The 57,671-nt window shown below is 43.4% G+C and carries 51 protein-coding genes and 1 tRNA gene (2 of these 52 cut by a window edge); 24 read left to right on the forward strand and 28 right to left on the reverse strand.

Annotation, left to right across the window (positions count from 1 at the left end; genetic code table 11):
- Positions 1–146, forward strand: the 3' portion of a protein-coding gene (locus tag ONT08_RS13570) for a hypothetical protein (protein WP_181985815.1). The gene continues 22 nt to the left of window position 1, outside the view; the window shows 146 of its 168 coding nt (coding positions 23–168); the start codon falls outside the window, past its left edge; it ends in the stop codon at positions 144–146.
- A 445-nt stretch (positions 147–591) separates the two neighbouring features.
- On the opposite strand, the gene ONT08_RS13575 is transcribed toward ONT08_RS13570, so the two are convergent.
- The 4 genes from ONT08_RS13575 to ONT08_RS13590 form a co-directional block, all read right to left on the reverse strand.
- Positions 592–2,295, reverse strand: a complete 1,704-nt coding sequence (locus ONT08_RS13575) for an acyl-CoA dehydrogenase family protein (protein ID WP_117729293.1) — start codon at positions 2,293–2,295, stop codon at positions 592–594.
- 35 nt (positions 2,296–2,330) lie between these two features.
- Positions 2,331–3,353, reverse strand: a complete 1,023-nt coding sequence (locus tag ONT08_RS13580; protein WP_006847062.1) for an electron transfer flavoprotein subunit alpha/FixB family protein — start codon at positions 3,351–3,353, stop codon at positions 2,331–2,333.
- A 13-nt stretch (positions 3,354–3,366) separates the two neighbouring features.
- On the reverse strand, positions 3,367–4,236 hold the full coding sequence (locus tag ONT08_RS13585) for an electron transfer flavoprotein subunit beta/FixA family protein (protein WP_006847063.1): 870 nt from the start codon (positions 4,234–4,236) through the stop codon (positions 3,367–3,369).
- A gap of 271 nt (positions 4,237–4,507) precedes the next feature.
- Complete coding sequence (locus ONT08_RS13590; protein WP_022120073.1) at positions 4,508–5,110, reverse strand: riboflavin synthase; 603 nt, start codon at positions 5,108–5,110, stop codon at positions 4,508–4,510.
- A gap of 290 nt (positions 5,111–5,400) precedes the next feature.
- Here ONT08_RS13590 and pepI point away from each other — a divergent pair, with 290 nt between their 5' ends.
- The gene (gene pepI, locus ONT08_RS13595; protein ID WP_264960193.1) at positions 5,401–6,282 is read left to right on the forward strand and encodes a proline iminopeptidase; all 882 of its coding nucleotides are present in this window, start codon (positions 5,401–5,403) and stop codon (positions 6,280–6,282) included.
- 11 nt (positions 6,283–6,293) lie between these two features.
- Here pepI and ONT08_RS13600 read toward each other — a convergent pair whose 3' ends face one another.
- From ONT08_RS13600 to ONT08_RS13635, 8 genes are all read right to left on the reverse strand, one after another.
- A complete protein-coding gene (locus ONT08_RS13600) occupies positions 6,294–8,861 on the reverse strand; it encodes a TonB-dependent receptor domain-containing protein (protein WP_264960194.1) in 2,568 nt (855 codons plus the stop codon).
- Between the two features lie 12 nt (positions 8,862–8,873).
- The gene (locus tag ONT08_RS13605) at positions 8,874–9,596 is read right to left on the reverse strand and encodes a DUF4974 domain-containing protein (RefSeq protein ID WP_117586228.1); all 723 of its coding nucleotides are present in this window, start codon (positions 9,594–9,596) and stop codon (positions 8,874–8,876) included.
- A gap of 74 nt (positions 9,597–9,670) precedes the next feature.
- Positions 9,671–10,150, reverse strand: a complete 480-nt coding sequence (locus tag ONT08_RS13610) for an RNA polymerase sigma factor (protein ID WP_264960195.1) — start codon at positions 10,148–10,150, stop codon at positions 9,671–9,673.
- A gap of 157 nt (positions 10,151–10,307) precedes the next feature.
- Complete coding sequence (gene mcrC, locus ONT08_RS13615; protein WP_264960196.1) at positions 10,308–11,357, reverse strand: 5-methylcytosine-specific restriction endonuclease system specificity protein McrC; 1,050 nt, start codon at positions 11,355–11,357, stop codon at positions 10,308–10,310.
- Positions 11,354–13,324, reverse strand: a complete 1,971-nt coding sequence (locus tag ONT08_RS13620; protein WP_264960197.1) for an AAA family ATPase — start codon at positions 13,322–13,324, stop codon at positions 11,354–11,356. The genes mcrC and ONT08_RS13620 overlap by 4 nt, the downstream gene beginning before the upstream one ends.
- 166 nt (positions 13,325–13,490) lie before the next feature.
- On the reverse strand, positions 13,491–14,093 hold the full coding sequence (locus ONT08_RS13625) for an ATP-binding protein (protein WP_264960198.1): 603 nt from the start codon (positions 14,091–14,093) through the stop codon (positions 13,491–13,493).
- A 24-nt stretch (positions 14,094–14,117) separates the two neighbouring features.
- Entirely contained in the window at positions 14,118–14,981 is an 864-nt protein-coding gene (locus tag ONT08_RS13630; protein ID WP_264960199.1) for an AlbA family DNA-binding domain-containing protein, read from the reverse strand.
- Between the two features lie 42 nt (positions 14,982–15,023).
- Positions 15,024–15,623, reverse strand: coding sequence for an HU family DNA-binding protein (locus ONT08_RS13635; protein ID WP_264960200.1), 600 nt, complete (start codon positions 15,621–15,623; stop codon positions 15,024–15,026).
- A gap of 490 nt (positions 15,624–16,113) precedes the next feature.
- Here ONT08_RS13635 and ONT08_RS13640 point away from each other — a divergent pair, with 490 nt between their 5' ends.
- Positions 16,114–17,358: an ATP-binding protein gene (locus ONT08_RS13640; RefSeq protein WP_264960201.1), complete on the forward strand. Its 1,245-nt coding sequence runs from the start codon at positions 16,114–16,116 to the stop codon at positions 17,356–17,358.
- A gap of 274 nt (positions 17,359–17,632) precedes the next feature.
- Complete coding sequence (locus ONT08_RS13645; RefSeq protein ID WP_264960304.1) at positions 17,633–18,640, forward strand: virulence RhuM family protein; 1,008 nt, start codon at positions 17,633–17,635, stop codon at positions 18,638–18,640.
- A 210-nt stretch (positions 18,641–18,850) separates the two neighbouring features.
- Here the strand turns inward: ONT08_RS13645 and ONT08_RS13650 are convergent, their stop codons facing one another.
- The gene (locus ONT08_RS13650) at positions 18,851–21,385 is read right to left on the reverse strand and encodes a glycosyl hydrolase 115 family protein (protein ID WP_264960202.1); all 2,535 of its coding nucleotides are present in this window, start codon (positions 21,383–21,385) and stop codon (positions 18,851–18,853) included.
- Positions 21,386–21,592: 207 nt separating this feature from the next.
- On the opposite strand from ONT08_RS13650, the gene dnaG reads away from it, so the two are divergent.
- A complete protein-coding gene (gene dnaG / locus ONT08_RS13655) occupies positions 21,593–23,554 on the forward strand; it encodes a DNA primase (RefSeq protein WP_264960203.1) in 1,962 nt (653 codons plus the stop codon).
- Positions 23,555–23,623: 69 nt separating this feature from the next.
- Positions 23,624–25,048 carry a cardiolipin synthase gene (gene cls, locus ONT08_RS13660; protein ID WP_117586236.1) on the forward strand — a complete coding sequence of 475 codons (1,425 nt, stop codon included), beginning with the start codon at positions 23,624–23,626 and terminating at the stop codon, positions 25,046–25,048.
- A 50-nt stretch (positions 25,049–25,098) separates the two neighbouring features.
- Here the strand turns inward: cls and rsmD are convergent, their stop codons facing one another.
- Genes rsmD through ONT08_RS13675 form a run of 3 tightly spaced genes read right to left on the reverse strand, consistent with a single transcriptional unit; the run spans position 25,099 to position 27,018 of the window.
- Complete coding sequence (gene rsmD / locus ONT08_RS13665) at positions 25,099–25,668, reverse strand: 16S rRNA (guanine(966)-N(2))-methyltransferase RsmD (protein WP_254949396.1); 570 nt, start codon at positions 25,666–25,668, stop codon at positions 25,099–25,101.
- A gap of 55 nt (positions 25,669–25,723) precedes the next feature.
- Positions 25,724–26,533: a DUF3822 family protein gene (locus ONT08_RS13670; protein WP_006847081.1), complete on the reverse strand. Its 810-nt coding sequence runs from the start codon at positions 26,531–26,533 to the stop codon at positions 25,724–25,726.
- Positions 26,534–26,538: 5 nt separating this feature from the next.
- The gene (locus ONT08_RS13675; protein WP_117586237.1) at positions 26,539–27,018 is read right to left on the reverse strand and encodes a hypothetical protein; all 480 of its coding nucleotides are present in this window, start codon (positions 27,016–27,018) and stop codon (positions 26,539–26,541) included.
- Between the two features lie 77 nt (positions 27,019–27,095).
- On the opposite strand from ONT08_RS13675, the gene ONT08_RS13680 reads away from it, so the two are divergent.
- Positions 27,096–28,628 carry an ATP-dependent DNA helicase gene (locus ONT08_RS13680; RefSeq protein ID WP_264960204.1) on the forward strand — a complete coding sequence of 511 codons (1,533 nt, stop codon included), beginning with the start codon at positions 27,096–27,098 and terminating at the stop codon, positions 28,626–28,628.
- A gap of 102 nt (positions 28,629–28,730) precedes the next feature.
- Here the strand turns inward: ONT08_RS13680 and ONT08_RS13685 are convergent.
- The 5 genes from ONT08_RS13685 to potA all read right to left on the reverse strand — a co-directional run bounded on the left by ONT08_RS13685 (position 28,731) and on the right by potA (position 33,462).
- Positions 28,731–28,812 (reverse strand) — tRNA-Tyr (locus ONT08_RS13685).
- A 160-nt stretch (positions 28,813–28,972) separates the two neighbouring features.
- A complete protein-coding gene (locus ONT08_RS13690) occupies positions 28,973–30,328 on the reverse strand; it encodes an ABC transporter substrate-binding protein (protein WP_437183613.1) in 1,356 nt (451 codons plus the stop codon).
- A gap of 107 nt (positions 30,329–30,435) precedes the next feature.
- Positions 30,436–31,218 (reverse strand): ABC transporter permease, encoded by a 783-nt coding sequence (locus tag ONT08_RS13695; RefSeq protein WP_117586248.1) that lies wholly within the window; start codon positions 31,216–31,218, stop codon positions 30,436–30,438.
- A 23-nt stretch (positions 31,219–31,241) separates the two neighbouring features.
- The gene (locus ONT08_RS13700) at positions 31,242–32,027 is read right to left on the reverse strand and encodes an ABC transporter permease (RefSeq protein ID WP_153073323.1); all 786 of its coding nucleotides are present in this window, start codon (positions 32,025–32,027) and stop codon (positions 31,242–31,244) included.
- Between the two features lie 31 nt (positions 32,028–32,058).
- Complete coding sequence (potA, locus tag ONT08_RS13705) at positions 32,059–33,462, reverse strand: polyamine ABC transporter ATP-binding protein (protein ID WP_264960206.1); 1,404 nt, start codon at positions 33,460–33,462, stop codon at positions 32,059–32,061.
- Positions 33,463–33,599: 137 nt separating this feature from the next.
- Here potA and ONT08_RS13710 point away from each other — a divergent pair, with 137 nt between their 5' ends.
- The 4 genes from ONT08_RS13710 to ONT08_RS13725 are packed head-to-tail and all read left to right on the forward strand — an operon-like array spanning position 33,600 to position 37,852.
- A complete protein-coding gene (locus ONT08_RS13710) occupies positions 33,600–34,265 on the forward strand; it encodes a SprT-like domain-containing protein (protein ID WP_264960207.1) in 666 nt (221 codons plus the stop codon).
- 53 nt (positions 34,266–34,318) lie between these two features.
- Positions 34,319–35,263, forward strand: a complete 945-nt coding sequence (locus ONT08_RS13715) for a hypothetical protein (protein WP_264960208.1) — start codon at positions 34,319–34,321, stop codon at positions 35,261–35,263.
- Positions 35,264–35,300: 37 nt separating this feature from the next.
- Positions 35,301–36,794, forward strand: a complete 1,494-nt coding sequence (locus ONT08_RS13720; protein WP_264960209.1) for an MBOAT family O-acyltransferase — start codon at positions 35,301–35,303, stop codon at positions 36,792–36,794.
- A gap of 59 nt (positions 36,795–36,853) precedes the next feature.
- Positions 36,854–37,852 carry a thioredoxin-like domain-containing protein gene (locus tag ONT08_RS13725; RefSeq protein ID WP_264960210.1) on the forward strand — a complete coding sequence of 333 codons (999 nt, stop codon included), beginning with the start codon at positions 36,854–36,856 and terminating at the stop codon, positions 37,850–37,852.
- A gap of 65 nt (positions 37,853–37,917) precedes the next feature.
- On the opposite strand, the gene ONT08_RS13730 is transcribed toward ONT08_RS13725, so the two are convergent.
- The 4 genes from ONT08_RS13730 to ONT08_RS13745 all read right to left on the reverse strand — a co-directional run bounded on the left by ONT08_RS13730 (position 37,918) and on the right by ONT08_RS13745 (position 44,286).
- Positions 37,918–40,059 (reverse strand): M3 family metallopeptidase, encoded by a 2,142-nt coding sequence (locus tag ONT08_RS13730; RefSeq protein WP_437183606.1) that lies wholly within the window; start codon positions 40,057–40,059, stop codon positions 37,918–37,920.
- 128 nt (positions 40,060–40,187) lie between these two features.
- Positions 40,188–41,327 (reverse strand): MFS transporter, encoded by a 1,140-nt coding sequence (locus tag ONT08_RS13735; protein ID WP_264960211.1) that lies wholly within the window; start codon positions 41,325–41,327, stop codon positions 40,188–40,190.
- A 1,513-nt stretch (positions 41,328–42,840) separates the two neighbouring features.
- On the reverse strand, positions 42,841–42,957 hold the full coding sequence (locus tag ONT08_RS13740) for a LysR family transcriptional regulator (protein ID WP_259326458.1): 117 nt from the start codon (positions 42,955–42,957) through the stop codon (positions 42,841–42,843).
- Between the two features lie 9 nt (positions 42,958–42,966).
- On the reverse strand, positions 42,967–44,286 hold the full coding sequence (locus ONT08_RS13745) for an ATP-binding protein (RefSeq protein ID WP_264960212.1): 1,320 nt from the start codon (positions 44,284–44,286) through the stop codon (positions 42,967–42,969).
- 1,005 nt (positions 44,287–45,291) lie between these two features.
- Here ONT08_RS13745 and ONT08_RS13750 point away from each other — a divergent pair.
- From ONT08_RS13750 to ONT08_RS13785, 8 genes are all read left to right on the forward strand, one after another.
- On the forward strand, positions 45,292–45,513 hold the full coding sequence (locus ONT08_RS13750) for a DUF6140 family protein (protein WP_094446865.1): 222 nt from the start codon (positions 45,292–45,294) through the stop codon (positions 45,511–45,513).
- 11 nt (positions 45,514–45,524) lie between these two features.
- Positions 45,525–46,220 carry an ADP-ribosylation factor-like protein gene (locus ONT08_RS13755; protein ID WP_264960213.1) on the forward strand — a complete coding sequence of 232 codons (696 nt, stop codon included), beginning with the start codon at positions 45,525–45,527 and terminating at the stop codon, positions 46,218–46,220.
- Positions 46,217–46,657 carry a hypothetical protein gene (locus ONT08_RS13760; RefSeq protein WP_264960214.1) on the forward strand — a complete coding sequence of 147 codons (441 nt, stop codon included), beginning with the start codon at positions 46,217–46,219 and terminating at the stop codon, positions 46,655–46,657. The genes ONT08_RS13755 and ONT08_RS13760 overlap by 4 nt, the downstream gene beginning before the upstream one ends.
- Before the next feature lie 8 nt (positions 46,658–46,665).
- Entirely contained in the window at positions 46,666–47,415 is a 750-nt protein-coding gene (locus ONT08_RS13765) for a hypothetical protein (RefSeq protein WP_264960215.1), read from the forward strand.
- Between the two features lie 98 nt (positions 47,416–47,513).
- The gene (locus ONT08_RS13770) at positions 47,514–48,026 is read left to right on the forward strand and encodes a toxin-antitoxin system YwqK family antitoxin (RefSeq protein ID WP_264960216.1); all 513 of its coding nucleotides are present in this window, start codon (positions 47,514–47,516) and stop codon (positions 48,024–48,026) included.
- A 1-nt stretch (position 48,027) separates the two neighbouring features.
- A complete protein-coding gene (locus ONT08_RS13775) occupies positions 48,028–49,188 on the forward strand; it encodes a hypothetical protein (RefSeq protein WP_264960217.1) in 1,161 nt (386 codons plus the stop codon).
- A gap of 1 nt (position 49,189) precedes the next feature.
- Positions 49,190–50,182: a hypothetical protein gene (locus ONT08_RS13780; RefSeq protein ID WP_264960218.1), complete on the forward strand. Its 993-nt coding sequence runs from the start codon at positions 49,190–49,192 to the stop codon at positions 50,180–50,182.
- Between the two features lie 53 nt (positions 50,183–50,235).
- Complete coding sequence (locus ONT08_RS13785; RefSeq protein ID WP_264960219.1) at positions 50,236–50,427, forward strand: hypothetical protein; 192 nt, start codon at positions 50,236–50,238, stop codon at positions 50,425–50,427.
- A 92-nt stretch (positions 50,428–50,519) separates the two neighbouring features.
- Here ONT08_RS13785 and istB read toward each other — a convergent pair whose 3' ends face one another.
- Together istB and istA are read right to left on the reverse strand one after the other, a co-directional pair.
- Positions 50,520–51,251, reverse strand: coding sequence for an IS21-like element helper ATPase IstB (gene istB, locus ONT08_RS13790; RefSeq protein WP_118201903.1), 732 nt, complete (start codon positions 51,249–51,251; stop codon positions 50,520–50,522).
- Between the two features lie 14 nt (positions 51,252–51,265).
- Entirely contained in the window at positions 51,266–52,822 is a 1,557-nt protein-coding gene (gene istA / locus ONT08_RS13795) for an IS21 family transposase (RefSeq protein ID WP_264959802.1), read from the reverse strand.
- Between the two features lie 239 nt (positions 52,823–53,061).
- Between istA and ONT08_RS13800 the strand changes: the two genes are divergently transcribed.
- Complete coding sequence (locus ONT08_RS13800; RefSeq protein WP_264960220.1) at positions 53,062–53,997, forward strand: PD-(D/E)XK nuclease family protein; 936 nt, start codon at positions 53,062–53,064, stop codon at positions 53,995–53,997.
- 348 nt (positions 53,998–54,345) lie between these two features.
- Here the strand turns inward: ONT08_RS13800 and ONT08_RS13805 are convergent, their stop codons facing one another.
- Entirely contained in the window at positions 54,346–54,507 is a 162-nt protein-coding gene (locus ONT08_RS13805; RefSeq protein WP_264960221.1) for a hypothetical protein, read from the reverse strand.
- A 370-nt stretch (positions 54,508–54,877) separates the two neighbouring features.
- On the opposite strand from ONT08_RS13805, the gene ONT08_RS13810 reads away from it, so the two are divergent.
- From ONT08_RS13810 to ONT08_RS13825, 4 genes are all read left to right on the forward strand, one after another.
- Complete coding sequence (locus tag ONT08_RS13810; RefSeq protein WP_264960222.1) at positions 54,878–55,294, forward strand: hypothetical protein; 417 nt, start codon at positions 54,878–54,880, stop codon at positions 55,292–55,294.
- Between the two features lie 273 nt (positions 55,295–55,567).
- A complete protein-coding gene (locus tag ONT08_RS13815; protein WP_264960223.1) occupies positions 55,568–55,918 on the forward strand; it encodes a hypothetical protein in 351 nt (116 codons plus the stop codon).
- A 4-nt stretch (positions 55,919–55,922) separates the two neighbouring features.
- On the forward strand, positions 55,923–56,594 hold the full coding sequence (locus ONT08_RS13820; RefSeq protein ID WP_264960224.1) for a hypothetical protein: 672 nt from the start codon (positions 55,923–55,925) through the stop codon (positions 56,592–56,594).
- Positions 56,595–56,609: 15 nt separating this feature from the next.
- Positions 56,610–57,671, forward strand: the 5' portion of a protein-coding gene (locus ONT08_RS13825; protein ID WP_264960225.1) for a hypothetical protein. Its footprint extends 33 nt past the window's final position; 1,062 of the gene's 1,095 nt are visible here — the first part of the coding sequence; its start codon is at positions 56,610–56,612; its stop codon lies beyond the right edge, outside the window.

A 57,671-nucleotide genomic window follows, 5' to 3' on the forward strand; every position in this document is an offset into this window, starting at 1 on the left:
CTTTTGAAATAAAAAGAGAAGGATTCCCTAAAGTAGAAGGGAAAATCCCTATTTCTGATTTTTGTTATTTGGTTCACTTTTCAGGAATGGCTGTGATTATAAAAAGAGATTATTATTTACTGCTAAAGCCTAATATGACTGAATAAACGCACCGAGACGACTGAGTAAGTAACGAAAGGCGTTTAATCAGATTCAATGAACTAATATATTAAGTATACAAAGCCTGTTTCTAGAAGATTCCGACTGCAGTCAGCAGCTCTGCTGAGCCTAGTCAGCAGGTCTGCTGACTGCAGTCGGAAGGTCTGCCGAGCCTAGTGGCAACCCTCTTTAGTAGTACGACTATACACCTTTTAGTTGTACAACTATACATCTTTTGGTTGTACGACTATATACCTTTTAGCTGTACAACTGTATACCAACTTTAGAGTCGAACCATGAAGCGAATAAGTTTACGGCAAGACATCCGCAGCAAAAATTTGTGGCAGACCCAACAATGACTCGAAGTAATACAAAGAAGAAAAAATAAAATGAAAAAGTCCGTAGAAAAGCAAATTCCCACGGACTTTTTATATAATATTTGTAATGATAATCTTATGCCTTGAAGCTCTCCAAGTCTTCTGCCTTGAAGTTCTGGATGTATGCTGAATGGCCGAGAACTTCCTCCTCTGCCATGCGAACATAAACATTTGCACTCTTGGCAAACATCTCTGGTGCCTTGGTAGCATCGTCGAGGATGAGGAGAGACATTACGATGTCGCCAGTCATGTTGTAGAGACGGCGAGCCAGGAAGTCGTGAACTGCCTGATCGTTAGCTTCCTTCACCTTGTTGATGGCTGCCTCGTAAAGTTCTACAAGCTTAGCAACACGCTCCTTTAATGCCTTCAAATCATCTGATACCTCGTTCTCCAACATCTCCTTGATTATGCTGAGATAAGTACCGTTGGTGATGTAGCGGATAGCTGCTACTACCTGAAGCTGGGTGGTTCCCTCGTAGATAGAGAAGATGCGGGCATCACGGAACAGGCGCTGGCACTTGTACTCCATGATGAAACCTGAACCGCCGTGGATGCTGATGGCATCGTATGCATTCTGGTTAGCATACTCTGAGTTCATACCCTTAGCCAATGGAGTGAATGCATCGGCAAGACGGGTGTATTTCTTCATCTCCTGACGCTCCTCTGGAGTGAGCTTAGTGTCGCGGGCGATGTCTTCCAAAGCCTTGTAGATATCTACGTAGCGAGCGCAGCAGTAGAGAAGTGAACGGCCTGCATCCAACTTAGCCTTCATTCTTGAAAGCATGTCGTATACAGCAGGGAAGTTGATGATCTTCTCACCAAACTGAGCACGCTCCTTGGCATAAGCCAAGCCCTCGTTGTAAGCCTCCTGCTCAACACCTACACTCTGAGCTGCAATACCCAGACGGGCACCATTCATCAGAGCCATCACGTACTTAATCAAACCGAGACGGGTGTTACCGCAAAGCTCAGCCTTGGCATTCTTGTAAACCAACTCGCAGGTTGGAGAACCATGAATACCCAACTTGTGCTCGATGTGACGGACTGTTACGCCACCATCACGCTTGTCGTAGATGAACATGGAAAGACCACGACCATCCTTTGTGCCTTCCTCAGAACGAGCCAGAACCAAGTGGATGTCTGAGTCACCATTGGTGATGAAACGCTTCACACCGTTCAGACGCCATGTGCCGTCCTCATCCTGTGTAGCCTTCAGCATTACGCGCTGCAAGTCAGAACCTGCATCAGGCTCAGTCAAGTCCATACTCATGGTCTCGCCTGCGCAGATGCGAGGGATGTACTTCTGGCGCTGCTCCTCAGAACCGAACTCATAGAGTGTATCGATACAGCTCTGGAGCGACCAGATGTTCTGGAAACCGGCATCGGCAGCAGCGATAATCTCTGAAGCCATAGAGAAGATGGCGTTAGGCAAGTTCAAACCGCCGTAACGACGAGGCATTGACAAGCCCCAGAGGCCAGCCTTGCGGGTAGCATCGAGGTTCTCGAATGTCTTGCTGGCATAGATCATGCGACCGTTTTCCAAGTGTGGACCTTCGAGGTCAACATCCTCAGAGTTTGGTTCGATGATGTTAGCAGCTACATCGCCGGTAATATCCAGCAATCGCTTGTAGTTCTCGATGGCATCCTCGTAGTTTACTGGAGCATCTTCAAACTGGTCTTTTTCTACATAATTTCTTTCCTTCAAGTCCACAACACGCTTCATGAGCGGATGATTCAAGTGGAACTCTATTTCAGGATGGTCTGTATAATAATTAGCCATTTTGCTTTTCTTATTTAAATAATGTGTAATGCAGATTACTTAGAATTCTGCTTGTAGTACTTGATGAGCTTAGGAACCACATCCTCAACATTGCCGTTGATAACGTAGTCGGCAATCTTGTTGATTGGAGCATCAGGATCGTTGTTTACAGAGATGATGATGCCTGAATCCTGCATACCGGCAATGTGCTGAATCTGACCAGAGATTCCGCAAGCGATATATACCTTAGGATGAACGGTAACACCAGTCTGACCAATCTGACGGTCGTGATCTACCCAACCTGCATCTACTGCAGCACGAGAAGCACCTACCTCACCATGGAGGAGATGAGCCAACTCGAAGAGCTGGTCGAAGCCTTCTTTGCTTCCTACGCCATAACCGCCGGCTACGACGATGGCAGAACCCTTCAGGTTGTGCTTGGCAGCCTCTACGTGGTGGTCGAGTACTTTTACTACGAAGTCCTCAGCAGGAACATACTTGCTTACCTCTGGATAAACCACTTCCTTCTTGCACTCACCCTCGTAGATGCTCTTCTGCATCACGCCAGAGCGAACGGTAGCCATCTGAGGACGGTGGTCTGGGTTTACGATAGTAGCCACGATGTTACCACCGAAGGCAGGACGAATCTGATAGAGCAGACCCTCATAGTGCTTACCACTCTTCTTATCGTCGTAATCACCGATTTCAAGTTCTGTACAGTCGGCGGTAAGACCGCTGGTCAATGAAGAAGAAACACGAGGACCGAGGTCGCGACCGATAACGGTAGCACCCATCAATGCAATCTGAGGCTTCTCCTCCTTGAAGAGGTTGACGAGAATGTCTGTATGAGGAGCTGAAGTATATGGGAACAATCCCTCAGCATCGAAAACAAATAATTTATCTACACCATAAGGGAGAATCTGATCCTCTACCTGACCCTTGATGCCGGTACCAGCCACGATGGCATGGAGCTCCACGCCCTGCTGGTTAGCGAGCTTACGACCCTTGGTGAGCAATTCCTGAGATACCTCGGCAACGGTTGTGCCTTCTACCTCGCAATATACAAATACGTTGTTCATTGTCTTTTCAAAATTATCCGATAATACTTTCGTTCAACAATTCCTTCATCAGTCCGTCGATGTCTTCATCGCTGCTGGTCAAGGTCTTGCTTTCCTTAGCCTGGAACACGATGTTCTTCACGGCCTTCACCTTGGTAGGTGAACCGCTCAAACCGCATTGTGCAGGGTCGCCGTCAACATCGGCAACACTCCACTGGTTCAGAGTGAGGTAAGGGCGCTCTTCATAGAGGTTGGCCCAAGGCTCATCACCCTTGCGCTCCATAGGGCAGGTAGCGTATTTATATTTCATTACGAGCTTCACGTTGCATGGGCGACATGGAGCAGCACTTCCGTTTACGGTGATAACCAATGGCAATGGAGCCTCAACAGTCTCCACACCACCATCAATGAGGCGGCGTATAGTAGCCTTGCCATCCTCTACCTTGAGGATTTCCTCTGCGTAGGTTACCTGGTTCAATCCCAACTTCTGAGCCACCTGCGGACCTACCTGGGCTGTATCACCATCGATAGCCTGGCGACCACCGATTACGATGTCAACGTCACCAATCTTCTGGATACCAGTAGCAAGGGCATAAGAAGTAGCCAATGTATCAGCACCGGCAAAGAGACGGTCGGTAAGCAACCAACCTGTATCAGCACCACGATAAAGACCCTGGCGGATGATTTCTCCAGCACGTGGAGGACCCATGGTCAAAATTCCAACTGTAGAACCTGGATTCTGCTCTTTCAAACGGAGAGCCTGCTCCAATGCGTTCAAATCTTCAGGATTGAAGATTGCAGGAAGGGCAGCGCGATTTACTGTGCCTTCGGCGGTCATCGCATCCTTACCCACATTTCTTGTGTCAGGTACTTGCTTGGCAAGTACTACGATTTTTAAACTCATATTTTTAAAAATGGTTATTGTTATAATTTCCTAAGTTTGTTAGTGCTCAGTACTCAAGTTGTACGTCGTCTAGTGCGATTGTCAGACTTGCTATCGTCTAATAAGTTACTGTCCAATGTTCAATTTGGGACAAAACACGGGGGCAAAAGTAACACTTTTTTATGGCTTACGCAAATATTTTATAAAAAAAATGCACATTTAGACTTGCTTTGTGCGCAAAACGCAAGAAATGTGCAAGTTTTTTAGAACGTCCGTACTTAACTTTGCTGGCTTATTCAAAGCTCTTGAGTCGAGCGATATATTTGCCCAGAATGTCGAATTCGATATTCACTACCGTTCCCACTTCGATGTCGCAGAAGTTGGTATTCTCTCTGGTATAAGGAATGATAGCAACGGTAAATGTGTTGTCTGTAGGATCACAGACGGTGAGCGAAACGCCGTTAACGGTAACGCTGCCCTTGTCGACCGTGAAATATCCTTTTCTTGCCATTTCCTTATTGAGCTCATATTCGAAAGTAAAATAAGTAGAGCCATCAGCGTCTTTCATTGCGATACATTTGGCAGTCTCGTCCACGTGTCCCTGTACGATATGACCATCCAGACGGCCGTTCATCACCATCGAACGTTCCACGTTTACCTTGTCGCCCACCTTGAGCAGACCCAGATTACTGCGGTCCAGGGTTTCCTTCATGGCAGTAACGGTATAAGTACCGTCCTTGATTTCCACCACAGTGAGGCAGACGCCGTTATGCGCCACGCTCTGGTCGATGCCGAGTTCATCAACGAAAGAGCACTTCAACGTAAAGTCGATGTTCTCCTTATCATGTCTGATAGCTACGACGGTAGCCATTTCTTCTACGATTCCACTAAACATATATTCTATTTTTATTTGATTTCATGATTATTTAGAATGCAAAGATATTGCATTAGCTAGAAACAGCCAAATTATTTAAGTTCTTTTGATAAAATAAGCAAGATATATTTGTTTAATTGCCATATTTTTTATATTTTTGCACATCATAATATATGCACATGATAAATGTGATATACATGTCTTTCCAAAACTCCACCGAATATGAAGAATAATGAAGACTATATAATAAGGTATAGGAGCAGCAAGATTAGATAACACAGTTTAGGTAACAATAAAAACATTTGAAGACAATGGAAATCAAGGAAGGTTATATGCCCTTCATGGGCTATCAAACATATTATCGTATCGTAGGTAAAACAGAGGAGGGCAAGAGCCCTATCATCCTCTTGCATGGTGGACCAGGCAGTACCCACAACTATTTCGAGCTATTGGATAGGGTAGCGGAATCAGGTAGAGCTGTCATCATGTACGACCAGTTGGGCTGTGGCAACTCATTTGTGGAGGGACATCCCGAACTCTGGACTCCTGAGACTTGGCTCAACGAACTCTGTGTGCTCATCGACTATCTCCACATCGACCATTTTCATCTCTTGGGACAGTCGTGGGGTGGCATGCTCGCCATCATCTATCTGATAGAGAAGCAAGCAAAGGGCGTGAAGTCAGCCATCCTCAGCAGCACTCTTTCGAGCAGCAAGCTTTGGGCAAGTGAGCAACATCGCATGATTAAGTTTATGTCGGAGGAAGACCAGCGTGCCATCGCTGAGGCTGAGGCGAAGAATGACTTTTCGAGCGAGGCGTATGCCAAGGCGAATGAACACTTCATGCTCCTGCATTGTGCCGGTGAGGTGACGGAGGATAGTCCAGAGTGTCTTCGCCGGAAGAAGCGTGCTGGTGCTGAGGCTTATCTCCATGGTTGGGGACCAAACGAATACACTCCTACAGGTACACTCCGTGATTATGATTACACCGATCGCCTTGGCGAGATTCAAGTGCCATGCTTGGTGATGAGTGGCACCAACGATCTCTGCACTCCTTTGGTGGCAAAGACCCTCTATGATGGTATCTCCGAATCCAAGTGGCATCTCTTCGTAGGAGCCCGCCACATGCCTTTCGCCGAGCAAAATGATGAGTATTGCCAGGTGCTGGAAGAATGGATGGAGGAGAAAGATTAGGCTCTTTGGAATTATTTGAAGCGATTCAATTCTTCATTACCAGCACCTTGACCCTTGTATCGACTTCTTGACGTATTGAAGTTATACTGGAATGTCAAGAGCAAGGAACGGCTATCGCTGGTGTTGCTTTGCCAAAGCGTGACATCCTTATTGTAGAATAGTATGTCACGATTGCTCTTGTTGAAGATGTCGTTACCTTCCAGTGTAACCGAGAAACGATTCTTGCAGAAAGCCTTGTAAAGTTTTGCATTAAGGCTAGAGGAAGAACTGAGCTGCATGTTCTCCTTGTTTCCACGGCTGTTCCATTCCATGTCAATGTTCATCCAGATGTCACCTGGCAGATGGATGGCATTCTGGAACTGCACGATACCCAATGGATTGCCGAAGGACTTGTGCTCACCGAGATACTCCCCAGAAAACCATTGCTTGATGATACCGGCATTGACCTTCGGTTGCCAAATCCCGACTTGGAATTGTGCGCCAACGAATGCTTGTAACTCTTGTATCTTGGGCGCATTCTCCAAGGTGAGATACTTCATCTCTCCATTTTCTCCGTAAGGTTTTGAGATGTTGATGATGGCATCCTTTTTGTAATCGTATGATACCTTTGCAAAAAATTGCTTCCATGCACCCATCAGTTCCACGGAATGAATCTTGACAGGAGAAAGATAAGGATTGCCACTTCCCAAGAGCAAACGATTGACATAGGTGACTGTCCCATCTAGGTCTTCGTATGATGGACGCTGCGTCTTGCTGGTGTAACTCAATGCCCATTGTGTCTTTCCTATCTCTGTAGAAATAGACAAGGAAGGGAACACATTGTTATAAGTCTTGCTTTGGTCTTCCTTGAGTTGTCCATTCTCCGTATATTTGAAGGTGACATGCTCGTAGCGAAGACCTGCCTCAACTGCGATTTTACCCAACTGCTGACCAATGGAGAAGAAACCTGCCATATTCTTCTCGTCACTCTTGGTGTTGCTATTGCCAATGGTAGCCATATTGATATGGAAATCATTCAACATCTGCGAGGCGATATATTCATTGCCCACTTCGATTTGTCCTTTCCACAGAGGATAGCTCAATACCAACTTTTCTGCAAACATTCGGGAGTGTCCGATGCTCGTAGAAGCCACCATTTTCTGCTGTTGGTTCCCATTTGTCTCTTCCTGATCGGAAGTTTCTCGCTTCTTTCTCCACATGTAATCCAGGTTGAAGTCGATGCCCAGTTTGCCCACCTCACCATTATAATAAATATTGGCATGGTGTTTTGGCACAGTATGCTTTCTCCCTCTTTTTACTGCGGAAACTTCTTCGTCCAACTCTCCATCGGCATACGATGTCGAACTATAATCGGAATTCGGCTTCTGCAAAGCAGCTCCATTCATATAGTAGGCACCGATAGAATGATGCTCGTTGATCATCCAAGAGAATCCAAACTTGCCAAAGAACTCGTTGTTTCTCATGTGGTTGAAGCTCTTTATATTCTGAAGCCAAGAGGTGGAACCTTGCGTTTCCATCTTCATGTTTTCAAGACTATAGAATTTACCACCATAATAGTTGAGATTGGTGAATAGTTCCAGTCCACCTGTGCGATATTTCAAGTTGGCTTGCTCCATGCTAGAGGAATAGTGTCGAAAACCATTTTGCGCACGAAGCGTTCCTCCAAAGCCTTCACCTTGTGGCAATTTGGTGCGAATACGGATAACAGACTTGACGGAGGCGTCATACTTGGCACCAGGATTGGTGATGACTTCCACATTCTTGATGTCTTGCGAATTGAGCTGTGAAAGTTCATTCTTGTCTTGTACGGCACGACCATTAATATATATAAGAGGTGTACCCTTGCCAAACACCTCGAAGTTTCCATCTCTGCCTGTGACCATTGGTATTTGTCGAAGCACATCGTTCGCCGTTCCTGCATGTTCTAACTGAGAGTTGGCTACTGTTGTAACCAAAGCATTGCCCTTGATGGCTACAACGGGGCGTGACGATTTTACCACGACCTTTTGCAGATGCATGGTTGCCTCTTTCAAGGTGATACTGCCAATCTTACCGGTATCAAAGGTACGAGTTTGCGTCTGATAACCTACGCAACTTACCTTCACGATGGCTTTTCTTATCTCGCAAGGTATGACAAACTGACCATTTTCATTGGTCACACCACCCGTAATGAAAGAAGAATCTTGTACATTCAACAAACTGACATTGGCAAAATCCACAGGATGATGCTGGACATCCACAACACGTCCTATCATTTTGATAGGTGTCTTTTGAGTACATTCCACAAAGATGTTTTTACCATCTATCGTCATCTTCATGGGATAAAATCCGATGATTTGCTCGATAGCTTCAGGGGCTGTACGCTTCACGATGTGAGTGGTAACCGTAAAGTCTTCCAACTCATTGTACATGAAGTTGATACGATAATCTCTTGTGCTTTTGGCAAGTGTAGTAAGTGCTTCCGACATAGAAGTGTTGCGGAAGTTATGGCTGATACGTTGGGCATGGATGGGTTGGAATTGGAGCATCAATAAGACAAACCAACATGCCATCAACTTGATATATTCTTGTTTTTTCATTGCTTTCTGTTTTTACTCGACAATCAAAGTATTCCCCTCTGAATGAATGTTCACTTTCTCAAAATGATTCATCAGTTCGATGATTTCATCCAGGCTCATTTGCTCTGTTAGTTGGAGGTAAAGGCGAATGTGCCTTGAAGACTCCTTCTTATAAACCACTTGAACATTAAAATGCTGGGTGATAGGCAACAAGATAGCCTGAAGTTCCTGGTCTTCATAGAGCAGAGGGAGTTTGGTGGATACGCTATCATTAACGGCACTTGTTTTCTGTACCGTTGTAGTAACAAGTCGTACAGAATCCTTATTCTCTGTTTCCTCCATTGCCATTTTGTTTTCATGAGAAGGAGTATCTTGGGAAGAATGATATGCCAAATGTATGGCAGCGAAAGTGAAGCCAGATACGACGAGTACTGCCACTATTGCGGCTACTTTTCTCATCGGGCTCCAAAGGGCTACCGTCTTCGCAAGTCTCTTCTCCTTTGGTTCGATTCCCATATTGCCCAACTTCTTTTCTTTCAATTTTTCCCACTCCTCATCCATAGAAGGTAGGTTGATCTCTTCATCCTTCTTTTGAGAATCAAGAGCCTGATGAACATTCACGATCTGTCGGTACATTTCTAAAGTTTCCTCATCCCCAAGAATCTCGTTTTTCTGGGTCTTGGAATATGCGGTAGGATTCTCCAATAGATCGAGAAGAATATCCCATTTATCAGTATGTGATGAATCTTGTTTCATATTTTCATTCCTTTCTTTTGTTTGTAATAAGATCTAAAGCCAGGACGTCTTCAAGCCTCTTCACTTAAGTTTATCTATAAGTCTTTCAATTTATCTCTCAGCGTTCGCAAACCTTTTACGATATGTTTGTTCACAGCCGAGATGCTGATGCCCAATTCTTCTGCCGTTTCCTTATACGACATTTGCTCGCCAAAACAGAGGCGAATCACAGAAGCAGTTTGTGGCGTAAGGTCATGGTCTATGCAGTGGACCGTAGCTTGCCATCTTTCTTCCAACTGTGCATCTTGTTCTACCTCTAACGGAAGAAGCTGCTGTAATCGTTCATCCCGTTTCTTTTGAGCGATGAGATTGAGACAAGCATTTTTCACGCTTTGCATGAGATAAGATGAGGCGGTCTCCTCTTTTACGTCATGCTCCCACAACTTAGAAAAGACATCGCTTACCGCATCTCTTGCCTCCTCATTGTCATGGAGCAAGGCAAAAGCTAAGCGATACATCCTTTCGTAGTTGGCGCGAAAAAGCTGTTCCATCTGTTTTTCTTTTTTCTCTGTCATTTCTTTTTTTTTCTTGTTTCTACGCTTATATACAAACAAAAGAAGATTCAATCACCCCCTAAGATGAAGTTTTTTATATGAAAAAACATCGAAAAGTACCGATAGTGGTGCCAAAAGTCGATTTTTTTAGGACTTTTGGCACCACTATCGGCATTTTTTAGTAATCTGAATACGATACGAAAGCCTCTAATTGCTTCTCTATTTCAGCGAAAGGTACATTGAGGTCAAGAGTGCGGAAGTATATGGTATTGCCATCCGCAAGCTTCATACTTCCATTGGGTGTGATGTCTTCGTCTGTTTTAGCATAGAGCAACATGCCATCCACTTTGCCCGAATGCAGTTTGTCCTTATTCATGACATATGTATGAATTTGGTACAAGTTGTTAGAATGTATTGTCGCTTTGTCAAATTGCACTTGCATGGTATGTCCATAAAACTTAGTGTCAATGATGAGTGTTCGGTCATTGAGAGTAAGTAATATGTCTGTTTGCATGATAGGAAGAATATGAGTGGAAGATACATCTCGGTCGATGTTCCAATCTATTTGTGCAGCTTGAGCCTTGTATTCAGGATGTTTAGACCTATAGTATTCTAAGACAAACTTCTCGAAAAGGCGACAAAGATGTTCATCAGTAAATGACTTCATCTTGTATTTCCCCTTTTCTGTTGTCATCAGAATATCCTCGGTAAGGAAATAACAGATATAAAGTAGCATTTGATAGGATTTGTTGTTTCTGTCAAATGTCAGTATATTCCATTTTATCGTGCTTAGTTCGATGATGTCGATGCCTGAAAAGAACAGCATGAGATTCTTTAGCTTGGTCTTTTGATCTTTTTTGATGTTTCCGTGCTTGAGAAGACCAAAGACAGTTGCTTTTATAATCTGATTGAAGATGTTGTTTTCCGATAACTCATCATATTCACAACCGATTTCTTGCTTTCTGCATAACTTGTTTTGAATGGTAGCGTTCAAGTCAAGTTTTCCGCGAAGGGTAGAGAGTGAGTCTTTGCGAATGATATATTGCTTGAAAATACCTTGTTTCAGTTGGCATGAGATGCCCTTGATGAGAATTTCGGCAAACAATTGTTGTATGTTGTCGAAATTCTCACCAGTAATCTCTTCATAGTTGTTCTGCTTTAGCTCACGAAAAGCATAAGTGAGCATATAGTAGATGTTGAGTATAAATATGTTCTTGTCTTTCGTCATTTGAGTGCGTCTAATAGTTTTTCTACAGCCGTTTGATACTTCGAATCGTTGTCAAACCAATATTCTCTAAGCATTGGCTTGATGTCGTATTCCACGATATTTTCCAACCACAAATCGTTGATGTCATTTGGCTTGGAAGAGCAGAAGTAACTGTGACCGATACAGAATCCCGAACCAAGTGAATCGTCATTGGTAATGTCTTGGTTGAGTGAAACTATGGCATTGACAACGTTATCAAACTTATCATTTCCTATGGACTCTTGGTACTTCTTGAAACCTTCAGTGTCAAATCCAGGAGTCATTTCATAGAAACTAAATCGACGGCGCAAGGCATAGTCTATCATGGCAAGGCTTCTGTCTGCTGTATTCATCATACCTATTATATATAGGTTGTTTGGCACGCTAAACATTTCGCCATTATAAGCCAATTTGATTTCTGTGTCTCGATAGTCTTTTTCTATCAGCATCAACAATTCACCAAATATCTTGCTCAAATTTCCTCGGTTTATTTCATCTATGATGAAGAAATAGTCCTTGTCGGGATTGCTTTGGGCTCGTTTGCAGAAGTTATAGAAAACTCCCTTTTTGAGTTCGAAACCACCATCTTCGTTAGGTCGATACCCCATCATGAAATCCTCATAGCTATAGTTTTGGTGGAATTGGATGAATTCGATTCTTGATTCATCTTTTTCACCCATCATGGAGTAAGCCAATCTTTTGGCGGAGAAAGTCTTACCTACACCAGGTGCTCCTTGCAAGATGATGTTCTTCTTGTTTTGCAAGAGCGAGCGCAACTTGGTATAGTCTTCTTCGCTCATATACACTTCCTTTAGAAAGTCCTCTTGGGTATAGGTTTCCAACTGTTTGTTGTCTTCTTTTGGATTAGATTCTCTGATGAGATCTATCAGGTATTCATATTCGTCTGGTGCAACCTTGAAAAGCGAACCATTCTTGTTTTGGATGAATTCCATGCTTTTTAGCTCCGGTGCATCTTTGAATGTGGCGTAGTCGATAGGGGATTGCAGTGATTCTACTTTCTTGAAGCAAATGTGTTGTCCATCGGATGGTGTGTCGATTTCGGCAATGGCAACGATTTGTTTCACTGGGTTAGCCTCATACCCTATGACAATATCCCCTTTCTTGGCATTCACGAAGTTCTGGAAGACTCTTCTTGGATTGCCGTTCTCATTGTAAAGAGTATAGTCTTGTATATCACCAACCTTCATCTTGGAGAAACTCCAAATCTTAGGGATGGCTACGAGCCACCAATATTGCTTGTTGATATTGTCTTCTGTCTCATTTGTAGCTTCTGTAGTCTGAACATAGTCTAATTCTTTCAAAATAGTAAGCAATTCTTCGTAATAGTCAAAGATGTCCTTGTCTCCTTTCTGCTGCATTAGGAAAGCTTGAAGTTTTGATATAGGCATAGCTTTAGCTCCTGCTAAACCAAAATGTGTTGCCAATTTTACAAGCATATCTTTCTTGTAAATAGGGACAAGCTGGTTGTTGGAGTATAAGAATGCTATCTTCCATCTATAGCCTTCTCCTAATTCTGTAATCGTATCTAAAGTTTCAAAGTTCCTCTTGCTGGCGTTTGTTGCAATTTTGATGATAGCGTTCTTTACTACGTTGAAAGCTTCTTGAGCTGTAGGCTTATTATATCTTGCATACCAAGCATATTTTTCATCACTGATAAACTTTGTGTTGTGAATATTGGTCTTAATACGATATTCATAGATACCAAATTTATATGATGAGCCACCCCATATAGATCCCAATTCGTATGTGCGAGATTCTAGCCAATAGCAGAAAGAGTCATCTTTGTTCAAATTGGTATATTGCTCCAAAGTCATGCCTTGGAGCGAATCTAGAGGAAATGTGTGAAGAAAGTCTTTCAAAAGCTTTTGGCGTAGTTTCTTAACTTCTTTTTTCCCTATTTTATCTGATGTAAGTTTTATATCGTTCATAATTTTTCTTTTTTTGAAAATAATTACTGACATAGTTACCGACATGGTTACTAACATAGTTACTAGCTCTGTTACTATTTCATGAAAAGTAGCAGAGCTTGAATTATCTGACTCTGTCGTTGACTTTGTCGTTCTGTATCAAAACAAAACGACAGAGTCGTATTGTTTATATTGTCTCCAAGAACAACAAACCCTTTTTGGTTGTTCTGTATTGTTGCTTAGGACTTGTCGGCTTATCTGGTACCGTAAGTTCCAGATAATCATGAAGTAACAAAGGTTCGATGAATGCCTTGAAGTTCCATTGTTGATACGTAACACCAATTAAATCGTATATTTCCTTTCTGTATTTTGGTTCTTTGCAGAACTCAAGAATGGATACAACTTTGTCTGTTGCATCTGTATATGTATTATCACCTTCAGCTCTGTTAGTAGCTCTGTTAGTAGCTCTGTTAGTAGCTCTGTCACTAGCTTTGTCACTATTCAGCCAAAAAGTGACAGTGCTGGTACAAATATCACTCTCAAAAGTCACGTCATTGCCTGTGATTTCTTTCCACTCGTTCATCATGTCAAAACCATAACCGATGGTTTCAGATAGGTTTACCAGTCTGAATATCTTGGCGATAATCGGGTTGCGAGGATTAGAATAGAGATGGTTGCCCAGTTGGGATATAGGCACTGGATAGCCACCTGCATTGAAGAACTCGACTCTGTCGGTGTAGATATGGATGCAGGAGTGAATGGTGCTGAAAGGGTCGAAGTGGGAGAGCATATTGACCAATGCCTCTCTCAGAATCTAGAATTGCGAGCGGTCTTCCACATTGAATCCCTCGTCGTTCATCATGAATGGAGTATCCACGATGAGGCGCAGTCTCCTAATCATAATCTGAAAATACTCCCAAAGGTTCTCTTGCTCTGGGATGCGATAGGTATAGCGAGTTCGTGCTTCTCTTACACTTCTGCCCGGAATCTCCACCAAGTCCATCCAAAACGTAGGAACATAACGGCGAACCCATTCTTCTTTGCCAAAGCACATCAAACCACCATAATTCAGATGTCCCTCATTGTCGGCAATTCCGATGCGCTTGCAGAAGTCAGCGATGTCATTGCCTATCAGATTAGGACGAGGACTATAGAGCTTGAAGTAGTTGCGATAGTCACGAATGGTATCCTCATTGAGCATGGAGAGGTCTGAGTCTAAGAGTATTTGCTCAGACTTGATGCCGAATGATTGGTTATGAAACATGGCGGTTATCTCACCATTGGTTGCTCGTTGGTCTCCACTGCCAAATCGGATGAATGTATTCTGTGGATTGTTATAGTAGATAGGCTTGTGGGGTGATGATGCAATATGAAATGCCAAGACCCTATGCCCATCTATATGATAGAGCATACTCTTGGCATCGACTGGCTCATTGAACTTTTGGGAACGCAAAGTACCCAAAAAGTCTTGTTCCAACTTCTCTGCATTGTCAACTCCGGAGATTTCAAACTTCTTGCCATTCTGCTTTACTCCAAGCACTATCCATCCGCCGGAAGTGTTGGCGAATGCACTTACGGTTTCCCATATGTTCTTAGGGAGTTCGCTCTTGGCCTCCTTAGTCTCGAAGTCCTCCCATTCGATGTCGTTGATTCTGTCTATCAGCTCTTCCTTTGTCATAATAATGATGATTAAATTGAAATATAGAATTTCTTCCTCCCTTCACTTCAAGAAATAGATAGGAGCATGCTGGGTGCCTTCCTTCTCCATGATGCCTTTCTCGCAGAAATGGTTGAGCCACTTCTGAGCCATGTAAGGAGTCAAGCCAAAGAGGATGCGCAGGATGCGAGTGGTGATATAGCGGTTCTCCTGGAGATACTCCTTGATTTTCGCCAATAGCTTTTCCTCAGAGTATTTTGTGGATTGGTTGGAATAGCGAGAGCGGACAAAGTGGACGTTGCGCTGTACTTCCTCCATTAGCTTACCTTCTGGTCTGAAGTTGATGCCGGTGATGCGTACTTCCTTGCCCGTAATCTTCTTGTCTGGATTCTCCTCTGGCATCTCTAGGCTAGCCGACATGGAGAAGTAGCCTATCTCTGGGATGTAAAAGCGGCGTCCCAGTGAGAATTCTTCCACCATAAGGTCATGAAGCTCTGCCAACACCGCAGCCACATCTCCCTTGGTGAGTGAGCAGCGGCTCTGGATTTTCTCTTGCAATTGCTTCTCGGTCATAGGTTCATGCTGCACGATACGAATGTATTGGCGCTTTTCTCCTGTGCCCTGGGCATTGTTGAGAGTGTAAATGTCGTATTTCAGTTCCATATTTCTTGTTGTTTGATGGTTCGTTGTTTTCTATATTCTTTGTCTTCTATGAAAGATGATGCAAATATATATAATAATGTGATAACTTGTATCTTTTGGTGTAAACTATTAGGTTTATTTAAACATTGGTATATGTCGTGTGATTATACGGCATTTGTCATCCGACCGTATGATAAGTGTCGTATAATCACATGACAAATGTCACGCAATCAATATAATTGCTTTCTTGCATCGTTATAATTGCTTCCTTGCACCGTTATAGTTGCTTCCTTGCATCATATAAGTCACAATATTATTACCATCTTACCCTTGTCAGTTTCAAGAAATACTCATTCGGAATGAGCGGTTTTGTTCTGAATTACTCATTCTGAATGAGCAAAAACAATAGAAATTGCTCATTCGGAATGAATAAAAAGGAGGATTTTCTTGGTGTTTATCATAAAATATTGTATCTTTGCAGGCGATTAAATGTTTGAACATGAAAGAGTTATTGAAGAAAATTATATTTGAGCAGCAGGAATACAGCAAGAATATAGCGCAAGATACGGTTCCGAGAACTATTGAGGAAGAGTGGCTTACCACAACGGAGATACTGATTATTACTGGTATAAGACGTTGTGGAAAGTCTGTCTTGCTCCAGCAAATGCGTAACAAGTTGCCGGAGCAAGACTTCTTTTTCAATTTTGATGATGAGCGACTGGTCAACTTTACTGTGGCAGATTTCCAAACATTGCAAGAATGTTTCTTCGAGCTCTTTGGTGAGCAGCATACCTATTATTTTGATGAGATACAGAATGTGAAGGGTTGGGAGACCTTTGTGCGCCGTCTCTACAACGAAGGCAATAAGGTGATTGTAACCGGATCAAATGCCCGAATGCTGAGTAGAGAGCTTGGCACTCATCTCACGGGGCGTTATATCGCAGTGGAGATTTTCCCTTTTTCCTTTCAGGAATACTTGCAGTTGACAAAGGTGCAGTTGGAAGCCAAGGACTTTTATCTAACCAGCAAGCGTGCCATCCTCTTGGGGCATTTCAAGGAATATTTGGAGAAAGGTGGATTTCCTAAGTATCTCCAGTCGCCATCCACTCGTTACCTCTCGTCACTCTACGATAGCATCATCTTCCGTGACGTGATGGCTCGTAATGGTCTGACGAATGAAAAGGAAATGCAAGAACTCATCTTTTATCTTGCCAGCAATGCCACGAAGCGCATTACCTATACCTCACTGGGTAAGATAGTGGGAATCCGTCATTCCGAAACCGTCAAAAACTATTTGGAGTACATCGAGCAAACCTATATGATATTCCAGCACATGAAGTATTCGCCATCGGTAAAGGTGCAGATGCTGAACCCGAAGAAGATTTACTTCATCGACAATGCCATCGTGAGTCGCATTGGCTTCAATGCCACCGACAATATGGGAGTGAAGTTGGAAAACATCGTGTTCATCGAGTTGAAACGCCGCGGATATGATGTTTTCTATCATGCCGATAAGAAGGAGTGCGACTTTGTTGTAAGAGAGGGTATGAGAATCATGAAGGCTTATCAGGTGACGATAGCCATGAATGATGAGAAAACTCGCAAGCGAGAAATCGAGGGGCTGTTGGAAGCCATGAATGCTTATGGCTTGGCTGAGGGATATATTCTTACGATGGAGGAGAAGGAAGAGCTTGAGATAGATGGCAAGCAGGTTCATGTTCTTCCTACGTGGGAATGGATGTTGAGAGAGAAGTGAAAAAAAAGTGATCCTAATGTCGGGTCTGTTGTTGCTTATCAGAAGGGTGACATCCTGCTTTCAAAGAAAGGAAATGGAAATATAATAATGTCTAAGCATAAGTCATACAAGAATATCATTTTTTGACTTAGATAATAACAAAGACGAAACAATGATGAATAATATAAAATGTCCAAAGTGCAATTCAGATAATGTGCAGACAGAGGGTGTACTGCATCTTTGCTTGGATTGTGGCTATAAATGGGAGGACGCACCCCAAACTGATTTGGGAGAAATGATCATCTACCAATCTGATGATGGCGTGAAGCTTGATGTGAGATTGGAGAATAAGACGGTTTGGCTAAACCAAGATCAAATCGCCTCCTTGTTTAATAAGAGTAAGTCTACGATAGTAGAACATATATCAAATATTTTTAAAGAGGGAGAACTTGATGAAAAAGTGGTTGTTCGGAAATTCCGAATAACCACTCAGCATGGTGCTATGGCAGGAAAAACCCAAAGCAAAGAAGTGAAGTTCTATAACCTTGATGTTATCATTTCTGTGGGATATCGTGTAAAATCTATTCAAGGCACGCGTTTCCGTCAATGGGCTACAGAGCGACTGAATGAGTACATCGTAAAAGGGTTTACGATGGACGATGAACGACTCAAAAATCTTGGTGGTGGCAACTATTGGACAGAGTTGCTCGACCGTATTCGTGATATTCGTTCGTCAGAAAAGGTGCTCTATCGACAAGTTTTGGACATCTATGCCACAAGTGTTGACTATGACCCTCGAACTGATGCCTCAAAGCTTTTCTTTAAAATCGTGCAAAATAAGTTGCACTATGCTGCTCATGGGCATACAGCGGCAGAAGTTATCTATGAGCGTGCGGATGCCGACAAACCATTTATGGGCTTGACGACATTTGAGGGCGAACTGCCAGCTATCAAAGACATCAAAATAGCCAAGAACTATCTGAAAGAAAATGAGCTGAAGATACTCAATAATCTTGTTTCCGGTTATTTTGACTTTGCCGAGATTATGGCAATGGAGCATCGCCCAGTCTATATGATGGATTATGTGAAACAACTTGATACTATCCTGCAATCCACAGGGCGACCTTTGTTGAAGGGATCGGGAAGTATCAGCCATGAAGAGGCAATGGACAAAGCTATAGCTGAGTATCGAAAATATCAGGTAAAGGTATTAACTCCAGTAGAGGAGGCTTATCTTGAATCCATCAATGCTTTGGGAAAAATTGCAAAACGCAAGGGAAGACAATCGGGGGAAAATCATTAATGTAACGTTCTGATGAGAATCATGTAACCTCTTACTTCCCTTAACTTCCCCACATGCGAAAGTTCTGTATAAAATGTTCATCTGACAGGAGAGTCTAATCCCCAGCCTGCTTGAGAAAAAAGGCTGGGGATTTCTGATCTTAATCACAGTAAATTCCGGATAAATAGTTATTCAAACGTATGTAAACTGGCTGGTTTGTATGCAGTCAGTCTAAATCACCTTGACTCTCTTTTTCCCTTCTCTTCCATCAATCACGATTTTCTCGAAGACGATGGCTGGGTCGTTAGGAGTGAGGGTGAGGGTGTGGATGCCATCGGATGAGGCTGGCAGTTCTAGCTCTATCACCTTGTCCACGATGCGAGTGGCTATCGTTGGATAATAGATATTGTAGATGTTCTCCGGCTTCTCATTCAAATCTTTGTTGAAGTTAACCTCTACAGGAGAAGCACCATCTAAACTTACACCATAGGTTAAGCCGCCCTTGTTGAGATAATCCAAGGTTGATTTGGTAATCACATGAATGCGAACCTTCTGCTTGCCGTTAAATGCCTTGCCATCCGAAGTTTTGCTAACTTGCATCTTAAACTTGTAAGTGATGCTGGCTCCCTTTACACTCTTGGTATACGGCATCAGAGTCATTGCCGATACGCTCTTGCCCATGAATGGAATCTCTGTCCATTTTGCCTCGGCAGCATCCGTCTTGCTGCTATAGTAAGGAACTTCGATTTCTACCACGCCGTTGTTTGCGCTGATAATCACTCCATCCTTGGAGGTTACCCGGAAGAGTTCCGGACAGGTATCCTTCTCGAAATCATCATTCCAACTCTTGTAGCCGATATGCTTCTGGGTCATCATTCCGTTCCACTTGCCGCCAGCCATCTTATGGTTGTAATAGTCGCAGATGAGTGAATCGCGCTTGAAGCGGCGCTCGCATTCATCAGCCCATACATTCGCCTTCGGATTGCCCTGCTTGTAGAGGGCATGGTTCTGTGCCTGGGCAAAATACATCTGGTGCAGATTGCTCATCATCTCGATAGGGAAGAGGATAATTTGGCGATAGGCGTCGTGATAGGATGCCGGCAGACAGTTGTACTGGCGCAGCGCATCGGCTTCAAGCTGGAGATACTGGTTTACCACCTCCTGCCATTCACCATTTTCCAGACTGTAGGTGTTCTTGTCGAGCATCTCAGGGGTGCAGCGGCCGTTGTACTTGCAGATGAGGTTAAGAATGCGGGCTGCTTCATCAGCTTGCGATTCACCAAACTGCTGTGCGCACCAGTCGCGGGTATGACGGGTGATGTTGTTTACATCGTATTTACGTGGATTCCAAGCCATGTCCATAAACTGGCTGATAGGATATTCCATCGGCTTGAGGTCGCCCACGTTGAGAATCCAGAGACGGTCGATGCCATTCTCGTAAGCAAGCGTCAACTGCTCCCAAGGATTCTGCACAGGAGTAACGTTGAGCATCTTTGAGTTTCTTGGAGCACCTACGTAATCTACGTGATAGTATAAGCCCCAGCCGCCTTTGTGTTTGCGTTCCTTGGCATTCGGCACACGGCGCACGTTACCCCAGTTGTCATCGCAGAGCAGGAGGGTTACGTCATCAGGCACCTTCATGCCCTTGTCGTAGTAATCCAATACCTCTTTATATAGTGCCCAAACCTGTGGGATTTCGCTAGCCTTTCTGCCGGTTACGTCAGCGATAATCTTACGCTGGTCGTTGATGATGTTGGTCATCAGCTTTGTATCTGCCTCTTCGCTCATCGCTTCATCGCCGTCGCCGCGCATTCCGATGGTTACAATCTGTTCTGTTCCCTTCATTCGCTCAATGCCTTCACGGAAGAACTTCTGCAGGTTTGTCTTGTTCTTCTGATAGTTCCATGGTCCCCATCCCTTTCGGTTGCGGGCGTATTCCTGGTGGTTGCGGGCCATCGGCTCATGATGGGAAGTACTCATCACTACGCCCATCTCATCTGCCGTCTTCTCGTTTTCAGGGTCATCGGCATAGAAAGCCCAGCCCCACATGGCAGGCCACATCATGTTACCTCTCAGTCGCAATACCAGTTCGAAGACGCGCTGATAGAAACGGTGGTCGCCATATCCGGTGCCGTAGGTGTTCTTTACCCATGACGTTAGGCAAGGTGCCTCATCGTTGAGGAAGATGCCGCGATAACGTACGGCTGGTTCGCCATCTGTATAGATACCCTTGTTTACGAAAATAGAATCGTGGTGCTCTACAGGCACGTCTGCCCAGTCATACCAAGGCGATACGCCCATCTGCTGCGAGAGTTCGTAGATGCCATAGATGGTGCCTCGGCGGTCGCTGCCAGCAATGACGAGCTGACCATCTATGAGCGTGATGATAAACTTTTCCCGTTTGCCCTTCAGTAGATTTCCGTTGATGCGCTTCTGTTTCACCAGTTGGTCGATGGCTGCAGAATGGCCGATGGTGCCTACGAGGATAGCTGGTCGGGCTGTGTCGGCTTTTTTCAGAAAACCGGCATCCGAGGTGAGGGTGGCTGTGGCTCCACTCACACTTTTGATATCTTTCAGCAGGGCATGAGCAGCATAGCTCACTCCCTTGCAGTCGTTGGTATCCATGTAGATTTCTACCCGGTTATTGGCATTCAGCAGCAAGTCTCCTTGCTTGAAATCTACAAATCTGTCGGCTGCGCTCATGCTGATAGTTGAGAGCAGGGCAGCGCTTGCCAGGAATGTTTGTTTGATGTTGTTTAGTTTCATATTTATTTATTTTGTTGTTATTTTCCGATTGTCAGCAATGTGTTTTTGCCGGTTGCAAAGATAGCCAAAACTATCCGAATGTACCTTTTTTTATGTAAACTTTAGTTTTTAATATGTTTCATTTTTACTTTTCTGTCCGTTTCTCTTTGTGTTTTCAAAGAAAAATAGTAATTTTGCATAGTAAAAACAGAAAAAAGAATATATATAATGATAGACAGACCGACGATAGCAAAAATTATGGATGCTACCAAGATAGAAGAGGTGGTATCTGAATTTGTTACGCTCAAGAAGCGTGGCATCAATTATGTCGGCTTGTGTCCTTTTCATAACGATTCCAATCCATCTTTCTCTGTATCTCCAACAAGAGGTATCTGTCATTGCTTTACCTGTGGAAAGGGAGGCAATGCAATCAACTTTCTGATGGAACTGGAACAGATGACCTATCCCGATGCCCTTCGCTGGCTCGCCAAGAAATATAAAATAGAGATTCAGGAACGGGAACTGACCAATGAAGAAAAACAGCGCGAGAGCGAAAGGGAATCCATGTTTATCGTCAACGATTGGGCGGCGAAATATTTTCAGGATATTCTCTTGCATGATGTGGATGGCATCGCTATCGGTATGGCCTATTTCCGAGGAAGAGGTTTCAGAGATGATATCATCAGAAAATTCCAGTTGGGTTTTGCGCTCCCTAAGCGTACTGCTCTTGCTGAAGCGGCTAAGGCGGCTGGCTATAATCCGAAATATCTGGTTGATACGGGACTCTGCTTCAAGGTGGATAAGGAAGAAGCCGGCAATAAGTCGGGTGAGGATAAGATTCTTGACCGTTTCTCGGGCAGAGCCATCTTCCCTTGGTTCAGCGTGAGCGGCAAGGTGGTAGCTTTTGGCGGACGAGTTCTCGACAGCAGAACCAAGGGCATCAGCCAGAAATATGTCAACTCGCCTGATAGCGTTATTTATCATAAGGAGCGCGAACTCTATGGACTCTATCAGGCCAAGAAGGCGATAGCCAAGGAGGATTGTGTCTTTATGGTGGAAGGATATACCGATGTTATCTTGATGCATCAGTGTGGCATCGAAAATGTTGTGGCCAACTCGGGTACGGCGCTGAGCGTGCATCAGATTAGATTGCTGCACCGCTTTACCAGTAACATCGTTCTTCTCTATGATGGCGATAATGCGGGTATTCATGCTGCGCTGAGAGGTACCGATATGCTGCTCGAAGAAGAGATGAACGTAAAGGTACTCTTTCTCCCTGACGGTAATGACCCTGACAGTTTCGCCCGCAGTCATTCGGCAGAGGAATTCAGAAGATATATTCAGGAGAATCAGACCGACTTCATACAGTTTAAGACCGATATTCTGCTACGCGGCGTGACAGACCCTGTAAAGAGAAGCCAGGCTATCAATTCGATTGTAGAGAGCATCTCGAAAATCAAGAATCAGATAACGCGCGCTTCTTATATCACCGACTGTTCTCACCGTTTGGGCGTGAACGAGGCAATTATCGTGAATGCCTTGAACAATTTTGTGCGCAACGGTATGAGTGAGCAGGTAAAGGCAGAGCGACGTGCTGCGGGATTGAAAGATTCGACTGTAGCGGCAGCGCAGCAGGCGCAATCGGTGATGAGAGCGGTTACCCCACTGGATAAACTCCTGGAGGTAGAAGGACTTCTGGTACAGTTGATTATTCATCATGGCGACCAGCTCATCACAGTACAGGATGTAGACGGAAATGATGTGGAGGTAGCTGTGGCCCAGTATATCAGTCTTGATTTGGGTGGAGATGGCTTTAAGTTTCATAATGATTTATATAATCAGATTATGCAGGAAGCTGTGGAGCATCTCGAAAAAGAAGATGATTTTGTGGCCGAAACTTATTTTGCCAATCATCCGAATCCGGAAATCAGCAGGTTGGCAGGTTTGCCTACAGGTGACCAGGAGGTATCTACGGCTAGTCTGCAGATGAAGATGAGCGCCGATAAGCTCCGTCAGTTTGTCTTTAAAGACATCTTGAGTTTCCGCACTCATTATATTGCTCAGCGTATTATTGAGGTACAGCAGGAGTTTGCCAGGAATCCGACCAATCGTGAACTGCTGCAGGAGTTTATGAAACTCAAGCAGATGAACACGCTTCTGGCGAGCCAGGCAAACAATATCTTCAATTAACCGGAGCCCCTGTCCTGTGGGGAGAAACTCTGTAAAGAAGTATTAGAGATTAAAAAGGAGAAATGCTATATGATTTATTTTCACTGGATATATCTGTTGCTTTATGTCGTGATAACCGTTCCGGCTATCATCACCGTCTTGATGGACAATCGTCAGCCCGCCAAGACGATGGCATGGATATTGGTATTCTTCTTCATCCCCTTTGTGGGTATCATCTTCTATTTCTTCTTCGGACAGAATACCCGCAAGGAACGGCTTATCAGCGACCGCAGCATGGACCAGCTCACCAAGCGCTCCATGCTCGAGTTCGTAGAGCAGGAGAATCTTCACCTGCCAGACAGCAATAAACCGCTGATGAATCTCTTTGCCAACCAGAGTTGGGCGCTGCCTTTTAAAGATAATCAGGTGGATATTTATACCGATGGCTACGATTTCTTCCTTACCTTATTATATAATATAGGACAGGCAAAGCATCATATTCATCTCGATACCTATATCTTCGAAGCCGATGCCTTGGGATATCTGATAGCTGATGCCTTGATCGATAAGGCGGAGCAGGGAGTAGAGGTGCGACTGATTTATGATGATGTAGGCTGCTGGAAGGTGAAGGATGAATTCTTTGAACGTATGCGTGATGCAGGTATTGATGTACATTCGTTCATGCCAGTCCGCTTTCCGGCTTTTACGAGTAAGGTAAACTATCGTAACCACCGCAAACTCTGTGTCATAGATGGTAAAGTGGGCTTTATCGGCGGCATGAATATAGCTCTGCGCTATGTGAAGGGTGATAAGAAACAGGCTTGGCGCGATACACATCTCCGTATTGAGGGCGGTGGCGTTTACGCCATTCAGCGAGCCTTTCTGGTAGACTGGTATTTCGTAGACCGTACGTTGGTTACCAATCGCCAGTATTATCCGCCGGTCAGTGCGCATATCCGCAACAATTGTCTCGTACAGATAGTTACGGGCAGTCCTATCAGTCCTTGGCCTGATATCATGCAGGGCTATGTCCGCATCCTGCTTCAGGCCCGGAAGTATGTGTATATGGAAACGCCTTATTTCCTGCCAACTGAACCAGTATTGTTTGCCATGCGAACAGCAGCTTTGGCGGGTGTGGATATCCGTCTGATGTTGCCCCGTCATGCTGATGCCAAACTGGTTGAGTGGGCATCACGTTCGTATGTGATGGAGGCGATAGAGGCTGGCGTAAAGGTTTATCTCTATACGGCAGGCTTTAATCATAGTAAATTGCTGGTGAGTGATGATAATCTCTGTACGATAGGCAGTACGAATATCGATTTCCGAAGTTTTGAGAATAATTTCGAAGCGAATGCGTTCTTCTTTGATGAGGGGATGGCGCAGCGCGTGAAGGCTGTCTATCTGCGGGATGAGGCGAAGAGCATCCTAGTAGATGATGTATCTTATTTCGTAAAACGTCCGTTCCTGCAGCGCCTTTTCGAGAGTACGGTAAGATTACTCTCGCCGCTGCTGTAACGAATAAATCCCTGTTTGCATCTTGTCTGGTGCAAACGGGGATTTTTTTTCTATCTGAATATTGAGAAGTTTACGCTCCCGTAACTTCTGTGTTCCAGGAATCGTGGATGCTCTGAGAAATCATAATCTTTGCCATGCTCAAAGACGAAGATGCCTCCTTCGTTGAGATAGTCGCCATTCAGAACGAGGTCTGGAATCTGCGGCAACTCCTTCAGAGCGTATGGAGGATCGGCAAAGATAAAGTCAAACTTCTGCTTGCAGGTCTTCAGAAAACGGAATACATCACCACGAATCAGAATATCTTTGTCTTCGCCCAACTTCTGAAAACATTGGCGTATGAAGTTGGCATGATCGCGGTCGGCCTCTACGCTGATTACCCGGCTGCAGCCTCGTGATACCAGTTCGAGCGAAATGCTGCCCGTACCGGCAAAGAGGTCGAGGGCAGAGGTATCTTCAAAATCAATATATCCCTGCAGAACATTAAAGATGTTCTCCTTTGCAAAATCTGTTGTCGGACGCGCCTTAAACGAACGTGGAATGTCGAAATGGCGTCCCTTATATTGTCCTGTTATGATTCTCATATTTACTTTGAACTTTGAATGTTGAACATTGAACTTTATGATAAGCTATTCTGTTGAATTCTTAACTATCAACTTTTAACTATCAACTCTTGTCTTACTTACTTAAGTACAGTGCCATTAAATCGAATGGCAGACCTTTAATCTCTGTGATGGGCGCACGGTTGAATTCGGCGGCAGGATTCAGAATGAAGGTCTTCTTGATGTAGAGTTTCGTGTTGTAGAGGAACCAGTCCTTGTCCGGAACATTGCCTGATACATGCAACTCATCCTGCATCTGGTTGAATCCTAACTGCTTCCATACATAGAGAATGAAATAGAGGGCATCCTTGGCATGCTCGGCATTGAACGAGTTGAAGAATTTGAAACGGTTCTTCTCGAAACCGAAAACGTCCAGCTTCTTGTCGTGGAAATAAACATAGAGCTTGCGGTGAATGCCGGTGAAACTGCGATGATGCAGATAGTGCCACATCGGTTGCATGATAGGTGTGAAGCGGACATCCTTGAAGTTGTCTTCTACCACCATTTTCAAATCCTTGTTGATAGGGAATACCGCTACCGCATTCAGTTCCGGCTGCACTCTGTAGAGAATGGCATCGCTGTTATGGCTGTTGAAGGCATGCTGATAGAGCACATCGATATCCTCTTCATGAAATTCTTCGATAGGAACCAGCAGGATAGGCGAATCGAGATATACGCGTACCTTCTGGTATCCCCGCTGCAGGAGAGTACTCTCCTTGAAAGCCTGACGCAAGTTGGCTGCCATCGAAACACCACTCTTTACAGTATAAGGTTCATAGATAAGCTGATGCTCAGCTTCACGGTCAACTACCGAAAAACTGAGGGTGTTTCTGCTCACGCGGATGGTGAGTCGTGCTTGCTGAATGTTGTTACCTTTTATTTGCATATCTGTTACCAATTACCTGCGTTGTTATTATCTGTCGTTAAATCGCCTATCTTGAGTCCGGGATAGTTGCCGGCATAGTTGGCCTCCTCTATCTTCTGCTGGATGGAACCTTCATCAAGTCCGTCGAGGAAGGTTTCATAACCGGCCCCACATTCCATCACCGGAATCTGCTTACCGCTTTTTCCTACGATAACCGTGGCAGCAAGTGTAAACTTCTTACCGTCGGCATAGGGAATGTATTGAGCATCTTCCTGTAAGTACTTGCCTTTTACCAGTGTCGGAAAATCTCCTGTATATACGCCGTGTTTCGCCTTGTATTTCTCTTCAGCCTGACGTATCTGCATCAGTTTCTCCTTCACCTCTGCTTCTCTGCTAGCCATGGCCTTCTGGAAGCGGATAGGCTGGCTCACACTCAGAATACAGAGTAGCATCATGATGATGACGCATGCTCCCAAAATATAATTATTCTTTATTCTTTTTCTCATTTCAAAAAGTATTATTACTTTTGCACAGCAAATAGGTGCAGTAAATTTTCTGCAAAGATACTAAAAGTTTTCGAAATATGAACATTGAAGAGTTAAAATATCAGATATTACAGCAATTTGGCTTTCCGCCAACCTCAGAACAGGCTCAGGCGCTCGATGTTTTCGTGCAGTTTATGACGGATAGTAATCCTCATGCTGTGATGATTCTCCGGGGTAGTGCGGGTACCGGTAAGACATCGCTCTCGGGTGCTATCGTCCGTACGCTCCGTGCTGTTCGCCAGAAGGTGATGCTCCTTGCTCCTACGGGTAGGGCGGCTAAGGTCTTCTCTCTGAACAGCGGGATGCCTGCCTATACCATTCATCGCCGCATCTATCGCGAAAAGGCGTTTGCCGGAGTGGATGGACAGTTCAATCTCAATGATAATCTCTATACTGATACGCTTTTTATGGTGGATGAGGCTTCGATGATTGCCAATCTGGGATTGGGCGGAACCACCTTTGGCAGCGGTTGTCTGCTAGATGATCTGATTCATTTTGTGTATCAGGGACGTAACGACCGACTTTTGCTGATTGGCGATAAGGCACAGTTGCCTCCTGTTGGTGAGGAAGAATCACCAGCTCTTTCTGCTGCGATGCTCCAGGGGTATGGACTGTCGGTATATGAGTGCGATTTGAACGAAGTAGTCCGTCAGAGTCAGCAGTCGGGTATTCTCTTTAATGCTACCCGTATCCGCCAGATGATTACCCACGATGACATTACCCAACTGCCTAAAATCCGTTTCTCCGGTTTCTCGGATATCAGGGAGATGCCGGGTGCAGAACTCATCGAGGCTCTTGGCGACAGTTATCATCATGTAGGACTGGACGATGCCATTGTGGTGACTCGTAGCAACAAGCGCGCCAACATCTTTAACCAGGGCATCCGCAACATGGTGCTTGATAGGGAAGAGGAACTGGAGAGTGGCGACATGCTGATGATTGTGAAGAACAATTATTATTGGATGGAGGAAGAAAGAAAGAAGATAAAGGAAAGGCAATTAAGTGAAGAACGAAAAGTGAAGAGTGGAAAATTTAATACTTTAGCTAATCATACAGTTCAAAGTAACGAAGTTTCAAGTCATGAGATTCCTGCTTTCCTGGCTAATGGAGATAGGGCGAAGGTGATGAAGGTGAGCCGTCGCATCGACCTCTACGGCTTTCATTTTGCCACCCTTCTGTTGAAATTCCCCGATTATGACAATTATGAACTGGAGGCTACGGTATTGCTGGATACCTTGAAGAGTGGGGCTCCTGCTTTGACCCATGATCAGCAAGAGCAGCTTTTCCATAAGATAGAGGAAGATTATCAGGACATACCACTGAAGGCAGACCGTATGGAGGCAATTCGGCAAGACCCGTATTTCAATGCTCTGCAAGTGAAGTTTGCCTATGCCGTTACCTGTCATAAAGCGCAGGGTGGACAGTGGTCGCATGTCTATGTAGACCAGGGCTATATGACGGATGATATGCTTACTCCCGATTATATCCACTGGCTCTATACTGCATTTACACGAGCCACAGAGATGCTCTATCTCGTGAACTGGCCAAAGACGCAGGTAGAAGGAGAGTAATATTACTCTTCTTCTTTTGTTCAGGATTTATATGAAAAGAAAAAGTCCGGCTCTCTCTCGAAAGTCGGACTCTTAAATTTTTGAGTTATTTTTTGGGAAAAGTGGGTAGTGATGGATTCGAACCACCGAAGGCATAGCCAGCAGATTTACAGTCTGCCCCATTTGGCCACTCTGGTAACTACCCAAAAACTTTATATCTCAAAAGCGAGTGCAAAGGTAATGCTTTTATTTGATATTACCAAATTTTTTCGGCACTTTTTTCTCTTTTCCTTCAAAAAATGTTCATTTTCCCCTTGTTTTCCCAACTTCAATCCATAAAAAACAAGAGAATTCTTCACTCTTCACTATTCGTTCTTCACTTTAATAACGTGTCTTCTGCGGTGTTTTCTTGACAGCCTTCTGTGCTTGTAATGCTCATATTTCTTGATGGCAACGAATACCGTGAGGGCAAGGACTACGGCCAGCAGGAAGATAACGATGCCGCCGCCCAGATTGTCTCCCTTCACCTTCGACCACATATCCAATACTTCGGGAGTATGGTCGCCGGCATCATGAATCATGGCGCATCGGGCTACTATGCTGCTGTCTGGATACATGATAGGGTTGAGATGGACACTCCTGCCTTCCTCGCCAAAGAAGTAGGCCAGATTTACAGGTTTGGGATACGCCTCAGCATCGCTCATAGCTTCTAATACCTTCTTGCCTGCCACGCTACTCACATATCCTGTAGTCTCCATATTAGCGAGTGCCACGTCTTCCTGACAGAGATAGTTGATGAAATAGGCGGCAGCCTTCGGATTGCGGGAATATTTAGGGATTACCCAACCATCGAACCATACATTGCTTCCTTCTTTCGGTACCTCATATCCCAGTTCTACACCCACTTTCCCGGCTTCTTCAATAGCCCAGACGGCATCACCGCTCCAGGTCATGTTGAGATAGGCTTTGCCTTTGGTCATGGTCTCCTTGCCGAAGTCGGCTTCCCATCCTTCAATATTTGGCTTCAGAGCTTTCAGCTCTTTCTCTACTGTGGCTACAGCAGCTGGTGAATAGTCGTTCATCAGCTGTGGTACGGTCACCTTGCCTGTTTCCAGGTCTTTACGGTGTGCCCAGATGAGGGCGGTGCCATAGGAGTCGCGGTAGGAATCCTTCATCAGGAGTTTGCCCTGATATTTTCTGTTCCATAATGTTCCCCAGGTCTGTGTATCACTTATAGGTACGTGTACCTTATTATATAGAATGCCACAGGTTCCCCACATGTAAGGCACGGCATAATGGTGGGCGATGCGGCCATTGTTGGAGGTGGCATCTATCTGCTCAACAATGTATGGTGATACGTTGCTGATATAGTTGGGCATCTTGCCGAAGGCGGTGTCGATAGGTAGGAGAAGGTCTTTGCGGAGCATGCGCTCGATGATATATTCTGACGGGCATACCACGTCGTAGTCTTCATGACCTCGCTCTATCTTGGTAAGCATCACCTCATTGATGTCGAAGGTCTGGTAGATAACTCGGATCTTCTTGCCGGTCTGCTGTTCATACCATTTCGGGAAGTTGGCAAGAACGTCTTCATCTATATAATCAGCCCAGTTGTAAACCTTCAGAATCTCCTCGCGGTTCTCTTTGTTGTAACAAGAACAGAAAAGAAAGAGAAGAGAGAAAAGTGAAGAGTGAAGAATCCAACGGCTTATCTTGCTGATGCTTCTTCTCTCATACTCACTTCTCTTTTCTCCTCTTTCTTTTTTGATATTATAAGTGTTCATAATTTTTAATACTATTGAATTCTTCACTCTTCACTCTTCGTTCTTCACTTACTTTTTCGTTTGTTGATGATAATCAGCATCACCAGTACCAGTACGAAGATGATGGTACTCAGCGGACGAAGTTCTGGAGTTAGTCCTCCCTTTCTTGCATCGGCATAGATGAATGTGGAGAGGGTTTCCAGACCTTCGTTACCTATCGTGAAGATGGTGACGGCGAAGTCATCGATACTCATCGTGATGGCAAGCATGAAACCGGAAATCATACCCGGCAATATCTCTGGGATGATGACCTTGCGAAGTGCCTGCATCGGAGAGGCGCCTAGATCGAGTGCCGCCTCATAGAGGTTCGGATTCATCTGCTTCAGTCTTGGCATCACACTCAGAATAACGTATGGCAGACAGAAGGTAATATGCGAGAGTACCACGGTAGTATACCCCTGCGGAATGCCCAGCGTGATGAAGAGCAGGAAGAGCGAGATACCGATGATGATGTCGCCGTTGAGTATCGGAATGTTGTTGACAAACTGTATGGCATTACGTGCATAGCGGTTGCGCAGGTTGTAGATGCTGATGGCTGTCAGGGTTCCGAAGAGCGTGGATACGGTTGCGGTAATCAGGGCGATGGTTACGGTATTGACCAGTGCCGCTGTGAGCGAATGGTGTGTACCTTCGGCAAAGAGATTCTTGTAGAGCTGTAGCGAGAAACCCGTCCAGTTGCCCATCACCTTCGCTTCGGTAAACGAGAAGATGATGATGATGAAGATAGGGGAGTAGAGTAGCAGCAGGAGCAACCAGAGATAGCCTTGGCAGAATACTTTCTTCATCATATCCTTACTGAATAATGACTGCATCATCTGATACCTCCTTCCTGTTTACTGCCATCACCTGCGATGAGGGTAGAGGCACCGATGAGGAAGAGCATGATGAGCGAGAGGGCTGCACCGTAGTTCCACATCGAATTGTTGATGTTCTCCTGGATGGTGGTACCGAAGAGCTTGATGTTGTTCATCGTCAGCAGTTCGGAGATAGCGAAGGTAGAGATGGTTGGCATGAATACCATCAGGATGCCACTTGCTACGCCCGGCATGGAGAGGGGCAGGATGACCTTGAAGAACTGCTGCCAAGGTGATGCTCCCAGGTCTTCGGCTGCTTCGATATAGCTGCGGTCCATCTTCTGCAGGGTGTTGTATATAGGGTAAATCATGAATGGGATGAAGTTGTAGACCATACCGAACAGGAGGGCGCCCTCACCCAGCGGAAGGTCGGCAAAATCGAAGAGGGCCACGGTGGCAAGTGTGCGCACCAGGATGTTTACCCACATCGGCAGAATGAAGAGCATGACGATGGTGTTGGCATACTTCATCCTGGTTTGTGTCAGAATATAGGCGGCCGGATAGCCCAGCAGAATGCAGAGCAGGGTGTTGAGAATGGCGATGCCTATCGAATACACAAAGGTGTTGATGGCTTCGGGGTGTGCCAGGAACTTCTGGAAGTTGTAGAGCGTCAGGGCTCCGTTCTCATCGGTAAATGCGAACACTACGATGAGAAGCAATGGCAGTACCACAAATATCGCTGCAAAGATGGCGTAAGGTATCGACCAGCTTTGTCGCGAAGAGATAAACTTGATAATGTTCAATTTATAATTGATAATTAGGAATTAATAATTTTTATTCAAACGAAATATTCTCCTGAGGAATGGTGATGGCCACATGATCACCTAAATCCCATACATCCTGTGTATCTACATAGAGCTTCTCGCCCCAGTCGGTATCTATGGTGAGATGATAGTGGTCGCCCTTGTAGAGAATGAAGCTGATGTCGCCTGTAAAGGTTCCTTCGCTCTCGTTGTCGAAGAGTTCTATCTTGTTGAAAGGTACGTTCACCCGGATGGTTTCGTTTCCGTTTTCATCGGTCTGAATCTTGTCCTTTATTTCTTCCGGAATCTCCATCTGGTATTCGCAGCCCAGGAATTCTATCGTTCCGTCGCCGTTTACCTTTGCATCGAAGGTATTGGTGATGCGCTCCTTCTTCATGATGTGAATATTGTCGGGTATCACGCTCATTCCTATCGTCTGACCTACTTCGAAATGCTTGTAGTTCTGGATGAGAAATTCATTGCCCTTCTCGGTTTCTGCCAGCATCTCGTAGTGTACTCCCTTGAAGATAGAAGAGGTTATCTTGCCCACAAACTGGGCGTGGGTGGTATCGGTGGAAACTTCTATATCCTCAGGACGTATCACGACATCCACTTCCTGGTTGCAGCCGAAGCCCTTGTCTACACAAGGCAGTTCAGTACCTGCCACATTCACCAGACAGTCGTGGACCATCGTTCCGCAGAGAATATTGCTCTCGCCGATAAAGTCGGCTACGAAAGCATTGGCTGGTTCGTTGTAGATATCGGTAGGTGTACCTATCTGCTGTATCTCTCCCTCGCTCATCACCACGATGGTATTGCTCAGGGTGAGGGCTTCTTCCTGGTCGTGGGTAACGTATACGAAGGTAATGCCCAGGCGTTCGTGCATCTGCTTCAATTCCAGCTGCATGTCTTTACGCATCTTGAGGTCGAGTGCTGCAAGCGGTTCATCCAGGAGAAGAACTTCAGGTTCGTTGACAATGGCACGGGCGATGGCGATACGCTGCTGCTGACCGCCCGAAAGCGAGTTGACATCACGATATTCATAATCACTCATGTTTACCATCTTCAGGGCACGTTTTACCTTCGGCAAAATCTCTTCCTTCGGTGTGTGCTTGAGCTTCAAACCGAAGGCAATATTGTCGTAAACGTTGAGATGAGGGAACAGAGCGTATTTCTGGAATACCGTGTTCACATTTCGCTTGTAAGGAGGAAGGTTAGTAATATCGTTGCCGGCGATGGTGATGATGCCTTCGCTGGCGGTTTCAAACCCTGCCAAAAGTCTCAATAATGTCGTTTTTCCGCATCCCGAAGGACCCAGAATGGTCATAAATTCGCCCTTTCTCACATAGAGATTGATGTTGTTGAGGGCTGTTTTCTCGCCAAATCTTTTCGACACATTCTTAATATCTATGATATGCTGTGCTGTCTTGTTCATTTTTGTTGTAAATTTGCGTGCAAAGTTACTCATTTTTCGATAAATATTGAAAGAAACAAAGAAAAAGTTGTATCTTTGCAAACGTTTTGTAGTATCTGATATACAGAACTGAATAATTATTGAATAAATATACATACATGATTGTTACAATAGAATGGATGGAGGAGTGGTTCAGGCGTTTCGACCAGGAATATTTCGGGGGAAAACTGCCTGTTCCTGAACTCGGACTTACTCATGCCAAGACTCGGTTGGGGCAACTTGCCTATAAGCGGGCCTCCAGATGGGGGCGCACCAAACTCTACGATTTCAAACTCTCCATGTCTACTTATTATGATATGACCGACAAGCAGGCAAAGAGTGTCTTGCTCCACGAGATGATACATTACATCATTGGTTATACGGGACTGAAAGATACCTCGGCCCACGGTGTCGTATTCAAGGGGCTGATGGATAAGCTCAACAGCCAGTATGGCTGGGATATCAGAGTATCGACATCCACCAAGGGCTGGAAAGTAAGTGAAACTGTAAAAAGCAGGAAAGAGAAGAAGGGACCGCAAATTTATCTGATGCTTGCCATCGAGATGAATGATGGAAGACATTATCTCTCGAGAGTGAATCCGAGTTTTGCCCGTCGCATCGAAAATCAACTGAAGACGGTCAGGGAAGTGGTTTCTCATCAGTGGTATACTACGATGGAGAACTATTTCGAAGACTATCCGCAGGTGCGCAGCTTGAGAGGAAGGCGCATCTCGAAGGTCGATTTCGGAAAGTTGCTCAATGTGCTCACTCCCTTTCAGCTGTAATGCCAGATGAATGTATAAGAAAAAGAATAACCAAAACTCATTAAAGATATAAAATGAAAGAAACCTGGAAAATGATAGCCCTGCTGGCAATAGCCATTGGAGGACTGCTGGCTTATGCCTTTATTCCAGAGCAAGTGGCTGAAAACATTCCGCTGAAACAGATTGGAATGGATGCGCTCACCAGTAAAAGCGAGGCAGAGCTTGCTGAAGAGGAAAAGGCTGACAGCATGATAAAGGAACCCGTGGATACGGCGGCGCAGCGAGTACTGATTTTCGGCGACTCGATGTCGGAATATCTCGGTCTGCGACTGGCTGACTATGCCAACAAGAACGGTCATAAACTCACCTGTATTACCTGGGTGAGTTCGGGCACCAGAAACTGGGCTGCTACCGATACCCTGCAGCATTATATCCAACGTATTAAACCTACCCATGTCTTTGTATGTCTGGGCAGCAACGAACTGTATACGTCTGATATGAAGGGATGTGAAAAACGCATCCGTGCCATCCTGAGCAAGATTGGTAATATTCCGACGATATGGATCGGTCCGCCAAACTGGTGTGAGGATAATGGATATAACAAACTCCTCCGTGAGGTGATGGGACCACGAGGCTATTATCCTAGTTACAAACTTACCTTCGAACGCCAGAAAGACGGCCGGCATCCGACTATGGCTTCATCTGCCATGTGGATGGATAAGATTGTAGAGTGGATGAATAGCGGTCATTGTGTGCATCCGTTCCGTTTGGAAATGCCGGATAAGCGTGACCGCAGATACAGACAGATTACCATCTTGCCTCCTGGAACCAAACACAGGGCTGACAGTACGGCTGTGAAGAAGGATTCTCTTTCTAGGCCTGTTGAGGGAACTGTGCCTGAAACCACAGAAAGTCCTGCTGCAACCAAGGAACCTGCAACTGCAGGAAAAACGTCTCCGGCTGCTGCTGACAAGACGGTTCCAGCGGTAAAGCATGTAAACCATAAAGACTCCATATAAGAAAGAGTTCAATAAATAATATCTTCAGAAAAGACAAATGAATTATTCAACATTCGAAATAAGTGCCTTGTGGCATTGGATAGAGCGGCTGTTTGTTTATCAGGCAGATTCTCCGCTGATGATGGGCAGCATTCCGTTTGCGCTGCTCTTCATCTTCTTCCTTGCCATTTATACCCTGCTCAAGAGCTATTCGCGCACAGCCATGATGATGTATGTCATCTGCTTCAGCCTTTTCTTTGCCTATAAGGTGAACGGAATGGTGATGTGGATGCTGCCGCTTACGGCTTGCATCAATTATGCCGTAACCCAGGAAATGAGACTGCATGAGGGAAAGGCACGCAAGGCGCTGCTCACCTTTGTGGTGCTTGTAGACCTGGCTCTGCTGTGCTATTTCAAATATACCAATTTCATCATTGGCGATGTAGTCAACGAGATGTTCAGCACTAACTTCTCCCTGCAGTCTATCGCTCTGCCTGTAGGTATCTCGTTCTATACCTTCCAGGCTATCAGCTATGCGGTAGATACCTATAAGCGTAAGTTCGACATGGAGGTAACGCTCCTGGAATATTGCTTCTATCTCACCTTCTTTCCGCTGCTGATGGCGGGGCCTATCACCCGTGCCGCCAATCTGATACCCAGACTGAAACGAAACGAACAGGCTTCCAGTAGAATGCTGTGGACGGGACTCTTTCTCATCATGCTGGGACTGGTCAAGAAGAATATGCTGAGCGATTATATCGCACAGTTCAACAACTGGGTGTTTGATGCGCCGCAAACCTTCTCGGGTTTCGAGAATCTGGCAGCGCTCTTCGGCTACCCTGTCCAGATCTTCCTCGATTTCTCGGGATACAGCGATATGAGTATCGGTGTGGCAGCCATCCTGGGTTTCTATCTGCCCGACAACTTCTATTTCCCTTACCGCTCACTCTCGGTTACTGAGTTCTGGCGTCGCTGGCACATCTCGCTTTCCTTCTGGTTCCGCGATTATGTGTATATTCCGCTGGGTGGAAACCGGAAGGGAAAGGTGCGCATGTATTTCAACAACTTCCTCACCATGCTGGTGGCAGGTTTGTGGCATGGCTCTTCCTGGATGTTCGTCATCTGGGGTGCTCTTCATGGTTTCGGACTTGTGGTGCATAAGTTCTTCAGCCGTCAGTTGGGCATAAGCATTCCCCGTACGCTGGCAGGCAATTCCCTCAGCTGGCTCATCACCTATTTATATATATGCTTTGCGTGGTCTTTTTTCCGTGCCAAGGATTTGGGCGTGTTGAGAAAGATGTATGATAAGGTGGCAAATGATTTCAGTATCGATTATCTGGTGCCTTTCTTTCATGCCCGTCCTGCCTGGACGCTTTGCATCATCGGTGTCATGCTGAGCTATCTCTTTACCGAGCGCCAGTATCACCGTCTTCAGGCGCGGTTCATCCTTCTGCCTTGGGTGGCTAAACTGCTGCTCTTCATCATCTGTCTGCAGATGGTGGTGGAGGTTTCCCAGGAGAGTGTACAGCCGTTCATTTATTATCAGTTCTAGTTTCGATGGTTAATATTAATATATATATTTGAAGTAACAGACATAAACAGAAAAATTGTATGAAGAAACGATTATTTTTTTTGCTCCTGATGACGGCTGTCGTCGGTAGAGCACAGACATCGCTTGACTTGCTGCCAGCAGGCACCGAGGCTCCCGACTTCACGATTACTGACAGTAAGACGGGTAAGAAAATCTTCCAGCTTTCAGATAAGAAGACTCAGAAGGATAAAGACGGAAAGACGGTTCCGGGTGTCTGGACCGTGCTCGATTTCTGGGCTTCCTGGTGTCCTGACTGCAGAAGAGACATGCCGATGGTGAAGGCTATCTATGACAAATACAATACCAAGATCCAGGTAGTGGGTGTTTCTTTTGATACCGATGAGGCGAAGATGAAGAAATATCTGGGCGATAATCAGTATAGCTGGTTGCAATACTGTGAGTTTAAGAAATGGAAGGAAACAAAGATTTCCAAGGATTATCACATCTCATGGATTCCAACCTCTTATCTGATCAATCCGGAAGGTAAGGTTGCATTCTCTACCGTGAAGGCGGAGGAGATGATGAAGAAACTGGATTCGCTCGACCAGGCTGGAGCTTTGAAACCTGCTCAGGTACAGACTGCTCTCAAGAAGGTGTATAATGAAAGCATCGATCCGATGGCTCAGATTGATGAGGCTTTGGCTAAAGCCAAGAAGAATGGCAAGTTTGTTATCTGTCAGGTAGGTGGTAACTGGTGCCCATGGTGCTTGAAGTTTGCCGATTTTGTAGAGAAGAATGCTGCGGTCAACAAGATGGTGAATGATCATTTTGAATATATTCATGTAAACTACAATCGCAGAAAAACTGCCGGTGATGCGGCTGTGAAGAAGGCTGAGCAGCTGATGAAACGACTGAACAATCCTCAGCGTTTCGGATTCCCGGTCTTTGTGGTGCTCGATGAAACCGGAAAGGTTCTCCATATCCAGGATTCCAGTTTCCTGGAAGAGGGTAAGGGATATAACGAAGAAAAGGTGCTCAGATTCCTGAAGAGCTGGACACCTCAGGCTATTAAAGGATAAAGAAAGAGGGTGTGTCATTAACTTATGACACACCCTCTACCTGTTTCATATTGTAATTTTATGCATTACAAACCTCTTGCTTTCAGAAATCCGGAAGCATCTGGCTTCTCCATACCAGTAAAGTCGGTAAACATTTCCATCTGGTCCTTGGTGTTGCCACGGCTCAGAATCTTATCGCGGAATGCCTGACCAACGGCTGGATCTAAGGCACCATGCTTTGCAAAGTAGTCGGCGATGTTCGCAGCCTGCACCTCTGTCCAGAGATAGCTGTAATAGCCTGCAGCATAACCGCCGCCCCATACGTGGTTGAAGTATGATGTGCTGTAGCGAGGAGGAATCTGGGTGTTGAGCAAACCGATGTTGTGGAGCTCTTCCTTCTCGAAGGCACCTGCCATATAAGGTGAAGGCACCTCTTCTTCGCTAATCTTGTGCCAGGCAAGGTCAAGACAGGTTGCAGCCAGATTCTCGCCCAATGAATAGGCAGTCTGGAAGCTGATGCTCTTCAGCATGCGTTCTTTCAAATCGGCTGGCATCGCAGCACCGGTCTCGGTATGACGGGCGTAATGGTCGAATATCTCAGGAATAGAAGCAAACGATTCGTTAAACTGGGATGGCATCTCTACGAAATCGCGGGCAACGGCTGTTCCTGAAAGGGTATTGTACTTGCAGTTGGAAAGGATTCCGTGAAGCGCATGACCGAACTCATGGAACAGGGTAGTAACCTCATCCCATGTGATGAGAGATGGCTGACCCTCCGGTGCCTTGGCGTTGTTGCATACATTATATATGATAGGCAACTGGCCGCGCTGCTTGCTCTGTTTGGCAAAGGCGCTCATCCATGCACCGCCACGCTTGGTAGGACGGCGGAAGTAATCGCTGTAGAAGAGGGCGATTGGCTTGCCGTTCTTGTCGCTTACCTCGAATACCTTCATGTCAGGGTGATAGGTTGGGATATCCTTGCGCTGCTTGAAGTTCAGTCCGTATACACGATGGGCGGCATAGAACACACCGTTCACCTGTACGCTGTCGATGTTGAAGTATGGCTTAATCTCATCATCGGTAATGTTGAGCATCTCCTTCTTCATCTTCGCAGAATAATAGAATCGGTCGTATGGCTGCAGCTTGAAGTTCTTGCCTTCAGTCTTCTGGGCATACGCTTCTATCGCCTTGGTTTCAGCATCAGCCTTAGGAGCATATTCCTTGATGAGCTGCTTCAGGAAATCATCCACATTCTTGCTGTTCTTAGCCATCGTCTTTTCGAGCGAATAGTCGGCATAGTTGTCATATCCCATCAGCTTGCCCTTCTCGGCACGCAACTTGGCAATCTCGGTTACGATAGGGAAGGTGTTGAATTTTGGGTTTGTACCATCGGCACGGTGGATGCTTGCCATATACACCTTCTTGCGCAGTTCGCGGTTCTGGAGATTGGTGAGGATAGGCTGCTGGGTGGTGTTGATGATGACGATGCAGTAAGGCGCCTTGCCTCCGCGGCTCTCAGCATCTTTCTTGCATTGTGCAATGTCAGCATCGCTCAATCCGGCGAGCTCTTCCTTACTGTTCACCCAAACCACGGCGTTGTTGGTAGCGGCAGGAAGAAGGTTGCCCCATTCCTGCTGTAACTCAGAGATGCGGGAGTTAATCTGCTTCATGCGCTCCATCTTCTCGGCAGAAAGGAGGGCACCTGAACGTACAAAACTCTTATAGATAACCTCAGTAAGGCGCTTGTCTTCGCCCTTGAGTTTCTTATATTCATTATCGTAAACATACTTGATGCGCTCGAAGAGTTTCTTGTTGAACGAAATCTCATTGTCGAGTTCGGTCAGCAATGGGGTAGCCTTCTTTTCGGTTTCGGCGATGCCCGGAGTTTTGTGGGCACTGGTGAGACCGAAGAAGATGTTAGTCACCTTTTCGAGCAGCGCACCGCTCTCCTCATAGGCGAGGATGGTGTTCTGGAAGTTAGGCTTCTTCTTGTTGTTTACAATCTTCTGGATGTTGGCACGCTGCTCCCTGATAGCCGCTTCGATGGCTGGCAGGTAATCGCTCTCCTGAATCTTGCTGAAGTCAGGAGCACCGAATGGAAGACTGCTCTTTGTTAAAAGAGGATTCTGACGGTTACCGCCCGCAGCCTGTGCGAACGATGAGGCTGGCATCTGCAGGAGTGTTGCGGCCAAGCCCAGGGTAAGGAAAGTCTTGTTAAGTTTCATCATGTTTCTTTGTTTATTTGAAATTCGTTTGCAAAGATAGTGCCAGCGAGCGCAATGAAAGCTTGCTTTCAAATTGCCGAGTGCAGCTTATCTTCTGCAAAGATAATCATTTATTTCGGATTATCGCATTTTTATTCATATTTCTTATGGAAAATCAGCAGACAGATGGCTCCTGCCAATGCCATCGGCACACCGATAAGGGCAGGGAAGTTGTATCCTAATCCTATCGCAACAGGAATACCACCCAGGAAAGCTCCCATGGCGTTACCCAGATTGAAGGCGCCCTGAATGCAGCAGCCGCCCAGCATTTCGCCACCCTTGGCATGCTTCACGATGAGGAATTGCTCAGGCGATCCGATGCCGAAAAGACAGGCGCAGCAGATGAACATCAGCACCACAGATACCCAGCCGATAGGGGCGAGGAAGAAGGTGAGCAGAAGTGCAGCAGCCGCCAGAAACTGGAGATAACAGGTAAAGCGGCCGGGCTTGAAGCGGTCGGCAAGCAAGGCACTCACCTGATTGCCTACCACCATTCCACCGCCTGCAAGAATCATCAGCAGAGAGATGCTGGCAGCGCTGAATCCGCCTTCCATCTGAAGCAGGGGAGAGATGTAGCTGAACCAGCAGAGAATGCCGCCATTGCCCAGGAAGGTGGCGGCGATGATGAGCCACGGAGCCTTGCTGCGGAGGAAGTGGAACTGTGCCTTCATTCCCTTATTCGGCAACGCAGCCACATCAGGAACCCATCTGTGAATCATATACATCGTCATGATACCGAGCAATATGCAACTGACAAAAGGTACTCGCCAACTGAACGCATGACTCAGGAAGGTGCCGATAGGTACGCCCACCAGATTGGCTACCGGCATTCCTGCGCACATCATAGCCACCGCCTTGGTTCCCTTTCCCTCCTTTGCCATCTTCACTGCCACGATGGTAGCCGTTCCGAAGTAGGCACCATGAGGCAAACCCTGAATGAATCGGGCGCAGAGCAACAGCCAATAAGTAGGGGCTACGGATGCGATGATGGCTCCGATGGTGATGATGGAAGCCAGGAATATCAATATTTTCTTGGGACGATACTTGTGCATGAGTATCAGCGAGAAGGCTCCGGCGCATACGCCCAGTGCATAGATGGAGATGAGGTGGCCTGCCTCTGGAATGGATACGTTCATGTTGTGGGCAACATCGGTAATGATGCCCTCGATGATAAACTCTGTCATGCCCAGGGTGAATGTACCCAAAGCGAGTGCAAAAAGTCCTTTTTTCATTTGTTTTGTAATCTCTATATTATCCTAAAAGAAAGTTTCTCCCTTAATTTTATGTCTTTGTAAGACAATAGTTTCAGAAAATCGTGTGCAAAGTTACTCATATTCCCTTTATCCTGCAAGTTTTCTCGCTGGAATATAGTAAAGATTAACAGAAAGTGTGGGGTGATTTTTTTCCTCTGATTTATTGCCACTATTGCCACTCCAAATATAACTGTCTGATAGTTATTAATTTAAGCGTGGCAATAAGGGCTTTTCTTATTGCCACCTGTTGCCACCTATTGCCACTTTAGGGGTAAAAACGGGGATTTCCCAGCGAAAAACACGAGATTATTGATGAAAAGATATAAAAAAAAAGGGAAAATAATCAAAAAGAGATGAAAAAGTCTACTATTTCAGCATAAAATGATTGATAATATCTACTTTTCCAGTTTATAAAGTAAAAAAATGGCTACTGAAATCTGGAAAAGTCAGTTTGCTTTTATCAGGAAAAGTCAGCTGGTATCGGAAAAGTCAACGCAACGTTTTGCCCAGCTTTGCCCAACGCCTTGGGCATTGATGCCCAAGGTAGTCGGTTATTTGTGCCCATCGTATCGGTCATTCGTACCCATCGTATCGGTCGCGCGTACCCATGTTCAAGGTCATCCGTGCTCATGTTCGCGGGCACTATTTCAGTATGTGGTTTAACGATTTTAGTTGCCCACTTTTAGTTTTATTTGTAAGACGAGTTGATTCCGTTAAAACTTATTTATAATTCACGTTGACTTTCCTGAAACTTAGTCATATTTTTAGTTGACTACCTTAATAGATGGCCTGTGGTTTCATCTATTCTATATACATGTTCTCCATTCTCAAGCCTTTGCTGTTCTATATTGATGTGCCTCCGTCTGTTCTCGAAAGTGGATTGGGGTGTTGATAGATATGGGAAGGGGTGCTGGAAGAACCGGAATAAGTTGTTGGAAGATATAGGATAAGTTGTTGGAAGATATAGTATCTGTCGTTGGGGAATATACTATCGTGAACCGCACAACAGCTGTTGTGCGCTTGCATATCAGCTGCTGTGCGAATATCCATCAGCTGTTGTGCACTCGTCATCCACCTGTTGTGCGGTAAGTTTATATACAGAAATGCGTCTGCATTTTTTGTTTATGTAGCGAATCTTTTTATTTCGTTTTGCTTCCAAAGAACTTCATATCTCTCTGGGCAGTATGCATATTGTATTTTATCTGCAATTTCAGGAGAGAATCGGCAGGAATATCTAAAGCTGCTTCCTAATTTTAAAAAATGAGTTCCTTATGCAATATAGTTTTAGATAATCCGTTATATAGCAATCCGCAAAAACGAAAATGATGTTGATGTTTGGGAAAAGATGCAATCACGTCTTATCGTTAATAAGAACATGAGCCAGTCTTTATCTGAGAATAATCTTGGAAAAAAGAACTTCAATATGCTCATAGAACGTTTGAAATAACTGAAGAAAGGGTACGGGGTATCTTAGGCTACTTTTTAAAGTATTCTAAGTGTCAGAATGTTGTTTTCTGAAATCAGCAAACAGTCCGGCACGGGTGAGCTGGATGCGATTGCCGATTCTGTCGAACAGTCGCACCCCATATTCCTTCTCCAGCTTCTGTATGTGCTTGCTTTACATATCCTCCATCGACAATCCTTGGTATCCGATATCGAATTTCTTGAATTTTCCTGTAGCCTGGAAGAAATGCTCGGCTTTATCTTTTAAAATGCCGAGATTTATATCCTTAGCTTGGCGTTTTACCTCATAAAAAATAACCTTCTGCTCCAGTTCATCGGCAGCGATAATATCGATTTCATTCTCTCCCTTTCTGTCCCACCAGGAGGCTATCTGGGTATATTCTTCGCTCTCTATCATCTTGGCAATAAAATATCTTTCCAGAACCTTGCCGGTGTATGTGGTGTAGCTCTTATCCATGACCATTTTTAGTTTTTTATTGGCGCCAACCTCTATCATGTATCCATATTTGTAGATGTAGCGAAACCAGACGCGAAGGAAGTTGTCTTCTATCTGATAGCGAATGTTGCGATTGGTCTTTTGGAACATCGGTATATAACGGGAGATCAGGCTATAGTCGTTCTCCAGTTTGGTGAGATAGCCCGAAAGTTCTATTTTCATGATGCTTTCTATTTCACCTCGAGTTGTGTAGCCTGAAGCGATAAGTTGCAGTATCTCGAAATAGCGGGCATAGTCTTTGCCAAATTCTTCTATCAGCATATTTTTTCCTTCGTAGATGAAATAAGATTTTTTTGCAATAAACCGCTCTGTCATCTGTTCCTTGGTCGTGGCTCCTGCATCCATCATCATTTCTACATATTCTGCTACTCCGCCTGTATAACTGTAGAGAGCCAGTAGATCATCATTGGTATAGGCTGGATTATATGTGGAGAGAATTTCCTTAATGACAGAAGGGGGAAATGGAGTGACTTTTATTTCTCCAGTCTGCCTACCATAAAGAGGTTGCTTGTTATTTTTAAAGATGATGTTCATAAGTGAATAAACAGAACCACAGACCACAAGATTAATATGAGCTTCCTGTTTGTTAAGGTCCCATATCTTTTGCATATCTGAAAAGATAGATGGATTAACCCGCTTGAAATCCTGAAACTCATCAATGATGAGAGTGATAGGGCGAATCTTGGATAGTTGAAGCAGATATTTAAAGATGTCAGCAAAGCGTGTTACTTCACCGAGAATAGGAAGCTGAAGTTTGGTCATCATCTCTTCGATAAAATCTCTGCAGAGTTCTGCTTCTGATTTTCTTGCAACAAAGAAATACAGCATATCCTGAACATCCTCGTATGCTTTTATCAATAAGGATGTCTTACCGCTACGTCGGCGTCCGGTTACGATTGTAAAACGGGCCGTTTGCAAAGATAGATTTCTTATCTCTTGCAATTCTTTTATTTCGTTTTGTCTTCCAAAGAACTTCATATTTCTATAATTTTACAGTTTCTTTTTGATGTTATTTTTCGAAACCGCTGTTTCGGAAATGGCGGTTTCGAATGCAAAGGTAATAAAAATGTCTGAATATCAGCTTGTTTGTTTGCTAATTTAAGTTTTTTTTATTTGTTTGCGTGCTTCTTGTTTTTCCGAAATGGCGGTTTCGAAAGTAAAAATGATGGAGTTGTCAGAATTGAGGTCATATTCTTTTCTGGGCAGTATGCATATTGTATTTCATCTGCAATTTAATCTTCCCTCTTCATTTTTCTTCTCCCTATGTCAGTTTTTGTCGCCACCGGATTGTAATTTTGCAGCAGAATTGCAATAACTCTATATAATAAGGTATGAATGCAGAAAGAAGAGGGGTTAGGAGTCCCTGAAAATAAAATATAAGAGGAATCCATAAGATTTCTTGTTAAAAGTTTGGTGGTTCATCAGATTTTTACTAAATTTGCCATTGGATTAGTGACAGGGCAGGGTAAAGTCCTTGCTTGAAGTCGCTATGATGCAGAGAAACAAGATAATCTTGTGGACACGAGCAAACTATTCAGTTCTGTAGGTTGAAATCTGGTAAATTGAAACGTAGAAAGAATGAGAATTTGTTTGAGCGAGTCTACACCGTCATATGGTGTGGATTCCTCTTTCACATTTTCTTTTCTACGGGTTTTACCAGAGCCTAACTTGCAAGGAAGTGAAGAAAGTAGGGGTTCGCACCATCTTTTTTCACTTATGAACCATTATGAACTTGTTTAGTTCGCAGAATTTTCTTATCTTTGCAGAAGATTAGCTGCACCTCAGCATAACATTCAAGCAAGCTTGATGATTCTGCTTTCGGTTTGCATAATCTTTGCAGAAGATTAGCTGCACTCGGCAATTTGAAAGCAAGCTTTCATTGCGCTCGTTTGCATAATCTTTGCCCCTTGAAAGTAAACAACTAGCTGTTTCGGCAGAAAAGCAGGAGCAGTAATACATAATGAACTTAAAAACAGAATGCTTATGAGCAAGGTATTTCAAGTAAAGCCTAAGCGCCTTAAACGCTCTAACGGTACAGTCCTCACTCCCGATATGGTAGTGACAGTAACAACCATGCAGCACACCGCCACCCCTTTTTACAATGGAGCCAAGGAGGTGCAAGAAGCCTACATGCGCATCTATGCTTTCGACTATAAGAAAGCCTGCTGCAATCCGAATGATTTTGAATTTATAAAGTTGGACTAAAAATAATTATCATGGGAATTTTATTAGCAATGGTTAATGAAGCAATGTTACCTATATGGATAATTGCTATAATGTTTGGTGGACTTATTGCCCTTTTGATAGGATTAGCAAGTTCTCCTAATGAAAGAACGCGACGGATTGTTATCCTTGGTTCTTCTATGTCAGGTAAAACCACACTTTGGAATCAGTTGAAGAATCGTAAGATTGGTTATGATTATATTCCTACTCCCGGGCAAACAGTTATTGATAGTTTTAAGGTAAAATATAAAGATCATGAAGTTAGAGTACTTGCTACAAAAGATATTGGGGGAAGTGACGCTTGGGTAAAATATTATAATGAGTTAATAACAGAGGATGGTACGTTTATCTATTTCTTGGTAGACCTGACTAGACTACAAGATGCTAAGCAAGAGATACGTTCTCGTCTTCAATTAATCTCAAAGTGCATAAAAGATAAAAAACTTAATTATTGTGGCTTTAAAATAATCGCAACTCATTTTGATGAATATGAGAAAAACATGGAAAATCAAGGGTATTTAGTTGTGCGAGATGCTGCTATAAATGATGTTCTTAAAAGTTTAACAGACAAAAAGATTAAAAACTGTAATTTAAATATAGACATCAATCATATTATGGTTGCGAACTTGTTTGATAGTCTTTATATTGATGAAATAAAAAGAGAAATAACACAGGAGGGAACGTTATGAAAACAATTTTATGGTATCAGCCAGAAAAATTTGGTGAGCCTGATGTGATATGTCAGGATGGAGAAATCATATCAGGATTTCAAAGAGAGGAAGCAATTGATCTTCTGAAGGCTGCTTCTGATGATTGCATCAAGCATGATTTACCTTGGTGTGGTTATGTTCAACTTTCAAAAAACACATGTAAAGAGGTGTTCTTTGTGAAAGGGACTTTTAAAGGGGTCGATGAGTGTGGGCGAACTTTATCGTTTATGTTTCTATCTAGTAAATCTGACGACTATTTAGAAACCCTAAACAAAGAGTTACAAGTAGTTCATCAAGAATTGTCAGAAGGAACAATAAAGTGTATTAAGAAGAAAAAAAAAAGTTCATTTAATGAACGCTTAATCTTTTTATTGATCGTTTTACTTATAACTATAATAATAAGCATTTTTTTATAGAAAACAAGATGGAAGAAAAACCAAGTTTATTGATAATTGCCGATGATGATTTATCATATGGTATAGATAAAGGGTATTATTCAGATTTGTCAAATGCCATAAAACTAAATAATTTGGCTGTGTATCCCTTGAACAAAGTTCCTTCTTTGAAGGATAAAGAAATTTGTTTGTCTGAGAAGCCAATAGGTGATGGTGAAGATGTGTATTTGAGAAATCCATACGCTAATTACTATGTTTCTATGAAGGATTCAAACATTTTGAATACTTTTATAGAAACAAAAAGTTATGCGATTAAGGAAGTGCTAGTTAAAATGGGTGCCAAGGATATTGTGTTAAAAGAAAGCGTCCATGATAAAAATACATCTCGTTATGAAGTTAATAACGAGATGGGTATAAATGTAGTAAAAGCAAAAATCAATGGCAATTATTTAAATGAAATTACTGTTGATATGAAAAGTAGTATAGAAAGCCATGACCCTAATAGAAAGCCAAAAACATATCAAGAAATAGTTGACTTTATGGTAAGTCATGGATTATCAAATGATTCGAAACTTTTATTATTAGCAGAACGTTTAAAAACTGATGGCAGAATTTCTGGCATTGAAAAGTACGAGGTGACATATTGTAGCGAGATTGCTAGTGCTTTAAAAATAGCTGCTAGTATCGATTACAAAATGTTTAGTGACAATTTAGACTTCTCTGTAGAGCATAATAATGTACATATAATAAAGAAGTCTTTGGAGATTAATTTTGGTTAAAACTTGGATTCGTACATTTCGCTCTTTATGATGTTGATATCAATAATATTTGGCAAATCTATGAAGAAAGTTTCTAATTGATACAAAATTTAGAGAATATGAATACGTTAATGATTTCACTAAGTGTAGTAGTATTGATTTGTGCTGCGTTACTTATTTACTATTTTGCTTTCTATAGAAGAAAGTATGTTCCGATAAAACATACAGAATACGATGAGGATAAGTCTGTGTGTCGTACCTATTTCACAATAAATGGAGTGATGAATGGTCAAGAGATTACTTATTATCCTAATCAGCAGGTTAAGTCTGAAATCATGTGGGTTAATGGTGTAAAGACTGGCCCTTTTGTAGAATATTATGATAATGGAGCAATTGCTTCTAAAGGTGAATTTCATGATAAGGATAAGATAGCTGAATGTTTTGTGTATTATCCTACTGGAGAAACCAATAAAGAACAGATCAAAATTAATGATGCTCCTGATGGTCCTTTCACCGTTTATTTTAAAAATGGTCATCCTTATATACAAGGTAACTATAAAAAAGGTGTACTTGAAGGAGAATACATCGTGTATTCAATAGATGGCAATGTAAAACTTAAAAAACAATATTGATATGGGACTTCTGAAATCTATTTCAAAATCAATGAAGGGTACCTTTGTTGGTGATCTGGCTAAATCAGCCGATAAGGCCATTGATGCAACAAGTTCTTTTATTGGCGATTGTATTGATGAAACTATTAATGAGGTTTGTGATAGCGCTAAATCTTTAACAAAGGGTGCCAAAAATGTAGCGAAGGGTGCGGGTAAAATAGGACGAGTTGTAACAGGTTATGAGGCTTATGATTCTCGTAAAAAGGCCAAAGAGGCAAAGGAACTTGCTGATAGAATGGTTGCTAATATAGAAGAGGAAAACAGAAGAAGAAGAGAAGAATCCAACCGTGTGTTGTCGGATTTTGGTAAGACGAAACTGGAACTTCTTAAGACTTGTCTTTCTCCATTTTTGGGCTACCTTAAGGTTATGGGGAATAATTATAAGGATAAAGAATATGAATTTGGTGGCAAGATAAATCTTGATAAGTTGGATATTGATACCTTGGAATCTATAGAAATGAATGCTTCTACAGCTGGAAAAATAGCTATGGCTTCTACTGGTGTTGCTGCAGCATTATGTGGAATAGTACCCTACACTACAACGTCAGCAGTAATGGCTTTTGGAGCAGCAAGTACTGGCACCGCAATAAGTTCTTTGTCTGGCGCTGCCGCTACAAATGCAACATTGGCTTGGTTAGGAGGTGGATCATTGGCTGCTGGCGGAGGAGGAATGGCTGCAGGTACAGCTGTTCTTGGTACAATTACAGCCACAACAACTGGTGTTTTTGCTTTAGCTGCTGCAGGACTTGTTGCCTCTGCATATTATTCTAAAAAATATACGGAAGCTACAGCGTATTTGGAAGAAGTAAGGACTGCACGTGCAAAGGCAAAATTAGGTTGGGCTGCTATGGAAGCAATTAACCAAAGGGCTATTGAGCTCCAATCTGTAATGAAGCGACTTGGAGAGAGAATAAATGAAAGGTTGCTTTATTTGGAACCATTAGTTTATGATTTTTCTATAGATGATGAATATTATCTGAATACTTTTAGAGAAACCTCTCTATTAGTGAAGGCTTTAAGTGAAGTGGCTCAGGTTCCTTTGATTGATAAGAACGGCATGCTTAGTAATGAGTCTTCTGTTACATTAACTAATACCCAAAAGATACTAAATAAAAACTTATAATATGGGAAAATCTGTTTCTGATTATATGAAGATAGCATGGAATGTATTTGGCAAAAAGGTAGTAAACCGTATGGTTTCTGAAAAAGCTGCCTCTTTTGTAGGAGACATCTGCTCTAAATATCAGGTTGAGGTTAAGTATAAGGAAGATCTGATGTTTCGTATACGTAATATTGTTGCGTATTTGGTAAATTGTAGACTTGAGGGGGCACCTATAAACAATAAATATGTATCAGATCAAATTAAGGGTCCGATAGCTCACTCTTTAGCTAATGCTGCAGCATCGTCTAATAACTATGATAATATGATGGCTGATTTTGTTAATTGGCTTGATGACGAACAATTGGATGATATTGAAAAATGTCTGATAGAAATAGGACATAAAGAAGGTGCAGACTATATACAGCAGTTTAGAGAGATGTTTGCCGAAGTAAGGCGTAAGAAATATCGTGAAATTGTCGATAATAGCTCTGAAGATAATTATGACTCTTATGAACTTATGTCTGAGCGACAATACGATAAGAGTATAAGTGACTACAGAAGAGAGTCAGAAAAGGATGATAATTTCATTAATGATCTTACGTCTTCTATAAATAATAAGATGCTTTCTGTGTCTAAAGGAAAGCCTGGTCCTGCACAGATGGTGGAGATGACCAAGTTCTTTATAGACAAATCTGCTGAGGTTGCAAAGTTCTGTGAGGAGCAAAGAACCAAGCGAGCAGAAATAAGAGCAAGGGCACAAGTAGCGATACATCAGATAGATGCAGTGAGAGAGTTCTTGCAAAACTATCTCGATAAGACGTTTGACGAACGACGCATGTTGTTTGCTAAGGAATTTGAAATTGTGGATAAATGTCTTGCCACAGGTAATGTTCAAGCTTTGGCTGTATCGTTGAATGCAATAACAGATTTGGCAAAATCAAGTCCATTCAAAGCTTTAGCTGATATCAAGAGTGTGAAAAATGCCATAGAGAACCATAGTACGTTTGATATTTAAATTTAAGAAAATTAGAGTCCGATTTTAACGGGACTCTTAATGATATAGATTATATGGATATAGAAGAATATAAAGAATTGAAAAATCGTGCAAACGATGTCTTTGCATTGATAGATAATCAACCATTACGAATAAATGTAATATATTATGCTGCTCGTGGGAAGCTTAAAGAAGTTGCCCACAGTATGATTCTTGCAGGTTTATTTGACGATAGCGCTGTATCGGTACCAAGCGTAGCGGTGTAATCGGTACCATGCTATCACTGCAATCGGTACCGCTTGTATCGCTGCAAGCGGTACCAAGATTTCAGTTCTGCTTTTCAATTTGCAAAGGTAATTTATTTTTTCAATTTCTGGCGCATAGAATCGCCTTTTAACTCTATTTTACTTGCATTTGCCACCAAACGGTCCATAATGGCATCTGCCAAGGTAGGATCACCTATATAATCATACCATTTGGCAATAGGAAGCTGTGAGGCGATAATGACGGACTTTCTCTCGTATCTCTCTTCTAGGATTTGGAGCATTGCGAGTCTGGTCTTGTCATCCATTGGCTGCAACCCGAAGTCATCCCATATGAGCAAGTCATACTTTTCCAGATTGGTTATCATCCTCAGGTACGACCCATCCAGCTTGCTGAGTGCAACTTTCTCCACAAAGCTGTTCATATTGAGATAGAGAGTTCTGTAGCCTAGCATGCAAGCCTGTCTTCCAAGGGCACAGGCAAGGAAGGATTTTCCGCAGCCGCACTTTCCTTGTATGAGCAAGTTCTCATGCCTGCGTATAAAGGCACAGTCAGCAATGGCGGCAAGGTCATCCTTGGTGAAGTTGCGGTCTGTTCCACAGATGACATCCTCTAAGAGTGCCGTATATCTAAGCTTGCTGATTTTTAGATACATGGCGGTCTTTCGATCTCGTCTGTCCTGCACCTCTGCATCCACCATCTTGGAGATGGCGACTTCCAGGGATGGGCGGTTCTGTACAGGAAGGCTGGTCATGGCCTCGAAGGAGGATGACATACCTCTGAGTTTCAACTCGTTGAGTTGTATGATGGTTTCTTGTAAGTTCATGTTACTATATATGTTTAAATGTTCATAAATGCCTCCGCGCCTCTCACATAGTCGTTCTGTGGCACATTTGAGACTGTTTCTTCCCCGTCAACTTGGTCAAGGTTCTTCTCCAATACGTTGCGGATGGTCGTGTAGGTGATGGATGAACAACCTGCCAGACGCTTGCAGGCCTTCTCCAGGCGCTCCTTGCCATACTTGCGCTTGAGAGACAGGACTCCTTGGCAGGACTTGTACGACTGCTCGACATGCTTCGTGCGATTGAGGATGGATTGGACTGCGGAAGTGGTGTTGCTGCCAACCAATGCTGCCTCCTCCAGAAAATAGGCGGCGTTATATCCCTGTCCGTGCTTGTAGGCAAGATGTTTGTCTGGCATATGCTCGTCAAGCGTGCTGTATCCAGATCCTTGGCGACGCTGATGGATGGCTATGCGAGAACTCCCGGAGTAAACCTCCACGGTATCTAAGTCCCACAGTACGCTCACCTTTTGCCCGACATACTGGTATGGCACGCTATAGTTGTGCTTGTCAACCATGACGTGATAGGTACCGGACAGTTTCACCTCCTTGCGATATCTGAAGCGGTATGGAGTCATGGGCAGTTTGCCCAACGTAGGTTGCTCTTCCGCCTCGAAGATGTCACGTCTGCTTCTCCCTGTCGTTCTGGACGGCTTTTCATTGAAGCCGTCCATCAACTCATAGATACGGGCATTCATACTCGGTAGATTGTAAAACACCTCGTCATGTAGCAGAGCGTAGACGGCATTGTAGGTCTTTTGGACGAGTCCCTCGACTGGACCTTTGTCCCTGGGAGTGCGAACCCTGCAGGTTTGGAGGGTTGTATCGTAGTAGGCGGCCCATTCCACGGCTGCATCATTGAACGCTGGCTCGTAGCGGTCGTATTTCTTCACCCACTGCTTCATGTTGTCACTCTTGGCTATGCGAGTTGTTCCGCCGAAGTAAGAGAAGGCATCGGATATACCGCCGAAGAAGTTCTCCATGGAAGCGTTGTACATAGCCTTGGCAAATCCCAAGCCGCTGTATGGCAGGATACAGACCAAGACGACAACCTTGGTTAGCTCACCTGTCTTCGGGTCGGTAAGCCACAGGGTATCGCCGGCGAAGTCAATCTGCATCTCTTCCCCAGGAATATAGGTGTTATGGAAGCTGAGGTTGTGTGAGTACTGATACTTACGGATTGACTTCTTGAACTGGGTGTATCCATATCCGTCGGGATGCTCCTTCTTGTATGACTCGTGCAGGGCTTGAATGGTGAGGTAGCGGTTATGCGACAAGTCTGACACATATTCAGGCAACAGCCCGTCCAGCACCTGACGTTGGGAAGATGGGGCTGCTGTGGGTTTGGACAACTGGAGGAAAGATTCTATTTCCCCGTCACTCATGTGGCCTATCACGCCATAGGACAAACCTTGGGAATCCGCCAAGGTCTTGTAACGGTTCAGTACGCCACGTCCCATGTGTAGTTGCTCGCAAATGGTGCGTTGCGGTATTTTTGCCGCTAGCATTTGAAATGAACGTTTTAATTTGCTCATGTTTACATTACTTTGTGCCATATCTATACAGATTTAAAAATTCTTCTGCAAAGATAGGCGGTTATTATTATACATGAGCAGAACTTTACATCTTTTTGGTACCGATTGGGGCGCTATGATGGTACCGATTCAAGTGATACGATGGTACCGAATGCAGTGCTATGATGGTACCGATTCATGCGCTATAGTGGTACCGATTCGCCGATACTGTCAGTTTATTACGGGAGAAAGTTATTTTAAATAATTTTCTAGATACCTTTTTGTCTTCTTCTTCTAATCATGAAGCTCTTTGTGATTATGAGATAAAGCGTGAATTTAATCATATTGATGTTAGCTTAGAAAATGAATCCAATTTTATCATTATTGAAAATAAAGTTAATGATGCGATAGAACAACCGCATCAAATATTTCAATATGTAGAAGACGCAAAGAAAACGGGGAAAAATGTTTTTGTAATATATTTAAATTCAGTTACTAGAGATTTTCCAACAGAGAAATCATTAAATGGAGCTAATGGGAAAAGTGTTTTTGATTTGATACAAGAGAATCATTTTGTTGTGTTGTCTTATATGTATGATATTTTGCCATGGTTAGACAAACTTGAAAATGATTTTATTAATGAGCCTGAGTATAGATATTTAGAAACCTCACTTTTCCAATATATAGATTATCTTAAAATGAAGTTTAATACAAATGATGAATTTATAAACAAAATGAAAGAAAAAATTGATAAATTACTTCGTATAGATTCTACGTGTAATGATGTGGAAAGATTATCCTTTTATGATAATGAATTATCTTTATTGGAGAGGTATCGTGATGAAATAAATAAAGTAAAAATCGAGATTGTAAAACAGCTATTAGAAGAATGCAAAAAACAACTTCAGAAAGATTTGAAAAAAAATATCAAATTTGAGGAAAATAAATATGATGATAAAACTGGTTTCGTTTTTTCTATTTTAAATGGTAAAATAAAAATAGTTCTTACGACAACTAATTATGAACCATGGTGGGGATTTCGTGTTGAAGATGGGAATTTAAGAGAATGTATTAAAAGGGAATTAAAATTTTATTTCTTTGATATAAAAACAAAGGGTTCTTCTTGGGATTTTTGGTGTAATACTACATTTTCTCATATCATCATGTCTGATGCTAAATCTATTTCTGAAGTATTGAAGAAATATGATAATCAATAGTTCGTTAATAATTCAATAATGCGCTAAGCAGCTATACGCTGTAAGCACGAGAGATCTTTGAAAATCTTACTAATTAAAGTTCGGTTAGGGTTGTACCCACATGCTTAAAAAAATCGTCTCACCAGATAAGTGTTGGTCATCAGTGACTTGAATGAAGACATAGAATATTCCATTTCCATCTCCTTCATAGTTACCTTGGCAACATTTAGTGATGTGAACGATGTATTGAAAGCAAAATCGAGTTTCCACTTATCGTGAGCCTAGCAGTCCATAAGACCAGTATAGCCTTTGGCGTCACGAAAGCAAAATTCAATCTGGAACCTGGTTCTATAATAAAGAAGTACCTCTTCACCCGAAAGTGAAGTGTCTGAAGAGAAGTTTCATCTCCATCTTCTCTATTCGAGTGAGGTCAAGATTCTTCATATCAATCTTGCCATCCTTTGTCTTTGGACGACCACGTTTTCCTGTACGTGGACCAGTATATAATTTTGTGTTTGTGGTGATTTGCAAAGTTACAGAAAATCAGCGACTTGACCAACTTTTATAGTTAGGTTTTATAAATATTTCTTGATGTAAGTTATTGATTTACAGATGATTAAATATTAATTTAACGTAGTGTTGTTAGTTATAAATTATATTGCATATGTTAAGAGGATTATATAAATATGTCTGTAAAGATTGTGGACATAAATTCATTGGTGCAGATATTGAGTTGAATGCAACTGCGGCATCTGTTCCTGTAAAATGCCCAAAGTGTGGCAGTGTTAACACTAGCTCAACTGGCTTGCCTTATCCGCTGTGTGAAATACCTGATATGTGCAGGAATTTCTTCCGAAGAATGGGCAAAAGCCCAAAAAGAAAATAAACAAAAAAAGACGATATGAAGTTATCAATTACTTATGCTGAGCTGCAGGATTATGTAGCCAGTCATTTTCATAAAACAGTGAATCTCGGGTATGTTGATGGAGCGACAGTTTCTGTCTCTATACCTATCAAGGTGTTGGGCTTTACCAAGTCGGTTAGCATAAACCTTATAGTGAAGAAGATTGAGGGTACAGACTTGTTCTTGTCGTATGGCGGTAAGATGGGCATTGACCTGCTTGTTTCGCCAGCCATCTCTTATGCCAAGAAACTTGTGCCGGAGAAAGCAGGTTGGGTGGAACAGATGCCTGGCAATATCGTTAAGCTGCGCCTTGGCGACATTGACAAATTGCAGAAAGTGTTTGAAAAGCTGAAACTTGACAATATCTTATTTGAACCGGGAAATATTGGAATAGAAATGTCATTAGTCTATTGATTCGTTATGGGTGACTGACGTCTATTTCGCAAAAAAATAGAGCGTTCTTACTTTTTTCTTGATGTTCTGTCACCATTTGACTTATCTATATAGTTATTTCGCAGCCGAAATCGATGTAAAAGCTAATGCTTTGACGAAACGAGGTCTTGAGTGGAATGCTACTGTCGAACATTTTCTTATGAATGTGCGGACTATAGAAACTGTTGTAGGAAATCATTAAAGATTATTTCAACCAGTTGTTTATTTTAAGATTTAATATTGTAAAGATATAATATGGCAAAGAATTTTGAAGATATTCTAACTTCTATGTTAGAACAATTAGATGAGAATCCAGATCAAGACGTAAATGCCTTGATTAAGGATGAGTGTGAGAAAATGGGAGTTTCGGAGGAAGGCAAGGCTTTGCTCTCCGAGACTAACGAGTATATTGATGGCTTTGCAGAGAAAATGGCTGCATTGCAAACGGCTAAGGAGGATGGAAAGTCTCGTAAGCAATGGATGCTTGAGGAGATGGACCGAATATTGAAGGGACGTGACGAGCAGGAGAAGGCTGAAATCGTCTCTGCCATTTCTGATGCTGGTGAGAATGTGAACAATGAAACTTTAACTAACGAGGAGGACTAAACTTATGAAGTACACTGAGTATAATGAAGATGCAGGGCGCAATGAGTTTGGTGCTCATTTGGAGAGTGAAAGCAGAAAATATTCAGCCCTTCAATCCTTGTTGGCTGGTAAACTGTTGGAAAAGGATGAGATAGAGAGTCTTCGAGAGTTTAAGTTTGTTCAGCAATTCCTGGATTCCCCAATCGGTGATGCTTCAGAAGCAAAGTTGAAAAAGGCTTTTGCTGCTGCCGTTATAATGGCACAAGAGCAGGGGACTTTGCCTTTCTCTCTTGCAGACAAAAGTCCAATAGCTATTGCAAGTGCCATTGATGAGGGATTAAATCGTGTTAAGTTTGCATACAAAGTTTCGAAAGAGGAGCTTGATGTCGTTGAGGTGGCGGATAAGTTGATAGATGCTACAGTAGCTCGTGTGGTGACAGTTGCTGACAAAGTGATAGAGAGGGGAGTTCCTGTTGTTTTGGATAAACTTTGTAAAGTAATAGCCAGAGTTTATCCTCCTGCAACAGTTTTTGTTCCTGTTATCAAAACGACAGAGAAATATATAGTGCCTATTGCTAAGATGGCGGTAAGAAAGGGATTGTCTGTTGTGGCGGAAGGTGCGAAGTCTTTTATTCGCTCAACGGTTAAAACATTGAAAAATGGGATTAAGAAGTTTGTTTCTTGGCTGGTGAATTAAAAACATTATTGGGTTATGAGAATAATAGTAAAGGCGAAGCCTATACGAATAAGAATAAAGTCTGGTGGGGAAGAACACTCCTCACTTGACTCTTTGCGCCAGAATCTCTGTGTGCAAGACTTGTGGCCATTGGTAAAAGACAAGCGGTTGTCAAGATGGTTGATGCAGTTGGGTGAAATGGATTTGGCTCATGCGATAGATGCTTTGTCTGTAGGTCAACTTGATGTTTCTACATATTTTAAAATATTATTTCTCTTTTTTAAAGATGAATTATATGCTCATTGCGTAATGGATTTATATACCTTGTTCTCGTTTTGGCATGATTGTGAAAAGAGAAAGTCCAAGAATTATGATTCTTTGCGTAAGTACTTGCTGAGCACATATGAAGGTGCCAAATTTATATTTAAGCAGTATCCAGAGGAGGTCTCTGATGGTGAATGGTGGGATGTTTTCTGTACATTCGAAAATGAAGAAGACCCAGAATTTTTGTTTGAACAAGGAAAACTTGCATTTGAGGGATTTACTAAAAGTGATGGAAGTAACTTCGACAAAAATCTTGTGCGTGGCAAAAAACTGATAGAAAAGGCAGCAGAGCTTTACAATCAAGAGGCTATAGACTTTGTGAAATCTAATAAATTTGACGTGGCTCGAAAGTTGGCTATGTTGGCTCCTGAAGCAAAAGAAAAAATAGAAAATTTGATTGTTAGATGGAAAGATGAAATGCTTGGCTTTTCAACAAGAAAGACGAACTATGATGAGGGGATAGTACGAGAGGTTAAGCAATTGCTTCAGGAATTTGCATCTTTGAGGAAAACTTACAAAATGTTTAACAGGGAAGCTGTAAGAACTGAAGCTGAGGTAAAATATGAGGTTTTAGACAAATCGAATGTCTTTTACAAGGAACGTAAGTTTGTGTTGGACTTGGTTCAGTATTCTTATGATAAGGAAATACCAGGCTTGTTTGTAGAGTTAGCAGAAGATTACCATTATCCGTTGGCGCAATATATGCTACACCGTCCTGCCGATAATCGAATTGACGGTTTCGCTTTTGCTGCAACCATGTTTCCTAACCAATTA

The sequence above is a fragment of the Segatella copri genome, assembly GCF_026015465.1.
In the GTDB taxonomy this organism is placed as follows: Bacteria; Bacteroidota; Bacteroidia; order Bacteroidales; family Bacteroidaceae; genus Prevotella; species Prevotella copri_E.

Bases quoted from the DNA above. Each gene is read 5' to 3' on its own strand.
- ONT08_RS13575 (WP_117729293.1), bottom strand. From the start codon at position 2,295: ATGGCTAATTATTATACAGACCATCCTGAAATAGAGTTCCACTTGAAT.
- ONT08_RS13580 (WP_006847062.1), bottom strand. From the start codon at position 3,353: ATGAACAACGTATTTGTATATTGCGAGGTAGAAGGCACAACCGTTGCC.
- ONT08_RS13585 (WP_006847063.1), bottom strand. From the start codon at position 4,236: ATGAGTTTAAAAATCGTAGTACTTGCCAAGCAAGTACCTGACACAAGA.
- ONT08_RS13590 (WP_022120073.1), bottom strand. From the start codon at position 5,110: ATGTTTAGTGGAATCGTAGAAGAAATGGCTACCGTCGTAGCTATCAGA.
- pepI (WP_264960193.1), top strand. From the start codon at position 5,401: ATGGAAATCAAGGAAGGTTATATGCCCTTCATGGGCTATCAAACATAT.
- ONT08_RS13600 (WP_264960194.1), bottom strand. From the start codon at position 8,861: ATGAAAAAACAAGAATATATCAAGTTGATGGCATGTTGGTTTGTCTTA.
- ONT08_RS13605 (WP_117586228.1), bottom strand. From the start codon at position 9,596: ATGAAACAAGATTCATCACATACTGATAAATGGGATATTCTTCTCGAT.
- ONT08_RS13610 (WP_264960195.1), bottom strand. From the start codon at position 10,150: ATGACAGAGAAAAAAGAAAAACAGATGGAACAGCTTTTTCGCGCCAAC.
- mcrC (WP_264960196.1), bottom strand. From the start codon at position 11,357: ATGACGAAAGACAAGAACATATTTATACTCAACATCTACTATATGCTC.
- ONT08_RS13620 (WP_264960197.1), bottom strand. From the start codon at position 13,324: ATGAACGATATAAAACTTACATCAGATAAAATAGGGAAAAAAGAAGTT.
- ONT08_RS13625 (WP_264960198.1), bottom strand. From the start codon at position 14,093: ATGCTCTCCCACTTCGACCCTTTCAGCACCATTCACTCCTGCATCCAT.
- ONT08_RS13630 (WP_264960199.1), bottom strand. From the start codon at position 14,981: ATGACAAAGGAAGAGCTGATAGACAGAATCAACGACATCGAATGGGAG.
- ONT08_RS13635 (WP_264960200.1), bottom strand. From the start codon at position 15,623: ATGGAACTGAAATACGACATTTACACTCTCAACAATGCCCAGGGCACA.
- ONT08_RS13645 (WP_264960304.1), top strand. From the start codon at position 17,633: ATGATCATCTACCAATCTGATGATGGCGTGAAGCTTGATGTGAGATTG.
- ONT08_RS13650 (WP_264960202.1), bottom strand. From the start codon at position 21,385: ATGAAACTAAACAACATCAAACAAACATTCCTGGCAAGCGCTGCCCTG.
- dnaG (WP_264960203.1), top strand. From the start codon at position 21,593: ATGATAGACAGACCGACGATAGCAAAAATTATGGATGCTACCAAGATA.
- cls (WP_117586236.1), top strand. From the start codon at position 23,624: ATGATTTATTTTCACTGGATATATCTGTTGCTTTATGTCGTGATAACC.
- ONT08_RS13670 (WP_006847081.1), bottom strand. From the start codon at position 26,533: ATGCAAATAAAAGGTAACAACATTCAGCAAGCACGACTCACCATCCGC.
- ONT08_RS13675 (WP_117586237.1), bottom strand. From the start codon at position 27,018: ATGAGAAAAAGAATAAAGAATAATTATATTTTGGGAGCATGCGTCATC.
- ONT08_RS13680 (WP_264960204.1), top strand. From the start codon at position 27,096: ATGAACATTGAAGAGTTAAAATATCAGATATTACAGCAATTTGGCTTT.
- ONT08_RS13695 (WP_117586248.1), bottom strand. From the start codon at position 31,218: ATGATGAAGAAAGTATTCTGCCAAGGCTATCTCTGGTTGCTCCTGCTG.
- potA (WP_264960206.1), bottom strand. From the start codon at position 33,462: ATGAACAAGACAGCACAGCATATCATAGATATTAAGAATGTGTCGAAA.
- ONT08_RS13710 (WP_264960207.1), top strand. From the start codon at position 33,600: ATGATTGTTACAATAGAATGGATGGAGGAGTGGTTCAGGCGTTTCGAC.
- ONT08_RS13715 (WP_264960208.1), top strand. From the start codon at position 34,319: ATGAAAGAAACCTGGAAAATGATAGCCCTGCTGGCAATAGCCATTGGA.
- ONT08_RS13720 (WP_264960209.1), top strand. From the start codon at position 35,301: ATGAATTATTCAACATTCGAAATAAGTGCCTTGTGGCATTGGATAGAG.
- ONT08_RS13725 (WP_264960210.1), top strand. From the start codon at position 36,854: ATGAAGAAACGATTATTTTTTTTGCTCCTGATGACGGCTGTCGTCGGT.
- ONT08_RS13730 (WP_437183606.1), bottom strand. From the start codon at position 40,059: ATGATGAAACTTAACAAGACTTTCCTTACCCTGGGCTTGGCCGCAACA.
- ONT08_RS13735 (WP_264960211.1), bottom strand. From the start codon at position 41,327: ATGAAAAAAGGACTTTTTGCACTCGCTTTGGGTACATTCACCCTGGGC.
- ONT08_RS13745 (WP_264960212.1), bottom strand. From the start codon at position 44,286: ATGAAGTTCTTTGGAAGACAAAACGAAATAAAAGAATTGCAAGAGATA.
- ONT08_RS13750 (WP_094446865.1), top strand. From the start codon at position 45,292: ATGAGCAAGGTATTTCAAGTAAAGCCTAAGCGCCTTAAACGCTCTAAC.
- ONT08_RS13755 (WP_264960213.1), top strand. From the start codon at position 45,525: ATGGGAATTTTATTAGCAATGGTTAATGAAGCAATGTTACCTATATGG.
- ONT08_RS13760 (WP_264960214.1), top strand. From the start codon at position 46,217: ATGAAAACAATTTTATGGTATCAGCCAGAAAAATTTGGTGAGCCTGAT.
- ONT08_RS13765 (WP_264960215.1), top strand. From the start codon at position 46,666: ATGGAAGAAAAACCAAGTTTATTGATAATTGCCGATGATGATTTATCA.
- ONT08_RS13770 (WP_264960216.1), top strand. From the start codon at position 47,514: ATGAATACGTTAATGATTTCACTAAGTGTAGTAGTATTGATTTGTGCT.
- ONT08_RS13775 (WP_264960217.1), top strand. From the start codon at position 48,028: ATGGGACTTCTGAAATCTATTTCAAAATCAATGAAGGGTACCTTTGTT.
- ONT08_RS13780 (WP_264960218.1), top strand. From the start codon at position 49,190: ATGGGAAAATCTGTTTCTGATTATATGAAGATAGCATGGAATGTATTT.
- ONT08_RS13785 (WP_264960219.1), top strand. From the start codon at position 50,236: ATGGATATAGAAGAATATAAAGAATTGAAAAATCGTGCAAACGATGTC.
- istB (WP_118201903.1), bottom strand. From the start codon at position 51,251: ATGAACTTACAAGAAACCATCATACAACTCAACGAGTTGAAACTCAGA.
- istA (WP_264959802.1), bottom strand. From the start codon at position 52,822: ATGGCACAAAGTAATGTAAACATGAGCAAATTAAAACGTTCATTTCAA.
- ONT08_RS13810 (WP_264960222.1), top strand. From the start codon at position 54,878: ATGAAGTTATCAATTACTTATGCTGAGCTGCAGGATTATGTAGCCAGT.
- ONT08_RS13815 (WP_264960223.1), top strand. From the start codon at position 55,568: ATGGCAAAGAATTTTGAAGATATTCTAACTTCTATGTTAGAACAATTA.
- ONT08_RS13820 (WP_264960224.1), top strand. From the start codon at position 55,923: ATGAAGTACACTGAGTATAATGAAGATGCAGGGCGCAATGAGTTTGGT.